52 protein-coding genes and 1 other annotated feature (1 of these 53 running past the window's edge) are annotated in these 57,671 nt (G+C 38.0%); of the genes, 11 read left to right on the forward strand and 41 right to left on the reverse strand.

Annotation, left to right across the window (positions count from 1 at the left end; translation table 11 throughout):
* Positions 1 to 322 precede the first annotated feature (322 nt).
* From mdh to dnaE, 12 genes are all read right to left on the reverse strand, one after another.
* Positions 323 to 1,267, reverse strand: coding sequence for a malate dehydrogenase (gene mdh, locus AC1FXZ_RS17870; protein WP_480056161.1), 945 nt, complete (start codon positions 1,265 to 1,267; stop codon positions 323 to 325).
* 207 nt (positions 1,268 to 1,474) lie between these two features.
* Complete coding sequence (gene icd / locus AC1FXZ_RS17875; protein WP_480056163.1) at positions 1,475 to 2,743, reverse strand: NADP-dependent isocitrate dehydrogenase; 1,269 nt, start codon at positions 2,741 to 2,743, stop codon at positions 1,475 to 1,477.
* Between the two features lie 119 nt (positions 2,744 to 2,862).
* A complete protein-coding gene (citZ, locus tag AC1FXZ_RS17880; protein WP_480056165.1) occupies positions 2,863 to 3,978 on the reverse strand; it encodes a citrate synthase in 1,116 nt (371 codons plus the stop codon).
* A 219-nt stretch (positions 3,979 to 4,197) separates the two neighbouring features.
* Positions 4,198 to 4,668, reverse strand: coding sequence for a DUF441 domain-containing protein (locus AC1FXZ_RS17885; RefSeq protein ID WP_480056167.1), 471 nt, complete (start codon positions 4,666 to 4,668; stop codon positions 4,198 to 4,200).
* Between the two features lie 112 nt (positions 4,669 to 4,780).
* Complete coding sequence (locus tag AC1FXZ_RS17890; protein ID WP_480056169.1) at positions 4,781 to 5,176, reverse strand: FxsA family protein; 396 nt, start codon at positions 5,174 to 5,176, stop codon at positions 4,781 to 4,783.
* Between the two features lie 74 nt (positions 5,177 to 5,250).
* Positions 5,251 to 7,005 (reverse strand): pyruvate kinase, encoded by a 1,755-nt coding sequence (gene pyk, locus AC1FXZ_RS17895; protein WP_480056171.1) that lies wholly within the window; start codon positions 7,003 to 7,005, stop codon positions 5,251 to 5,253.
* 51 nt (positions 7,006 to 7,056) lie between these two features.
* The gene (gene pfkA / locus AC1FXZ_RS17900; RefSeq protein WP_480056173.1) at positions 7,057 to 8,016 is read right to left on the reverse strand and encodes a 6-phosphofructokinase; all 960 of its coding nucleotides are present in this window, start codon (positions 8,014 to 8,016) and stop codon (positions 7,057 to 7,059) included.
* Between the two features lie 197 nt (positions 8,017 to 8,213).
* Positions 8,214 to 9,197: an acetyl-CoA carboxylase carboxyl transferase subunit alpha gene (gene accA, locus AC1FXZ_RS17905; RefSeq protein ID WP_480056175.1), complete on the reverse strand. Its 984-nt coding sequence runs from the start codon at positions 9,195 to 9,197 to the stop codon at positions 8,214 to 8,216.
* Between the two features lie 16 nt (positions 9,198 to 9,213).
* Positions 9,214 to 10,059: an acetyl-CoA carboxylase, carboxyltransferase subunit beta gene (gene accD, locus AC1FXZ_RS17910; RefSeq protein ID WP_480056177.1), complete on the reverse strand. Its 846-nt coding sequence runs from the start codon at positions 10,057 to 10,059 to the stop codon at positions 9,214 to 9,216.
* A 56-nt stretch (positions 10,060 to 10,115) separates the two neighbouring features.
* Entirely contained in the window at positions 10,116 to 10,781 is a 666-nt protein-coding gene (locus tag AC1FXZ_RS17915; RefSeq protein ID WP_480056179.1) for a FadR/GntR family transcriptional regulator, read from the reverse strand.
* A gap of 33 nt (positions 10,782 to 10,814) precedes the next feature.
* Positions 10,815 to 12,026, reverse strand: coding sequence for an NADP-dependent malic enzyme (ystJ, locus tag AC1FXZ_RS17920; RefSeq protein ID WP_480056403.1), 1,212 nt, complete (start codon positions 12,024 to 12,026; stop codon positions 10,815 to 10,817).
* 196 nt (positions 12,027 to 12,222) lie between these two features.
* A complete protein-coding gene (gene dnaE / locus AC1FXZ_RS17925) occupies positions 12,223 to 15,573 on the reverse strand; it encodes a DNA polymerase III subunit alpha (RefSeq protein WP_480056181.1) in 3,351 nt (1,116 codons plus the stop codon).
* 177 nt (positions 15,574 to 15,750) lie between these two features.
* On the opposite strand from dnaE, the gene ytrH reads away from it, so the two are divergent.
* From ytrH to AC1FXZ_RS17940, 3 genes are all read left to right on the forward strand, one after another.
* Entirely contained in the window at positions 15,751 to 16,089 is a 339-nt protein-coding gene (gene ytrH / locus AC1FXZ_RS17930) for a sporulation membrane protein YtrH (protein ID WP_480056183.1), read from the forward strand.
* Positions 16,086 to 16,592, forward strand: coding sequence for a sporulation membrane protein YtrI (gene ytrI / locus AC1FXZ_RS17935; RefSeq protein ID WP_480056185.1), 507 nt, complete (start codon positions 16,086 to 16,088; stop codon positions 16,590 to 16,592). The genes ytrH and ytrI overlap by 4 nt, the downstream gene beginning before the upstream one ends.
* Positions 16,593 to 16,692: 100 nt before the next feature.
* Positions 16,693 to 16,893 carry a YtzJ family protein gene (locus AC1FXZ_RS17940; RefSeq protein ID WP_480056187.1) on the forward strand — a complete coding sequence of 67 codons (201 nt, stop codon included), beginning with the start codon at positions 16,693 to 16,695 and terminating at the stop codon, positions 16,891 to 16,893.
* A gap of 55 nt (positions 16,894 to 16,948) precedes the next feature.
* Here the strand turns inward: AC1FXZ_RS17940 and AC1FXZ_RS17945 are convergent, their stop codons facing one another.
* On the reverse strand, positions 16,949 to 17,884 hold the full coding sequence (locus AC1FXZ_RS17945) for a DHH family phosphoesterase (protein ID WP_480056189.1): 936 nt from the start codon (positions 17,882 to 17,884) through the stop codon (positions 16,949 to 16,951).
* 123 nt (positions 17,885 to 18,007) lie between these two features.
* On the opposite strand from AC1FXZ_RS17945, the gene AC1FXZ_RS17950 reads away from it, so the two are divergent.
* Complete coding sequence (locus AC1FXZ_RS17950; RefSeq protein ID WP_480056191.1) at positions 18,008 to 18,292, forward strand: YtpI family protein; 285 nt, start codon at positions 18,008 to 18,010, stop codon at positions 18,290 to 18,292.
* Between the two features lie 147 nt (positions 18,293 to 18,439).
* On the opposite strand, the gene AC1FXZ_RS17955 is transcribed toward AC1FXZ_RS17950, so the two are convergent.
* From AC1FXZ_RS17955 to AC1FXZ_RS17970, 4 genes are all read right to left on the reverse strand, one after another.
* Positions 18,440 to 19,747, reverse strand: coding sequence for a DRTGG domain-containing protein (locus tag AC1FXZ_RS17955; RefSeq protein WP_480056193.1), 1,308 nt, complete (start codon positions 19,745 to 19,747; stop codon positions 18,440 to 18,442).
* 97 nt (positions 19,748 to 19,844) lie between these two features.
* Complete coding sequence (locus tag AC1FXZ_RS17960; RefSeq protein WP_480056195.1) at positions 19,845 to 20,084, reverse strand: hypothetical protein; 240 nt, start codon at positions 20,082 to 20,084, stop codon at positions 19,845 to 19,847.
* A 139-nt stretch (positions 20,085 to 20,223) separates the two neighbouring features.
* Complete coding sequence (locus tag AC1FXZ_RS17965) at positions 20,224 to 20,907, reverse strand: metal-dependent hydrolase (RefSeq protein WP_480056197.1); 684 nt, start codon at positions 20,905 to 20,907, stop codon at positions 20,224 to 20,226.
* 82 nt (positions 20,908 to 20,989) lie between these two features.
* Positions 20,990 to 21,841 (reverse strand): YitT family protein, encoded by an 852-nt coding sequence (locus AC1FXZ_RS17970; protein ID WP_480056199.1) that lies wholly within the window; start codon positions 21,839 to 21,841, stop codon positions 20,990 to 20,992.
* A 90-nt stretch (positions 21,842 to 21,931) separates the two neighbouring features.
* Here AC1FXZ_RS17970 and AC1FXZ_RS17975 point away from each other — a divergent pair, with 90 nt between their 5' ends.
* A complete protein-coding gene (locus AC1FXZ_RS17975) occupies positions 21,932 to 23,038 on the forward strand; it encodes a M24 family metallopeptidase (protein ID WP_480056201.1) in 1,107 nt (368 codons plus the stop codon).
* Positions 23,039 to 23,118: 80 nt separating this feature from the next.
* On the opposite strand, the gene AC1FXZ_RS17980 is transcribed toward AC1FXZ_RS17975, so the two are convergent.
* The 5 genes from AC1FXZ_RS17980 to AC1FXZ_RS18000 all read right to left on the reverse strand — a co-directional run bounded on the left by AC1FXZ_RS17980 (position 23,119) and on the right by AC1FXZ_RS18000 (position 27,315).
* The gene (locus AC1FXZ_RS17980) at positions 23,119 to 23,493 is read right to left on the reverse strand and encodes a hypothetical protein (RefSeq protein ID WP_480056203.1); all 375 of its coding nucleotides are present in this window, start codon (positions 23,491 to 23,493) and stop codon (positions 23,119 to 23,121) included.
* A 90-nt stretch (positions 23,494 to 23,583) separates the two neighbouring features.
* The gene (locus tag AC1FXZ_RS17985) at positions 23,584 to 24,342 is read right to left on the reverse strand and encodes an SDR family oxidoreductase (protein WP_480056205.1); all 759 of its coding nucleotides are present in this window, start codon (positions 24,340 to 24,342) and stop codon (positions 23,584 to 23,586) included.
* A 151-nt stretch (positions 24,343 to 24,493) separates the two neighbouring features.
* Complete coding sequence (locus AC1FXZ_RS17990; RefSeq protein ID WP_480056207.1) at positions 24,494 to 24,643, reverse strand: hypothetical protein; 150 nt, start codon at positions 24,641 to 24,643, stop codon at positions 24,494 to 24,496.
* A gap of 84 nt (positions 24,644 to 24,727) precedes the next feature.
* Positions 24,728 to 26,104, reverse strand: a complete 1,377-nt coding sequence (argH, locus tag AC1FXZ_RS17995; RefSeq protein WP_480056209.1) for an argininosuccinate lyase — start codon at positions 26,102 to 26,104, stop codon at positions 24,728 to 24,730.
* Positions 26,104 to 27,315: an argininosuccinate synthase gene (locus AC1FXZ_RS18000; RefSeq protein WP_480056211.1), complete on the reverse strand. Its 1,212-nt coding sequence runs from the start codon at positions 27,313 to 27,315 to the stop codon at positions 26,104 to 26,106. The genes argH and AC1FXZ_RS18000 overlap by 1 nt, the downstream gene beginning before the upstream one ends.
* Positions 27,316 to 27,571: 256 nt before the next feature.
* On the opposite strand from AC1FXZ_RS18000, the gene AC1FXZ_RS18005 reads away from it, so the two are divergent.
* Positions 27,572 to 27,892 (forward strand): hypothetical protein, encoded by a 321-nt coding sequence (locus tag AC1FXZ_RS18005; protein WP_480056213.1) that lies wholly within the window; start codon positions 27,572 to 27,574, stop codon positions 27,890 to 27,892.
* A 263-nt stretch (positions 27,893 to 28,155) separates the two neighbouring features.
* On the opposite strand, the gene AC1FXZ_RS18010 is transcribed toward AC1FXZ_RS18005, so the two are convergent.
* The 9 genes from AC1FXZ_RS18010 to sppA all read right to left on the reverse strand — a co-directional run bounded on the left by AC1FXZ_RS18010 (position 28,156) and on the right by sppA (position 36,122).
* Positions 28,156 to 29,001, reverse strand: a complete 846-nt coding sequence (locus AC1FXZ_RS18010; RefSeq protein WP_480056215.1) for an EcsC family protein — start codon at positions 28,999 to 29,001, stop codon at positions 28,156 to 28,158.
* Between the two features lie 3 nt (positions 29,002 to 29,004).
* A complete protein-coding gene (locus AC1FXZ_RS18015) occupies positions 29,005 to 29,961 on the reverse strand; it encodes a 3'-5' exoribonuclease YhaM family protein (RefSeq protein ID WP_480056217.1) in 957 nt (318 codons plus the stop codon).
* A gap of 175 nt (positions 29,962 to 30,136) precedes the next feature.
* A complete protein-coding gene (locus AC1FXZ_RS18020; protein ID WP_480056219.1) occupies positions 30,137 to 31,324 on the reverse strand; it encodes an acetate kinase in 1,188 nt (395 codons plus the stop codon).
* Between the two features lie 222 nt (positions 31,325 to 31,546).
* Positions 31,547 to 32,533 carry a class I SAM-dependent methyltransferase gene (locus tag AC1FXZ_RS18025; RefSeq protein WP_480056220.1) on the reverse strand — a complete coding sequence of 329 codons (987 nt, stop codon included), beginning with the start codon at positions 32,531 to 32,533 and terminating at the stop codon, positions 31,547 to 31,549.
* Positions 32,534 to 32,708: 175 nt separating this feature from the next.
* Entirely contained in the window at positions 32,709 to 33,209 is a 501-nt protein-coding gene (gene tpx / locus AC1FXZ_RS18030; RefSeq protein ID WP_480056222.1) for a thiol peroxidase, read from the reverse strand.
* 120 nt (positions 33,210 to 33,329) lie between these two features.
* Positions 33,330 to 33,785, reverse strand: a complete 456-nt coding sequence (gene ytfJ / locus AC1FXZ_RS18035; RefSeq protein ID WP_480056224.1) for a GerW family sporulation protein — start codon at positions 33,783 to 33,785, stop codon at positions 33,330 to 33,332.
* 21 nt (positions 33,786 to 33,806) lie between these two features.
* Entirely contained in the window at positions 33,807 to 34,466 is a 660-nt protein-coding gene (locus AC1FXZ_RS18040; protein WP_480056226.1) for a DUF2953 domain-containing protein, read from the reverse strand.
* A gap of 78 nt (positions 34,467 to 34,544) precedes the next feature.
* The gene (locus tag AC1FXZ_RS18045) at positions 34,545 to 35,114 is read right to left on the reverse strand and encodes an RDD family protein (protein WP_480056228.1); all 570 of its coding nucleotides are present in this window, start codon (positions 35,112 to 35,114) and stop codon (positions 34,545 to 34,547) included.
* Positions 35,115 to 35,126: 12 nt separating this feature from the next.
* Positions 35,127 to 36,122, reverse strand: a complete 996-nt coding sequence (gene sppA, locus AC1FXZ_RS18050; protein WP_480056230.1) for a signal peptide peptidase SppA — start codon at positions 36,120 to 36,122, stop codon at positions 35,127 to 35,129.
* Positions 36,123 to 36,213: 91 nt separating this feature from the next.
* Here sppA and AC1FXZ_RS18055 point away from each other — a divergent pair, with 91 nt between their 5' ends.
* The gene (locus AC1FXZ_RS18055) at positions 36,214 to 37,011 is read left to right on the forward strand and encodes an NAD kinase (protein ID WP_480056232.1); all 798 of its coding nucleotides are present in this window, start codon (positions 36,214 to 36,216) and stop codon (positions 37,009 to 37,011) included.
* Between the two features lie 98 nt (positions 37,012 to 37,109).
* Here AC1FXZ_RS18055 and AC1FXZ_RS18060 read toward each other — a convergent pair whose 3' ends face one another.
* From AC1FXZ_RS18060 to ezrA, 6 genes are all read right to left on the reverse strand, one after another.
* The gene (locus AC1FXZ_RS18060) at positions 37,110 to 38,699 is read right to left on the reverse strand and encodes an amidohydrolase (protein ID WP_480056234.1); all 1,590 of its coding nucleotides are present in this window, start codon (positions 38,697 to 38,699) and stop codon (positions 37,110 to 37,112) included.
* Positions 38,700 to 38,807: 108 nt separating this feature from the next.
* Positions 38,808 to 40,400 (reverse strand): acyl-CoA synthetase MbcS, encoded by a 1,593-nt coding sequence (mbcS, locus tag AC1FXZ_RS18065; RefSeq protein WP_480056236.1) that lies wholly within the window; start codon positions 40,398 to 40,400, stop codon positions 38,808 to 38,810.
* Positions 40,401 to 40,573: 173 nt separating this feature from the next.
* Positions 40,574 to 40,783, reverse strand: a complete 210-nt coding sequence (locus AC1FXZ_RS18070; protein WP_480056238.1) for an alpha/beta-type small acid-soluble spore protein — start codon at positions 40,781 to 40,783, stop codon at positions 40,574 to 40,576.
* A 194-nt stretch (positions 40,784 to 40,977) separates the two neighbouring features.
* A complete protein-coding gene (gene thiI, locus AC1FXZ_RS18075) occupies positions 40,978 to 42,183 on the reverse strand; it encodes a tRNA uracil 4-sulfurtransferase ThiI (RefSeq protein WP_480056405.1) in 1,206 nt (401 codons plus the stop codon).
* Positions 42,177 to 43,319 (reverse strand): cysteine desulfurase family protein, encoded by a 1,143-nt coding sequence (locus tag AC1FXZ_RS18080; RefSeq protein ID WP_480056240.1) that lies wholly within the window; start codon positions 43,317 to 43,319, stop codon positions 42,177 to 42,179. Before AC1FXZ_RS18080 ends, thiI begins: the two co-directional genes overlap by 7 nt.
* Positions 43,320 to 43,477: 158 nt before the next feature.
* Positions 43,478 to 45,205: a septation ring formation regulator EzrA gene (gene ezrA / locus AC1FXZ_RS18085; RefSeq protein ID WP_480056242.1), complete on the reverse strand. Its 1,728-nt coding sequence runs from the start codon at positions 45,203 to 45,205 to the stop codon at positions 43,478 to 43,480.
* A gap of 220 nt (positions 45,206 to 45,425) precedes the next feature.
* Here ezrA and hisJ point away from each other — a divergent pair, with 220 nt between their 5' ends.
* Positions 45,426 to 46,256, forward strand: coding sequence for a histidinol-phosphatase HisJ (hisJ, locus tag AC1FXZ_RS18090; protein WP_480056244.1), 831 nt, complete (start codon positions 45,426 to 45,428; stop codon positions 46,254 to 46,256).
* Here hisJ and refZ read toward each other — a convergent pair.
* Complete coding sequence (refZ, locus tag AC1FXZ_RS18095) at positions 46,245 to 46,895, reverse strand: forespore capture DNA-binding protein RefZ (protein WP_480056246.1); 651 nt, start codon at positions 46,893 to 46,895, stop codon at positions 46,245 to 46,247. The two genes, hisJ and refZ, sit on opposite strands and share 12 nt — an antisense overlap.
* A gap of 131 nt (positions 46,896 to 47,026) precedes the next feature.
* A complete protein-coding gene (locus AC1FXZ_RS18100; protein WP_480056248.1) occupies positions 47,027 to 49,117 on the reverse strand; it encodes a sensor domain-containing diguanylate cyclase in 2,091 nt (696 codons plus the stop codon).
* 611 nt (positions 49,118 to 49,728) lie between these two features.
* Between AC1FXZ_RS18100 and rpsD the strand changes: the two genes are divergently transcribed.
* Positions 49,729 to 50,331, forward strand: coding sequence for a 30S ribosomal protein S4 (gene rpsD / locus AC1FXZ_RS18105; RefSeq protein ID WP_480056250.1), 603 nt, complete (start codon positions 49,729 to 49,731; stop codon positions 50,329 to 50,331).
* Positions 50,332 to 50,528: 197 nt separating this feature from the next.
* Here the strand turns inward: rpsD and tyrS are convergent, their stop codons facing one another.
* The gene (gene tyrS / locus AC1FXZ_RS18110; RefSeq protein ID WP_480056252.1) at positions 50,529 to 51,770 is read right to left on the reverse strand and encodes a tyrosine--tRNA ligase; all 1,242 of its coding nucleotides are present in this window, start codon (positions 51,768 to 51,770) and stop codon (positions 50,529 to 50,531) included.
* Between the two features lie 52 nt (positions 51,771 to 51,822).
* Positions 51,823 to 52,037: a binding site (T-box leader), on the reverse strand.
* 170 nt (positions 52,038 to 52,207) lie between these two features.
* Between tyrS and AC1FXZ_RS18115 the strand changes: the two genes are divergently transcribed.
* The gene (locus AC1FXZ_RS18115; protein WP_480056254.1) at positions 52,208 to 54,991 is read left to right on the forward strand and encodes a transglycosylase domain-containing protein; all 2,784 of its coding nucleotides are present in this window, start codon (positions 52,208 to 52,210) and stop codon (positions 54,989 to 54,991) included.
* Positions 54,992 to 55,133: 142 nt separating this feature from the next.
* Here AC1FXZ_RS18115 and acsA read toward each other — a convergent pair whose 3' ends face one another.
* On the reverse strand, positions 55,134 to 56,849 hold the full coding sequence (gene acsA / locus AC1FXZ_RS18120) for an acetate--CoA ligase (RefSeq protein WP_480056256.1): 1,716 nt from the start codon (positions 56,847 to 56,849) through the stop codon (positions 55,134 to 55,136).
* A 212-nt stretch (positions 56,850 to 57,061) separates the two neighbouring features.
* Between acsA and AC1FXZ_RS18125 the strand changes: the two genes are divergently transcribed.
* A protein-coding gene (locus tag AC1FXZ_RS18125; protein WP_480056257.1) for an N-acetyltransferase crosses the window boundary here: on the forward strand, positions 57,062 to 57,671 show its 5' portion. The gene runs 23 nt beyond the window's last position; 610 of the gene's 633 nt are visible here — the first part of the coding sequence; the start codon lies at positions 57,062 to 57,064; its stop codon lies beyond the right edge, outside the window.

The raw sequence follows: 57,671 nt of genomic DNA on the forward strand, positions 1-57,671 counted from the left end.
ATTGCCACACATTCATAAGGTTGGGTTTCATACCTTTTGTGATAGCCCTGAAGCAATGAGCTAAGCCGTCGCATTTTTTAAAGCCTATTATGAGTGGGTTTCTCATAATAGGCGAGCGACGAGCTTGCCATTGCCACACATTCATAAGGTTGGGTTTCATACCTTTTGTGATAGCCCTGAAGCAATGAGCTAAGCCGTCGCATTTTTTAAAGCCTATTATGAGTGGGTTTCTCATAATAGGCGAGCGACAAGCTTGCCATTGCCACACATTCATAAGGTTGGGTTTCATACCTTTTGTGATAGCCCTGACTTTAAGACCTGATTATTCTCTAGGTAACGCAGCCATTACACTACGAACAGACTCTACAGATTTAGCTAAAGCAGCCTTTTCATCTTCTGTTAAATCTAACTCAATGATTCTCTCAATTCCGTCTCCACCTAAGATTGTTGGAACACCTACATAAAGATCCTCATACCCATACTCACCTTCTAGATAGGCGATTGTTGGAACAACACGTTTCTTATCCTTAATGATAGCCTCAACCATTTGAGTAAGAGCTGCAGCTGGAGCATAGTAGGCACTTCCGTTTCCTAAAAGTCCTACGATTTCTCCACCACCTTTACGTGTGCGCTCAACAATGGCATCGATGCGATCTTGAGAAATAAGCTTCTCAAGTGGCACTCCTCCAGCAGCTGAATAGCGAATAAGGGGAACCATATCATCTCCATGTCCACCAAGAACAAACCCTGTGATGTCTTCAACGGAAAGGTTTAACTCTTGTGCAACAAAAGTGCGGAAGCGCGCAGTGTCAAGTACACCAGATTGTCCAATGACACGGTTTTTAGGGAACCCAGACTCTTTGTAAACTGTATAAGTCATTGCATCTGCTGGATTGGTTAAAACAATGATGTAACAATTAGGAGAGTATTTAACTACTTCTCTCGTAACAGCTTTCATGATGCCAGCGTTTGTACTTACTAAATCATCACGACTCATACCAGGTTTTCGTGCAATACCTGCAGTAATAACAACAACATCAGAATCCTTTGTATCTTCATAACTAGAAGTACCTACGATGTTCGAATCAATCCCTGCAACAGGTGTTGATTCAAGCATATCTAAAGCTTTCCCTTTTGTAGGACCCTCCATTTGTGGGATATCTACAAGAACAACATCGCCTAATTCTTTTTGAGCAACCATAAGAGCTGTAGTAGCCCCTGTGAATCCTCCACCGATTACAGAAATCTTCCTGCGTTTAATTGCCACGATGCTCACTCCCTATATTAATAAACTAGTTTTCCATAGTGTTTGCATGCCAACACTATTTATCCACATTTTAGCATCTTTCTATGTACTTGCTCACCATTTATCTTTTAAAATTATAACTCAAAAAAACTAAGGCATGCAGTGACTTAGCTCATTGCGTAAACTTTAAACCCAAAGGTAAAAGTTACCTTTGGGTTTAAGTTAATATTAAAGGTTTTTAATTAGTTCCTCAGCAAAGCCAGAGCAAGAAACTTCAGTTGCTCCATCCATTAGACGAGCGAAATCATATGTTACTACTTTACTAGCAATCGTTTTATCCATTGAAGACATGATCATATCAGCTGCTTCGTTCCATCCTAGGTGACGAAGCATTAACTCTCCTGAAAGAAGTACAGATGATGGGTTTACTTTATCAAGACCCGCATATTTAGGTGCTGTACCGTGTGTAGCTTCAAAAATAGCATGTCCTGAAGCATAGTTAATGTTAGCTCCTGGAGCAATACCAATACCACCAACTTGAGCCGCAAGTGCATCAGAAACATAGTCACCATTTAAGTTCATTGTTGCTACAACATCGAACTCTTTTGGACGAGTTAAGATTTGTTGCAAGAAAATATCAGCGATAGAATCTTTAACGATAATTTTACCAGCTGCTTCTGCCTCAGCTTGTGCTTTATTAGCTGCATCTTTACCTTCAGCTTCAGCAATTTTATCGTATTGATCCCATGTGAATACTTTATCTCCAAATTCACGCTCAGCTAGTTCATAACCCCAGTTTTTGAACGCTCCTTCTGTAAACTTCATGATGTTACCTTTGTGAACTAATGTCACACTCTTACGGCCTTCATCAAGTGCATACTGGATAGCAGCACGAACTAGTCGGTCTGTTCCTTCCTTAGAAACTGGCTTGATTCCAATACCAGAAGTTTCAGGGAAGCGAATTTTGCTAGCACCCATTTCGTTTTGTAAGAAGTTAATAAGCTTCTTCACTTCATCTGATCCTTCTTTGTACTCGATACCAGCATAAATATCTTCAGAGTTTTCACGGAAGATAACCATATCAGTGTCTTCAGGGCGTTTTACTGGTGATGGTACACCTTGGAAATAACGTACTGGACGAAGACACACATAAAGATCAAGCTCTTGACGAAGTGCAACATTTAACGAACGAATTCCTCCACCGATAGGAGTTGTTAAAGGGCCTTTGATTGCAATCATATATTCACGAACTGCTTCTAACGTTGCTTCAGGAAGCCATTCACCAGTTTGATTGTATGCTTTTTCACCAGCAAGAATTTCTTTCCACTCAATTTTCTTTTCGCCATTATATGCCTTCTCTACTGCAGCATCTAATACACGAGAAGCCGCTGCCCAAATATCCGGACCGATTCCATCACCTTCAATGTAAGGAATAATCGGATTGTTTGGTACATCAAGAACACCATTGTTTACTTTAATCACTTCACCATTTGACATAATTCATTACCTCCTAAGTAATTACGAAAGTATAATATAATAATACATTTCTATGTTGCTACTCTTTTAAGCAAATGTCAATCTATGTACAGGGAGGCGATTCCTCCCATTGTACGCTCTTAGCGCTGTTCGACTGGAATATAGGATTGCTTATCAGGCCCAATATATTCAGCACGTGGACGGATCAGTCTGTTATTGCTATACTGCTCTAAAATATGAGCCAACCAACCTGAAGCACGGCTAACAGCAAAGATAGGCGTAAATAAATCATGCTTAATTCCTAGACTGTGGTATACACTTGCAGAATAGAAATCTACATTTGGCAGTAACCCTTTTTCCCTCGTAACCATATCGTTAATCTTCGTAGACATCTCATACCATTTTGTTTCACCTGTAATTTCAGTAAGACGCTTAGACATTTCACGTAAATGCTTCGCACGTGGATCACCATCTTTATATACACGGTGTCCGAAGCCCATAATCTTTTCTTTATTGTCTAACGCTTTGCGAATATATGGTTCAACGTTTTCAACACTTTCAATGTCCATAAGCATTTTCATAACAGCTTCATTGGCTCCACCGTGTAAAGGCCCTTTTAAAGCACCAATCGCTGCTGTAATTCCTGAATAAACATCTGATAATGTTGCCACACATACACGAGCAGTAAACGTTGAAGCATTTAGCTCATGGTCAGCATGTAGTACAAGTGCTTTGTTAAAAGCATTTACAGCAATCTGATCAGGCTCTTTACCAGTTAGCATATAAAGAAAGTTTGCAGCAAACCCTAAGTCCTTACGTGGTGCTACAGGTTCTAGACCTTCACGCACTCTTGAAAACGCTGTCACGATTGTTGGGATTTGCGCTTGTATTTTAAGGGCTTTCAGACGATTAGCATCCTCTTCCATTACATCTGCACTATCATCAAATAATGCAAGACTTGAAATAGCTGTGCGAAGGGCAGCCATCGGGTGAACTTTCCCAATTGGGTAAGCTTTCATTTGATCAATTATCTCTTTTGGTACTTCTGCATTACTAGCTAGCTCCTGAGTAAATTGTTTAAGCTCATCTTCTTTTGGTAATGATCCATTCCAGAGGAGGTAAATAACCTCTTCAAAACTCGCATTATCTGCTAAATCATCAATATCATATCCTTGGTAAGTAAGAACACTTTCAATTATAGAACTAACACTTGATTGTGTAGCTACAATGCCTTCTAGACCACGAGTTGTACTCACGTTAACCTCTCCTTTTCTCAAAAAATCCTATATTTCTTCAAACTAGTAGATGCTTATTCTTCTAAAGAGAATTAAGCGTTGCTATGTAAGAAGGATGTTCACAAGTTCCATTATAACGATTTATTACTCTTTTGTGAACGTTTTCTATAAAAGTTATTAATAAATTCTAAACTTTTTACCCGGCTGATTATTCTGATAACTTCACCCCTTTATTACCCATCAACCTAGATGAGTAATAAAATGGACAATTTTCATCGCTAAATATGCGATACCTGCGCCAATCAACGGCCCAACTGCTACCCCATTAAATAACGCTACTGCTATTATTGTCCCAAAGACTAAAGCAGTTGTTATATGTGGATCTGATTTTAGTAAATCAATTCCATTAGCTGCAATCACCGCAACAAAAATCCCCGCACCTAAAGCAATCCAAGCATATGACGACCTTACAGCTTCACCCAATTGTTTAAAGCCAATTTCTCCCGTTACAATTGGTGTTAAAACCGCAATCGTTATGATCGTTACTCCAATGTTAATTCCCTTTTGTTGAAAAAGTGGAAAAAATTTATCTCCGAGCCCCACCCACTTAATAACAAGTAGAAAAACAACTGCAATCATTAGGGATTGGTTTTTAGCGATTACTGCCACGAGTAGCAAAATCAACATAAATACGGATGCTTGTGAGAACAAGTAACCAACCTTCTTCCTCACTTGCTTATCATAAGAAGCAAGCATTTCATAGCAAACAAATCATATCATATTTTTGCAAAAACAGCTAACAGTCTTACGCTCTTGACTATCATTATTTTCTTGTCATAATGATAAAGTTTCCATTCTTTATCATCTTGCTAAAGATTTTTATTAGAAATGCTTTCGCAATTGTACGTGTCCTCGGAACTAATAAGAAGAACCCAATAGCATCTGTAATAAAGCCTGGAGTCAATAAAACAACCCCACCAATAAGAATACAAACTCCATCAAGCATCACACCACTAGGTAGCTGCCCTTGTTGAGTTTGAAGTTGGGCAAGTCTCAATGTCTGTAATCCTTCTTTTTTAGCTAACCATGCCCCTAGTACACCGGTTGCAATAATCAATAGAATCGTAGGCCATACTCCAATTACATTTCCTGAAAGGATGAGGACAGCGATCTCAAGTGCAGGTACTATAATAATCAATAATAATAATATCCGAAACATTCAGGACTCCTTTATTCACTCTCTTAATGTTTGATATGAGAAGAGGAGAAGGCATCCCTTCTCCTCAAAAAACATTATAGTATACTTGTGTGACCTCTGTAAATGTCACCACGGAAACTATCAACAGTAATTTCATCACCGTCTTTAAATAACTTCAGAGCATTATCGACTCCAACAATGACTGGCGTACTAAGATTCAAACCAACAACAGCAGCATGAGATGTTAAGCCACCTTCTTCAGTGATTACCGCCACTGCTTTTTCAAATGCAGGGATCATATCTTTATCAGTGCTATACGTTATTAAAATGGATTCTTCATCTACTTTTTCGTTAGCTTCCTTAGCATTATTAGCAATAACAACACGCCCAGCAGCAGAGCGACGTCCAATCCCCTGTCCTCTTGCAATAACTTCTCCAATTACATGGACTCTCATAATATTTGTTGTTCCAGATTCACCGACAGGTACACCTGCAGTGATAACAACAAGGTCACCTTGCTTAACAGAACCTGAGTCTAATGCTGTTCTAATTGTTTGCTCAAACATTTCATCTGTTGAAGTTGCTTCTTGTCCTAATATAGGTGTTACCCCCCAAACTAGGTTAAGCTTGCGAATAACTTTCGGGCTACTAGCAACAGCTATGATAGGAGATTCAGGACGATATTTCGACACGATGCGTGTAGTATGGCCACTTTCAGTCGGCGTTAAAATAACACGAGCTGCTAAGTTAGAGGCAGTATGTGCTACCGATTGACCAATGGCACTTGTGATTGATTTCGTTTCTTCTTTTGTTTTCTTTCTAAGCATGGCACTATAATTTAAAGCTTGTTCTGTTCGAACAGCAATGTTATTCATTGTTTGGACCGATTCAACAGGATAATCCCCTGCAGCCGTTTCACCAGATAGCATAATCGCATCTGTTCCATCAAATATAGCATTAGCGACATCACTAGCCTCGGCACGTGTCGGTCTAGGATTACGTTGCATGGAATCAAGCATTTGTGTTGCGGTAATAACTGGTTTAGCAGCAGCATTACACTTTTTAATAAGTAACTTTTGTACAAGAGGTACTTCCTCTGCAGGAATTTCAACCCCAAGGTCACCTCGTGCAACCATTAAACCATCAGAAACCTCAAGAATTTCATCAATATTCTCAACACCTTCTTGATTCTCAATCTTCGGGATAATATGAATTTCGTTGCCACCATTATTATCTAGAAGTTCACGAATTTCTAAAACATCACTCGCCCTGCGAACAAATGAGGCAGCGATAAAATCAACACCTTGCTCAATTCCAAACTTAATATCATCAGCATCCTTCTCCGTGATACCTGGGAGATTTACACTGACATTTGGTACGTTTACTCCTTTTTTATTTTTCAACGTGCCACTGTTTAATACTTTTGTAACGATTTCTTCTGAACCAATCTCAGTTACTTCAAGTCCAATTAATCCATCATCTAATAAGATTTTCGAACCCGGTTGGACATCTTGAATGAGGCCAGGATATGTAACGGAAATTTTCTTGTTGTTTCCAATAACTTCTGTCATCGAAACAATTAATTCATCACCTGCTGTTAAATCAGCAGCTCCATCTTCTAACGTTTGAGTTCGAATTTCTGGACCTTTGGTATCAAGTAAAATCGCAACCGTTTTTCCTACTTTATTAGCAGCCTCGCGAATATTACGAATTCTTGCTCCATGTTCTTCAAAATCACCATGAGAAAAGTTTAAACGTGCCACATTCATTCCTGCTTCAATTAGAGCCTCGAGTTTTTCAATCGACTCACTTGCTGGACCAATCGTACATACAATCTTCGTTTTGCGCATATTATCCTCCTAAAATGCATGTGTAATAGTTAACAATAAATAAATACTTAGTTAGATCGATAGTTGTTGGGATAATTTGTACATCTCCATATCAATCGAGTGTTTTTGTGAAAGAGCCTCGTTTATGTCATGATACACAAGCTCGTTTCTTTCTATACCTACAGTTACACCAGCTTTCCCTTCTAAGAGAAGGTCTACAGCTTTTGCACCGAGACGGCTCGCTAGAACACGATCAAAGCCTGTTGGTGATCCTCCACGTTGAATATGACCTAACACCGTCACTCGTGTCTCGATATTCATCTGATCACTAATTTTCTTACCAAATTCTATCCCACTTCCAACACCTTCAGCCACAATAATAATGCTGTGTTTCTTGCCACGGGCTTGACCACGTTCCAAACGTGCAATGATCTCTGACATTTTATAACCAGCTTCAGGAACAACGATCGATTCTGCTCCATCTGCAAGTCCTGACCACAGAGCAAGGTCGCCAGCATGACGCCCCATTACTTCAATAACATAAGTCCGTTCATGAGAAGTAGCTGTATCACGAATTTTATCAATAGCGTCTATAACAGTATTTAAGGCTGTATCAAAGCCAATTGTAAAATCGGTACCTGGTATATCATTATCAATTGTTCCAGGCACTCCGACCGTCGGGAACCCATGCTCTGTTAACTTTTGCGCTCCACGATACGAGCCATCTCCACCAATCACAACTAATCCCTCAATACCAGCTTTTTTTAATTGCTCAATCGCCTTTTTCTGCCCTTCAGGCGTTCTGAACTCTTCGCAACGAGCCGTATAAAGCATCGTACCCCCACGGTGAATAATATCACCGACTGAACCTAGTTCCATTTTAGTAATGTCACCGGCTATCAGACCCGCATAACCATACGAAACCCCATACACTTCTACGTCATGGTATATAGCTTTCCTAACAACAGCACGTATTGCTGCATTCATTCCAGGAGAATCGCCACCACTAGTTAGAACAGCTATTTTTTTCATAATCAAACCTCCCAAAAATGGTTTCATACAATAAATATGTTAATGATCAATGCTATTTATTAGCATGTGTACTTTTTCTTTCAATATGATTATGTAGTAAAGATTACCTGCTAATTTTTAAAATACCATTTTACTTTGACGAATACAATACAGTTTCGTAGCGCAGAAAAAAGTGCTTCCTAAAAGGGCGGAAGCACTTATCCTTTATTTAAAGGTATGGCATCGTTTACATAGGTAAATTGTCCGATTGTTTTGTATTTTTGATAGCGTTGTTCCATTAATTCACTTTCATCTAATTTTGAAAGTTGAGTCAATGATTCTTCAAGGACGCGATCAATCACTTCTCCTTGAGCGACAAGGTCTCGATGAGCTCCACCTTTTACCTCACGAATAATTTCATCAATTACTCCAAGCTCTTTTAAATCCGGTGCTGTTATTTTCATCGATTCTGCGGCTTTTTGTGCAAGCGACGCATCTTTCCACAATAATGCTGCAGCACCTTCAGGGGAAATTACAGAATATGTCGAATTTTCCAGCATATGGAGGTGATTACCTACACCAAGTGCTAATGCGCCACCACTTCCTCCTTCGCCGATAACAATACAAATAACAGGTACTGTAAGACCAGCCATTTCGAGTAAGTTTCTGGCAATGGCCTCACTTTGCCCTCTCTCCTCTGCAGCTTTACCTGGGTACGCTCCTTTTGTGTCAATAAAACAAATAATTGGGCGCTTAAATTTTTCTGCCTGCTTCATTAACCTAAGTGCTTTACGGTATCCCTCTGGATGAGGCATCCCAAAGTTACGACGTATATTTTCCTTCGTATCTTTTCCACGTTGATGGCCAATGACCGTTATCGGACGTCCTTTATATTTAGCAATTCCACCAACGATCGCCTCATCGTCTCCATATAGACGGTCACCATGCATTTCAATGAAATCAGTAAATAATTGCTCAATATAATCTAAAGTAGTTGGTCGCTCATTCAACCTTGCAATTTGAACACGCTCCCATGGCTGTAGGTTCCCGTAAATATCACGTTCTAATTGTTGCAGACGACTCTCAAGCTTATTAATCTCATCTGTTAGATCAATCTCTTTTTCTGCCGTGAAAGTTTTCAGTTCAGAAATCTTATTTTTCAGTTCTAATATAGGTTTTTCAAACCCTAGTTCACTTGCCATTCGTGTGACACCTCCTTTATAAAGAGTGAATATCTAAAATAGTAGTCAATGTATCTTTCATTTCGTGGCGATGTACAACTCTATCCAATTGGCCGTGCTTTAAAAGAAACTCGGCAGTTTGAAAGTCCTCTGGTAATTCTTGACGAATCGTTTGTTCAATAATCCGGCGTCCAGCAAAGCCAATTAATGCTTTAGGTTCAGCGAAGTTATAGTCACCTAAAGAAGCAAAACTCGCTGATACCCCACCAGTTGTAGGATGAGTCATGATTGAAACAAATAAGCCACCTTGACGATGAAGCTTCTGTAAGGCTGCGCTTGTTTTTGCCATTTGCATTAAACTAAGTACACCCTCTTGCATTCTCGCTCCACCAGATGCTGAAAACAAAATGAAAGGCGCCTTGATCTCAATTGCATGCTCGACAGCTCTTGTGATTTTTTCACCAACAACCGAACCCATGCTACCCATTCGAAACCTTGAATCCATTACAGCCAGTACAGCACTAAATCCATTTATAGTACCTTTTCCTGTTACAATCGCTTCATTGATATCCGTTTTTTTGCGGTCCGCTTCTAACTTATCTTCATAGGTAGGAAAGTTCAGTGGATTTTGACTAATCATTTCTTTATCGAATTCCACAAATGTACTTTCATCAAATAAACTATTTATTCGTTCATAGGCTGTCATACGATGATGATGTCCACATGAATCACAGACGTTCAAATTCTTTTGTAATTCTTTTGTGTACATAATTGTCCGACAAGAAGGACATTTTGTCATTAGACCTTCAGGAACTTCTTGTTTGGCACGTTCTGAAGGAATCGTAGCATACCTCTTTTTTTTCTTCAAAAAATCCTTTAGCATTCTTCCACCTCGCTCGCTTACTACATCTTATGGTTATTTCTAATTATTAGTACAAGCTAAAAACGACTATTTCTTAAATGACGCTTCATTGCTTGTGTTGCTGACTCTTGATCACGATTGTTTATTGCCTGATAAATTTCCTCATGCTCCTGAAGTGATACGGGCATCCTTCCTTCTCTCTTTAAAGAGCGTTCTATTGCTATTTTGTTGTATTCCACGAGTGATACCCATAGATTGAGCAGCAAACGATTGTGACTTGCTTCTACGATTGTTTTATGGAATAAATAATCTTCTTCAACCGGCAAGTCTCCATATGACCATTCTTCCTTAGCAGAGATTATCAGTTTATTTAATTGGACAACCGACTCATCAGTAATTCTCTCGCAAGCTAACTTAAGAGCTTCAAGCTCTACTATTCGTCTTGTCTCAGTTAAATCCTTCTTTGCATTGTCATCTTTAAGAAGAAATGATAAAAGTATTTCTATCAGACGATAACTACCAAACGGTTTAATAAATGTTCCTTCCCCACGCCTTGTCTCAATAAGATCTAATAATTCTAATGCGCGTAAGGCCTCTCGAACAGATGAGCGACCGACTTCAAGGCGGTCGCTCAACTCTCTTTCTGATGGTAATTTATCTCCACTTGCTAACTGATCTTCATTAATAATCGTGTTTATTTGTTTTATGACTTCAAGATAGACTTTTGGTTTTTCTGATGACATTGTCACCCTTCACCTCAGTTATAAACAATTAATTTATTCTTCATCCCCAATAATTGCAAGTTTTTTTGTTTTCTCAGCAATTTGAGCAGGGTCTACCTTTTTACGAGCTACTCCAGTTTCCATCGCTGTCTTTGCAACAGCAGCCGCAACAGACGGTGCTACACGAGGGTCAAAAGGAGCTGGAATAACATAATCTGAAGAAAGGTCTTTTTCAGCCACAAGTCCAGCAATCGCGTAAACAGCAGCCACTTTCATTTCTTCGTTAATATGAGTAGCTCTAACATCTAGTGCTCCACGGAAAATTCCTGGGAATGCTAATACATTATTAACCTGATTAGGAAAATCTGAACGCCCTGTTCCAACTACACTTGCTCCGGCTTCTTTCGCTTCATCTGGCATAATTTCTGGAACTGGGTTCGCCATAGCAAAAATTATAGGGTTGTCATTCATACTTTCAACCATCTCTTTTGTTAAAGCTCCAGCAACAGAAACTCCAATAAATACATCTGTACCTTTAATAACATCTGCTAGACTTCCTTCTAATCTGTCACGATTTGAAAATTTAGCAACCTCTGCCTTCATATCATTCATCCCATATGAACGCCCCTCGAAAATAGCGCCTTTAGAGTCGCACATAATAATATCTCTAACACCCATACGTTGCATAAGTTTCATAATCGCTATTCCCGCAGAACCGGCACCATTGGCAACTACTTTAATTTCAGATAGTTTTTTGCCGGTAATTTTTAGCGCATTAATTAACCCTGCTAACGTTACAATTGCCGTACCATGTTGATCATCATGGAATACAGGGATATTTGTTTCTTTTTTCAGGCGCTCTTCAATTTCAAAACATTCTGGTGCAGCAATATCTTCAAGATTAACCCCACCAAAAGTTGGCTCCATCAATTTAACTGTTTCTACAATCTTATCGACATCATTTGAACGTAAGCATATCGGAAAAGCATCTACACCAGCAAATGATTTAAATAGAACTGCTTTTCCTTCCATAACAGGCAATGATGCTTCTGGTCCAATGTTTCCAAGACCTAGAACTGCCGTACCGTTACTAACAACAGCGACCATATTGCCTTTCATCGTATATTCATAAACAGACTCAATGTCTTCAAAAATTTCCTTACACGGCTCTGCTACTCCAGGAGAATAGGCCAAACTTAAATCTTTTGCATTTCTTACAGGGACCTTAGTTTTTGATTCTAGCTTACCTTGATTGACACGATGCATATGTAAGGCTTCTTCTCTTGTGGTTGCCACAACGACACTCTCCTTTTTATTTCTGAATAGTATTGTGATTTACTCACTGGTCTGACCACTAAAACATTCTTAATTATATAGAAAATTAGTTGATTAGCCAAGTCTCAAAGTCTTATTATTTAGAGATTGTTCAATTTTTTTTATATATAATCCGGCTTTATCGTCTTTATGTCGTACTTTCTTTTAGGATTACATTATTCTTTCCTAATAAATATTCAAGCTTTTCAATGAACTCTTCACTTGCAGTAACCCTTAATTTTTTTGGTAAATGAAGTGTTTGTTTTGTTTGCTCATAATATAAAATAACAGGGATTGTTCCTTGACTAGATAACAGCAGTTTTTTCAAATGTTCTAACAAGTCTGGATTTTGTCTGTCCGAACTTATACGTAAATAAAGCGTTTTTTCTGAGGTTACCTTTGTCGTAAGTTGTTTAACAGAAGCTACTTTGTCTACTAGAAATTGAACTCGATTTTGTGTATCATCGTAACGCCCTTCTATTAAATTTAATTCACCTTCTACCAATAATTGCTGATACATTTTCCATACACGCGGAAAAATAACTAAATCAATACTTCCTGATTCATCAGTCAAAACTGAGAAACCCATCGCTTCACCTTTTTTTGTTTTAATTCTTCTCATTTTAGTAAGAAGTCCGGCTATCCGACTCTTTCCTCTAAGAGTTATTGCTTCTTGTACCGTTCGTCTCCCTACGTTTTTTAGATTATTTTTATAGGATTCAATTGGATGCCCAGATAAATAGAAACCAAAAGCTTCTTTCTCATAATCCAGTTTCTCTTGTGGCTGAAGGGGCTCAAGGGCTTTGTATTCAGGTGCTTGAATATCAAGAGTGAAAAGGCCTTCTGTTGCATCTTGAAAGGATTTCACTTCTTGAGCAAAGCGCAATGCTTCTTCGACAGAATACAATAATGTTGCACGCTCATTGTGTAAGTCATCCATCGCCCCTGCCTTTATTAAATTTTCTATTGCTTTTTTATTCACTATTCTCTGGTCTATACGTACAACAAAATCAAATAAGTCACTATAACCTTCTGAGCCCCTTTGTTGTACAATCATTTGTGCTGCTTGTAAACCGACATGATTTATTGGCAGTAACCCAAAACGAATGCCAGTATCTTCAATCGAAAATAATATTTCACTTTTCCCGACCGATGGGGGCAGAACGTTGTACCCTGATTCCTTACACTCATGAATATGGTGAGAGAGTTTTTCTGCTTGATTCCAAACGGCTGATAAAAGCGCTGTATAAAAAGCTAAAGGAAAATTAGCTTTTAAATACGCTAATTGGTAACTTATCATGCTATAGGCAACAGCGTGACTTCGGTTAAAACCATAATCTGCAAAGCGCTCTATTAACTCATAGACTTTTACAGCGACTTCTTTCGTATATCCTTTCTCAATCGCTCCTTTTAAAAATGACTCACGTTGAAGGTCTAATTCTACTTTCTTTTTTTTGCTTATTGCTCTTCTGAGAATGTCTGCTTGTGCTAGGGTAAACCCAGCCATTAAGGAGGCAACTTCCATTATCTGTTCTTGGTAAATAATTACACCATATGTTCTTTTTAAAATTGGTTCAAGGTCTTCATGGACAAATGTTATGTCTTCTTTCCCATGCTTCCCTTTTATATAAGTCGGAATATAGTCCATTGGTCCGGGGCGGTATAAAGCATTAACAGCAACAATATCTTCAAACTCAGTCGGTTGCAACCTTTTTAATACCTGCCTCATCCCATCCGATTCAAGTTGGAAGACACCAGTGGTTTCTCCTTTCGCGAGTAACTCAAATGTTTTTGGGTCATCTAAAGGAATCGTAGTTAAGTCGACCTTTTTTCCATGATAACTTCTTATTAATTGTATAATGTTTTCAAGGATTGTTAAATTTCGCAAACCAAGGAAATCGAACTTTAAAAGACCTAGCCTTTCGACCACCTCCATGGTAGCTTGTGTTAACGAAACTGTCGATTGCCCTGCTTGTAAAGCCATTAGTTTTGTCAGAGGTTCAGCGCTGATAACAACTCCTGCCGCATGTGTCGATGCATGCCTCGGAAGTCCTTCAAGTTGTACAGCAATTTCCCATAGGTTCGATAACTGTGGCTCTTTAATCAAAGAACTCAATCGCTTGCTAACTTCTAACGCTTTTTTTAGCGTCATACCCGGTGTAGATGGAATTTCATTTGCTATCTGACTTACCATATAGCTATCTACGCCTAATACTTTCCCAACATCGCGCACAACTGCTCTAGCAGCCAGTGTTCCAAACGTAATAATTTGTGCAACATGTTCATGCCCATATTTTTTTTGCACATAATCTATCATCTCGTCTCTTCTATGATCAGGGAAATCAATATCAATATCAGGCATAGAAATCCGCTCATGATTTAAAAATCGTTCAAATAATAAATCATATTTCAAGGGATCAACATTCGTAATTTGAAGAGCGTATGCAACGAGCGAACCTGCGGCGGACCCACGTCCCGGTCCCGTTAGGATCCCTTGACTCCTTGCATATTTCATAAAATCCCATACGATTAAAAAGTAATCACTAAATCCCATTTCGTTTATAACCGAGAGTTCTTTATCTAACCGTTGAACCACCTCATCAGAGAGTTCTCCGTAACGATATTTACAGCCTTCTTCACATAAAGAACGAAGAAGGTCTTCTCCGTTTTCCTCATCAGTTGGGAACTTTGGTAGCTTTGGTCTATCTAGTTCGAGTTTTACCGAACATAGAGAAGCAAACCGTTCTGTATTCGCTAAAAGTTGCTCGTCCTTTTGGTACTTGTCTAGCATCTCGGAAGGACTGAGTAAATAATGCGATTTCTCGCCTTTTCCAAGAGGATAATCTTCAATTTTCACTCCTTCTCTTATAGCCCTAACAACATGATAGGAAAAGATTTGTTGTTCGTCTAAAAATCTACATGGGTGGGAAGCTATTAATTGGATGTTACCCTTTTCTGAAAACAACTTAAGCTTCTTTTGTTTTTCTTCATCACCACCTGTTTTCTGCAATTCTAGAAACCAATCAGAAGCCCGAGTCCCACCACTCCAATCCTTTAACCATTTCCATGCATGATCGTATTCCTCCTGTGAAATAGCAGCTTCTATCGGCCCATTTTGATATGGAATAATGATTACTACATCATGTAATAGGGGTGTAAGTTCGCTACAAGTAAGTCCTATTCGCTTACCTTGTTTATGTCCAAGCAGCGTTGAAATCTTGAGAAGATTAGCATAGCCATTTTCATTTTTTGCATAAATTCTTAGTAATGAAAAATGTTCTTCATCACTTTGTATCGTTACCTCAAGTCCAAAAATTGGTTTAATCTCGTTTTTTAAACAAGCTTGGTAAAACGGGACGGCCCCATACATCACATGATGATCACATAACGCCAATGAATGATAGCCAAGTTCCTTTGCCGTCTTTACCAATTCCTCTACTCGATTCGTTGATGATAGAAGACTGTATTCACTATAAACTTGAGTTTGAACAATCTCCATACAACTCGCCTCAACTTTCTTTAATTCTTCTTCTAGTATAGTACAGATTTGCTCTTAATTAATATGAGAAGACTTTATGAATTGTACATTTGAGTCATAATTCACTACTTCTTGTCCTATATATGGTGTAGGAAGACTGTTTTTAGAGAATCGAATTCATGAAAGTTGGTGGACCACATGCTAAGTCGAGAACTTCTTGCAACACTAATTATAGATTTCTTTGTTGCTTTTGGCGTCATTATTGGTGGAGCTATCATCGGTGGAATTGGAGCCTTTCTAATTGGGAAACCACCTTTATCCGTCATGCACGATTTAGCTGGAAGTTTAAAAATATGGGCAATTGTTGCTGCAATCGGAGGTACATTTGATGCAATAACGAGTATTGAGCGAGGGCTTTTCTATGGAACCCATGATGATATTTTCAAAACTGGATTTATGATCTTTGCCGCTTTATGTGGGGCGCAATCTGGTACTATCCTGATTCAATGGATTGTCGGGGAGTCCCTTTCATCATGAGAGTCCCTCCATTTTATGAAAGGCCAACTGTGAAGCGGTTCTTCGCTGGTATGATACTAGGAGTTATAATAGGATGGTTCTTTTTTGTCTATCAATATGGACAAGTGTACGAAGGTTTAATGCTGCGGATTAACGAGCAAGAAGCGATTATCGGTGAACTCGAAGCTGATATCGAACAGCTTCGTAGTGATCAAAATCGATTAAATGAGGAGAATCAAAAGAAATTAACGATCCAAGAAATTGATATCCAATTCAGCAATGACAGAAAGTTGCGACTCAACCAACTTACACTGCTTGATTTAAAGCAACAAGCATTAAATGAATTACAGTATATAAAGCGTAAAGATATCGAAACTGTATCGAATATGAGTGAATTGATGATTAGTACGCTTGAAAATAAAGTGTTTCGCGCTGGAGATAAACGGTATCAGTTAAAAGTTGAACAACTTCATTTAACTACCACACTTCGAATACACGTCAAAATAGTCCCTTCAAACAGTTGATTGTCACAGTTTTTCGAACATTTAAACAAACGCACTCTTATGGCGAGACTAGTAGTGTATAATATTGATAGGATCTCATTTCCAATAGGAGGGATTGATCATGAAAGTACCCGGTAGAAATATGGTTATAAATCGCAAAGAGTTAGCGTTACAAAAAGTAGAAAAAATTAAAAACGGCTTATCTGCTTTTGCTGAATCCAAAGAAGTAACCGATCTTATTCGAAGTGAACTTAAGAAACAATCCGTCCCTGTTAATGAAGATGTAACTGACGTCGGTTCTTGGTTTTATCCTGTAAAATAATTCAACAACAAAGTTGGGAGGATAACTTACTGATACAGTCGCCTCCCAATGACAATCATTGTTTGCACACATTTACCAATTTTTCAATAATCTCATCTGTTTCGTTCCACGAATAGGCAGTAGCTCCAGCTGCCATGGGATGCCCTCCACCGTTATGCTCAGCAGCAATCGAGTTAATAACAGGCCCCTTTGAGCGCAGTCTAACACGGATTTTCTCATCTTCTTCTACAAAAAATACCCACACTTTCAATCCTTCAACATCGGAAAACGCATTGACTAACTGAGATGATTCCGATGAACTCACATTAAACGTTTGAAGTATCTCCTTCGTAAGACGCATAACTCCTACTTGGTTGTCAATAATTGAAAAATGCTGAAGCACGTAGCCTTGAAGTCTTGTCATCTTCAAGTCTTTTCTATATAACTTTGAATAGAATTCATTCTGGTCAAACGAATGTTTTATTAGGACACTTGCTTTTTCTAATGTATTAGGCGTTGTATTCGAATATCTAAAGCGCCCTGTATCTCCAACAATTCCTGCATATAATAGCAATGCTGACTCCGAACTTAATTGATAATTGTAAGAGGCAGCTTCTTCAACCAACTCGACAATCATCTCACTTGTAGAACTAAAAGATGGTTCCACCCAGTTTAAATCTCCATATTCTTCAACATTTGGATGATGATCAATCTTGATAACAAAAGACGCTTTCGAGTAACGTTTATCATCAATTCGATCAGTATTGGCCGTATCACATACAATACTAAGCGCCCCATCAAAGGCTGTATCTCCAACATCATCCATCTTCCCAAGAAACGCTAAAGAAGGTTCCATCTCACCTACTGCAAATATCTCCTTTTTTGGAAAACGTTCTTTCAAAATTTGTACAAGTCCTAATTGTGACCCCAGTGCATCTGGGTCCGGGCGTTCATGCCGATGAACAATAATTGTTTGATATTGTTCAATTTTCTCTACTATCTGCTTAATCATGCCTCATGCTCCTTTTTATATAGTTGTTCAAAGTTCCTCCACTGGCAAATTCACTCATCTCGAGATACAATGTCTTTTAGAGGTTGTTAGATCATGACAGCTTTTAGAATAAGGGAGGTACATATGGACAAACTATTAACTATTATTATTGTTATTTCAGCAGTCTTTTTCATTTATAACAAAATAAGAATGTGGCGCTCAAAAGAATCGTTATTAAAACGGATCTATCAAACGAAATCTTCTCTTTCTTTAGGTTTTTTTCTCACAGCATTCGGCGCTAACCTTATTGTTTTTAATAGAAGCACAATAGACATTGTCGTTGGAGCTGTCTTTGCTATACTTGGTGTTGCTAATGTTGTCTATGGCTTTCGTGCATCACGCCACTATATTGCCCAATTAGGTGATTAGCGAATCAATTACAAACTTATATAGGGTGACATAAAAAGAGAGTGTTCTAAAACTAAATCACTCCCTTATAGGAAGCCACTGAAAAAGGCAGAATCGACTTTTTTCAGTGGCCTTCTTAATGTCACCCAATCTTACTTTTTTGTTTGCTTAATCAATTACCTGCGCCATCATCATCGCTTTTCCAACAATAGCTTCGTCATGGTACAATTCGACATCAATTTTTCCGTTCTTTCTACCTATCTCTAAAATTTTTGGTCGAATTGTAATAATATTTTCTATCTGCACTGGCTTAATAAAATAAAGTGTTATATTTTCGACTACTAAGTCACCTTTTTTGTACTTACGCATGACTCTGCTACCTATTTCTGTTACAAGTGTTGTAATGACTCCATTTGAAATCGTTCCTAGTTGGTTTGTCATTTGAGGTGTTACTTCACATTCAAAAATAAGATCGTCTGCTGTAGACTTGTCTTGCACCCTACTTGTTACAATATCTTCAATTGTCTCACCAATATGGGGCTGCCTTTGTACCATCTGTAATGCTTTTAAAACATCCTGACGGCTAATGACACCTAGTAACTTTCTCTGATTATCAATAACAGGTAGAAGCTCAATCCCTTCCCAAACCATTACATGGGCAACGGCTGCAACAGATGTACGCTCATTTACCGTTATCGGGTTACTTGTCATCACCTTTTCAATCGGCGTTTGCCTAGAAGCACCTAGTACATCTTTTGCTGCTACCATCCCCTGGATTTTTAAGTTTCCATCGATGACAGGATACCTGCTATGACCAGTTTTTGAATTTAAATCATGCCATTTTTCAACCGTATTTTGAGTGGTCATATAAAATGTATCTTGAAATGGTATGAGTATGTCATCTACAAGCACAATCTCTTTTTTGATGAGTTGATCATAAATGGCACGATTAATCATTGCAGCAACTGTAAACGTATCATAACTTGTAGAGATGATCGGCAATTCAAGCTCATCTGCTAAAGCAATCACATCTTCGCTCGTATCAAACCCTCCGGTAATGAGGACGGCAGCTCCAGCTTCAAGTCCGACTTTATGAACTTGGTAACGGTTCCCAACAATTAACAGGTTTCCTGCTTCTACATAACGCATCATTGCTTCAAGTTTCATCGCACCAATGACAAAGCGATTCAGCGTTTTATGAAGCCCTTGCCGACCACCTAATACTTGTCCATCAACAATGTTTACGACTTCAGCGTATGTAAGCTTTTCAATATTTTCTTTCTTTTTCATTTCAATTCGCACTGTACCAACTCGTTCAATGGTACTGACAAGACCTTGATTCTCAGCTTCTTTAATAGCGCGATAAGCCGTTCCTTCACTTACTGTAAGGGCTTTAGCAATCGATCGGACAGAAATTTTTTCCCCTACGGCTAAATTGGTTATATACTCAATAATTTGCTCATGCTTCGTAGCCATGATAGCCACCACACTTTCACTTAGCTGTTTTACTTTCAACATAGTCTGTATTACTTTACATTATACGTCTGAAAGTTCGGACTATCAAGGCTTCATGTTAACCTCGCATTTTTTCACGTTCGTTTTGTTGACTGTGCATAGGTACAGCAACCTTTGTTTTCCTTCTTTTATGATATAACAGATGCAAACCATTCCCACTAATAACGAACATGGCAAACACAATCCAAGACCACGCAAAAACTCTATCTATTCCTGAACCATCAAACGGTAAATACTCTAAACCGTATACGAGCATGGCCACAGAGAGCAAAAAGGATAAAAATAAGCGCTGCTTCATACAAATCTCCTCCTTTTTCTTTTATACATACATATGCTAAAAACAAAGAAAAAGACCAAGCCACAGCTTGTACTTCCATGCCTGTAACATAAAAAGGTGACTCAACTGTAAACACAATTAGTTGAGTCACCTATTACTTTTATAATTCAAACGATTCTCCAACCTTCAATGGTAAGCCTTTCTTGCCAGATAAATTTTCTGCAAATTCAACTGGGTCTTGTTCAATTACAGGAAACGTATTGTAATGGATTGGGACCACACGCTTGGCTTGTAGCCACTCAGATGCTATTGAGGCATCTTCTGGCCCCATTGTAAAGTTATCACCAATTGGTAAGAAGGCTACATCAATTGTGTTACGCTCTCCTATTAGCTTCATATCACTAAACAAAGCTGTATCTCCGGCGTGAAAGACTGTTTTCCCTTCAGCTGTAAACAGAATCCCAGCCGGCATTCCTGTATAGATAATCTTTTGTTCTTCTTCGACTGTAAATGACGAACCATGGAAGGCTTGTGTGAGTTTCACTGTACCAAACTCAAATTCATGAGATCCCCCAATATGCATCGGATGGGTTTTAACCCCTTGCCAACCTAAATATGTAGCAAGCTCGAATGGAGCGACAACTAGGGCATCATTTCTCTTTGCAAGTTCTACTGTGTCGCCAACATGATCATTATGACCATGCGTTAAAAGGATTACATCAACATTTACCTCATTGGCGTTTAAGTCCGTTTGACCATTTCCCGTTATAAATGGGTCAACAATAACTTTTGTGTTCTTTGTTTCAATTTGTACGACTGAATGTCCATGATAACTAACCTTCATTTTTATCATCTCCTTGTTACTATTTTAAACGATACCTTCCAATTATTTAACCATTAAGTATCGAGAATCCTGCAAAAGACTCTTATTCTTTTCCTTCCTCTTTCTGAAAAAGAGTTTGTTTTTTTACTCCTGCTGTTTCTGTTACGTAAGAGGCTTCCAGCACAGCAGAAGGATCAACAGACAGGACAATTTCTTTTAATTTCGGATACATAAATCGATTGGTAATACAATAAATTATCAATCGCTCGTCTCCTGTATAGCCACCTTGTCCATACAAATAGGTAATCGACACATCTAACTCTTTCAATAACTTTTCTCCTACAACATGTGGCTGGTCTGAAATGATCATCACCGATTTTCCTTGATTTAACCCATCTAAAACAAAATCAATCATTTTCGAGACAATATAAAAGACTGCGATACTAAACATAGCCTTTTCTAATGTAAAAACAAAGGCAGCTCCTGTTAGAATAACAGCATTTACGCCAAGCAAAAACGAGCTAATTGGTATATGAAAACGGCGATTCACCCAAATAGCAACCATTTCTGTTCCGTCAACTGCGCCCCCAGCTTTCACAACAAGTCCGATTCCAAAACCAAGTAATAACCCTCCATAAAGGACAATTAATACTTCAGATGATGTAATAGCTGGCATTGGCGAAAGCCACCACAGAGCCAGTGTCGTTACCATATTTGCATATAATGTTCGGACAACAAATTTCCTTCCCATGAAACGACCAGAAAAAAGAAGGGTCGGGACATTCAAGGCCAAATAGACAGCCCAAATCGGCCAACCAATCTGGGAGTTAACCATAATGGCAATTGCCGTCACTCCACCGTCCACTAATCCATTCGGTGCTAAAATTAGTTCAAGTCCGGCAGCTACGATAATTGCACCAATTGTTAACGAAAAATAGTTAAAAAATAACTTCATCCTTTTCTCCTCTTCTGATTTGTCCTTTCCTATTTTACCATATGATGATAAATTGAGAATAATCTTACAAACGTAAAAGGAGAGTTTTTCATGTTTGAAAATCGGTTAAAGTATGTACAAAATTGGTTATCCGAACAAGCCGTAGCTTATGCTTTTATTCAGGGAAAAGCGAACTTATTTTACCTCACTGGATTTCGTTCTGAACCACACGAGCGTTTGATTTCTTTATTTGTTTTTCCAGAGAGTGAACCGTTTTTGGTTTGCCCTAATATGGAAAAGGAATTAGTTCGTCAATCTGGTTGGAACTATGAAGTGATTGGATATAGCGATCATGAAAATCCCTGGGAGCTTATAGCAAACCATTTCCTATCTCGTAACCTAAGTGGTTCAAAGGTCGCAATTGAAAGAAGCACACTTTCTGTTGCAAGGTTCGATCACTTAAAGCAACTCTCACCAAACACTTCATTTATCTGTTGTGAAGAAACGTTAATGAATCTGCGTTTAATAAAAAGCAAACAAGAAATTTCCCTTTTACGAGAAGCCGCAAAGTTGGCCGATTATGGAGTTGAAGTAGGAGTTCATGCTCTTTCAACCAACAGAACAGAGATGGAAATACTTGCGATGATCGAATTTGAGCTAAAAAGAAAAGGAGTAGCGGAGATGTCTTTTGGGACACTTGTCCTCAGTGGAAAGCAGTCTGCAAATCCACATGGCATACCAAGTATGAAGACCGTAGATAACGGCGACCTCATACTGTTTGATTTAGGTGTAGTCATTGAAGGCTATTGCTCAGATATTACTCGAACTGTTGGATATGACAAACTAACAGATGAGCAGATTACTATATATAATACCGTGCTAAGAGCCCAAGAAGAAACATTAAAACTTTGCCGATCGAAAACGACACTTGGCGATCTCGACCGGAAAGCTAGATCAATCATTGCAGAGGCTGGGTACGGCCCTTATTTCCCTCACCGAATTGGTCATGGACTCGGTACAGAGGTGCATGAGTTACCCTCTCTAAATGAAACGAATAAAGATCTATTACAAGTCGGAATGACATTTACAATCGAACCTGGTATATACGTACCTGAAGTAGGTGGGGTCAGAATTGAAGATGATGTACTGATTACAGAGGAAGGATATGAATGTTTGACGCAATATCCCAAAGAACTACAAGTTATTTCACCTAAATAAACAACAGTTGAGGCTGTCTCACAACAGTTTATCCACCAATACGGCAGGACAAACTCTTACGAGACAGCCTCGCTTCTTATTTACTTTTGCCAAACCCATGTGTATAGTTTACTATCATTATTCATAAAGCGAATATCTAGCTTTTCTATGTTAGGCATCGATTTTTTTAATCTTTCCACAAAAACAGTTACATCCTTCTCATGCTCATTCAACTGTAACTCTTCAATAATTTTTTCGACTTTTTCTTTTGCCTCAGCGCCTTTTATAACACGATCTCCGTATTCGTACTCATAATGATTCGGACTATCATATTCCCATTCATACCAGGTATTGTTTTCCAGGACTGTGATCCTGACAGAATAAGCTGTCATAAGCTCCGTACCACTAGCAACGACTGGTACACCCGAACCTAATAACATTATAAACAGCAACGGTATTATAAACCATTTTCTCATCTTTACCACCTCATTTTTATAAGATGTAGCAAAGATGGGTATTTTATACAGAGCTTCTTTAAAAGTGTATTTCACAAGCGTTATCCAAAATTATCTATACCTATGGATAACATCGACACCTCCGGTCACTTCAATTACAGTTCCTGTCACCATATCCGCGTTCTCATCACACAGGAATAAAACCGCTCTAGCAATATCCTCGCCTGTACCTGAGCGTCCAATAGGTGTATCACTGTCGGGATACTGCCTCGCCTCCTCTATTGTTGCTTCCTTCATATTCCCCAATATATTGCCTGGGCAGACCATATTTGCTGTAATACCATATTCAGCTTCTTCAATTGACACCGTTTTCATTAATGAAACAAGCCCCACTTTTGCAGCTGCATAAGCAGAACGGTAAATCCATCCTGGTGCACTATTAGCTCCTTGAAATCCATATGTAACAATCCTACCAAATTGTTGCCTTCTCATAATCGGGACGATTTTTCTTAATAAATGATAGACTGCACTTAAATTCCCTTCAATCATGTTGTACCATTGTTCTTCCTCATAGTCGATGAGCTTCTTGCGTTCAAAAACATAAGGTCCGGCATTATTGATTAAAATATCAATTCTTTTAAACCGTTCAACTGCCTGATCTACAGCATGTTCTATATCATCTTTCTTCGTAACATCAGCTTGTATGAATTGAAGAGAATTTGAGAATTCTTTCCACTTTTCTTGTAACATCTTCACTGCTTCCTTATCGCTTCGAAAAGTAACGGTTACAGAATACCCATTTTTTAGCAGCGCTTCTGTTACTTGGAGCCCTAACCCTTTAGTTCCAGCCGTAATAAAGGCATGGCGCATGTCTATTCCTCCTCACCCATAAATACATTATCCACGAGTAAATCATACTATGTTTTTGACTGTTAGTAAAAAAAATAAATTGCTTCTTTCCTGATAGACGTTAAAGAGGCTGCTAAAGGGAATTCTCCTTTAGCAGCCTCTTTAATTATCTTTAATATTTCATCTTGTCATATTGATGTTCCATCTCATCTTGATGACGCTGTTCATGTGTTCCTTGACGGTAAGATTCCATAACTTGCTGATGCACGGACATTTCTCCTTCTGCATCATAAACAGCATTTGTTAACTTGTGCTCCTTCATTCGTTTGTACCCCCTAATAAGTATTCAACGCCTACTTAGTATTGGCACAACGAATTGTTTTATGTGAAAGAGACACATTGTCTATTATTGGTTTAAACACGTTTCTGCTTTAGCTAATGCTAGTTTTACTTGCTCAAAACCAGTTCCTCCAGCACTATTACGTCTAGCAACAACTGTTTTAGGATGTAGGACATCAAAAATATCCTTCTCAAACAAATCGCTTGCCTCTTTGTAATCAGAAAACGGTAAATCAAGAAGGAATACTCCTTTTTGAATAGCTACTAACACAAGTTTTCCAACGACTTCATGCGCTTCTCTAAATGGCATTCCTTTCGTAGCTAAATAATCAGCTAGTTCTGTCGCATTGGAAAAATCTTGATGAACAGCCTTTTCCATAGTATCTGTGTTTACTGTCATCGTTTCAATCATACCAGCAAATATATTCAGCGAACCTTTTACTGTTTCCACTGTATCAAACATACCTTCTTTGTCTTCTTGCATATCTTTATTGTAAGCAAGAGGCAAACCTTTAAGCGTTGTTAAGAGCGAGAATAGGTTTCCATACACTCGGCCTGTCTTCCCTCTTATTAACTCTGCCATATCGGGATTTTTCTTTTGAGGCATGATGCTGCTGCCTGTTGCAAATGAATCATCCATCTCAACAAATTGAAATTCTTGAGTTGACCAAAGTATTAATTCTTCACATAACCGTGATAAATGCATCATTAGAACGGATGACGCACTTAAAAACTCAACGATAAAATCTCGGTCACTAACAGCATCTAAACTATTTTGGTAAACGTCATCAAACCCCAGTAATTCAGCAGCATATGCACGGTCAATTGGAAAAGTAGTTCCAGCTAATGCACCTGCACCTAAAGGTGAGATGTTTAATCGTTTCAAGCTATCTTCATAACGGCCATAATCACGTTCAAGCATCCAGAAATAAGCGAGTAGATGATGGGCAAAAGAAACTGGTTGGGCACGCTGTAGATGAGTATACCCAGGAATTAATGTTTCTACATGCGCAGATGCTTGTTTATACAATGCTTCTTGTAATTTTTTTACTGCACCCATAATCTCTTTTGTGTTGTTGCGTAAATATAAATGCATATCCGTTGCAACTTGATCGTTACGACTTCGGCCTGTATGTAGCTTTCCACCGACCGGTCCGATTTCATCGATTAACATCTTTTCTAAATTTAAATGAATGTCTTCCTGCTGAACAGAAAATTCAAGCTCTCCATTTTTAGCCTTTTCACGGAGCACAGCTAATCCTTCTTTAATTTTCTCTACTTCATCAGACGGCAGTATTCCACATTTACCTAACATCGTAACATGTGCGAGACTACCTTCTATATCTTCATCAACAAGCGCCTTGTCGAAGCCGATCGATGCACCAAATGCATCGACCCACTCCTCCGCTGTTTTTGTAAAACGTCCACCCCAAAGCTTAGCCACTACTGAGTGACCTCCTTCTTCTCTTTGTTCACCATGCTATTTACCTTTGTTGATAATCCCCATAACGAGATGAAACCAACCGCTGCACTGTGATCAAATTCATCGTCTGTAGAATACGTAGCTAGTTTTTCGTCATATAAAGAATAAGGTGATTTACGGCCTTCTACAATCGCATGACCTTTGAATAGTTTCACACGAACAACACCAGTTACTGTTTTTTGTGTCTCTGTTAAAAATGCTTGCAATGCTTTTGTAATCGGTGAGAACCATAAACCATCATAGATTACCTCTGATAACTTTTTAGAAACGACTGGTTTGAAATGTGCTACTTCTTTTGTTAACGTAATATCTTCGAGCTCTTTATGTGCCTTAATTAACGTCATTGCACCTGGGCACTCATAAACTTCACGAGATTTGATTCCAACAAGACGGTTTTCTACATGGTCAATACGTCCAACACCATGCTTACCAGCTACTTGATTTAATTCCAAAATTAATTGGTCTAGTTGATAAGACTTACCGTTCAAAGTAACTGGTACCCCTTGCTCAAAGCCAATCTCAATAATTTCAGCTTGATCAGGTGTATTTTCAATTGAATTGGTTAATTCATAAGCACCTTCTGGTGGAGTAGCCCAAGGGTCTTCAAGGATTCCACACTCATTTGCACGTCCCCATAAGTTTTGGTCAACTGAGTATGGATTATCCAAGTCAATTGGAATTGGAATATTGTTTTTCTTTGCATATGCAATTTCCTCATCACGCGACCAGCCCCACTCACGAACAGGAGCTAATACTTTTAAATTTGGATTTAATGCTTGAATAGAAACTTCAAAACGAACTTGATCGTTTCCTTTTCCTGTACAACCGTGTGCAACTGCAGAAGCACCAGTTTGCTCAGCAATTTCGACTAACTTTTTAGAGATTAGTGGACGAGAAAGTGCTGATACTAACGGATACTTTTCTTCATACATTGTATGAGCTTGTAATGTCGGCAAAACAAAGTCTTCAGCAAATTCCTTTTTTGCATCAATCGAATAAGATTCAATTGCACCTACATTCAATGCTTTTTGTTTCACAAAATCTAAATCTTTTCCCTCTCCAACATCTAATCCTACTGCAATAACATCATAGCCTTTATCTGCTAACCATTTGATTGCAACAGAAGTATCCAAACCACCTGAATACGCTAATACAACTTTCTCTTTACTCATCTCACATAACCTCCAATGAATATTCATACTCTAAATATTATTTTTATACAGTGTTATTCAAAAAAATGAGTGCTCTTCTTACCCGCACCTCTTTTGCATAAAACCAAATACATTTCTTATTAATATTCATTACTTTAACAGGGGTGCTTCGTTTTGGCAAGTAGTTTTTGTTTTTTTCATTTTTTTATTTCATATTTTCTAAACTTCTACTAAAATCAATAGTAAGCAAACCAAAAGATGTGAGGAGAATGTCTACATGAGTGTTAAATTCATATATGATTCCCGTCTCGGACTAGCAATTCCCACTTTAGAGGAAACTTGGCAAAATCTCGAAATCAAAACCCAAGAACGCATCCTTGCAAAATGGGAAGATATTAGAGGAACAATTCCAGAACGTGTAAAAGAGATTGAACAAAAAATCAATTTCGTTCATCAACAGTTAAGTATTGAAGAAGATTTCGATCGTTCTTGCGAATTGAACCTCGAAATGGCAGAGCTTGCTTCTATTATTAATGATTTATGGATTTGGTTTCGGATCACCCCTTCAGTTACTAATGCTAACCTATTACCATCATAAGTATGAACGTAAAATTTGTTGCCTGTATTTTTTCAAAAGAGAAAACTAAAATATAGGAGGGGCTGTCTCAAAAGGTAAAAAACAACCTTTTGGATGAATAGCAATGGCACGTTCGTCGCACGCCTGTTATAAGAAACCCACTTATAACAGGCTTAGAAGACTGCGACGTCTTAGCTCATTGCTTAGGGGCTGTCTCAAAAGGTAAAAAACAACCTTTTGAGACAGCCCCTATAATAACGACGCTAACGCTCTATTTTTTAAACTCAACCTTCGTTCTGCATTTCTTCTAATAATCGACGCTTCTGATAAAAGTGCTGTGCAATATCAATTACTTGCTGAGAGAAGCGATAATTTATCCCTGCTCCTATTGCCATTCCTACAAGAGGGACACCTTGTATAACTTTCTTTCGTAACATTGAAATGATAAAGCTTTTTACGAGCTGCTTTGTTAATTGTTCGAAAACAGAGTCTTGCAAGATCGAATCTTCCCCTTGATAAAAGACATGTTCTCTGTCTTGCTCACTAACTTCGTTAACTAACTTGTCCCATTCCTCCGCTTGATAGAACTTCGGTATCGTTCCAACATGAAACAGCTTTAACATATTCATTAATTCAATCGGTCGCCTTACATCATAACCGTAAACAAGAGCCAGATGCTGCAATGAGCGAAGCTGAATAACAGCAAGTGCCGGTAAATCAGAAAGGAGCAAAAATGCACCTCCCATTCCAGTTAAACCACCTTGACCAAGTGCAAGGAGTCTTTGCTTGGCCATTAGTTGTTCAGCCAAGTGGTCTAGTTGCTCTAACGGTAGACCACGCAAGTCTTCAATTGTCGATATATTAGCGTCAAATGTACGTGCATGAGAAATAACTCTACGCTTGGTTTCGTCATACGACCTGCTATGCTGAAGCCAAGCTTGCAAATGAAGCAAACATGTATCCATTGCCTCAAGCCACTTTTGCTTCTTATTTTCCCCCAGCTGATCAAAAACCTTTTCAACCCACTTACTATATGTAGTTTGAAAATCAGTTGCGTCATATGTAAAAAACATGTCTTCCCATTCTGTAATTTCATTCCATCTAGTTTCCAATAGGCTCGTTTGTCTCATAATTTATCCCTCTTTGCTACCATTTTCATTCAACTTTGTATACATTCTCCTCTTAAACATTGACGAATATACCCATTGCCCGTTTCCTTGTTCCTGCATCATTTCAAAAGCATGCAACATCGTATTCATTTGCTTTAGATGATAAAAAAAGATTGCTTCTGCTGTTTTCGGTGAAGCAGTACTACCAAACCCTTGACTCACATCACCATACTGACTTGCTATACAATGTTTCAAAGCAATCAATTCGTCATTTCCCCTCGAAATTCCTGCTTCTTTCGCTGCGTCTTGTACAAGTTCAAGACTAAGTGCAATGTGCCCCATTAATTCACCTTGTGTTGAGTACTCAGGCGCTATCGCCTCTGTAAACACCTCTGTTTTCCCAAGGTCATGAACTAGACATACCGCAATAACAATGTCTTTATTAATATTAGAATAAAGAGGTAGGAGTTGAAGTGCTGACTGTGTCACATGAACTATGTGTTCGAGTAAACCAGCATAATATGAATGATGATAGTTTTTTGAAGCTGGAATGGTTGTTAGGCGTTCCCTTAAAACTTTCCTACTAAAGAGCTGCTTTATAATTGAGCGCAAAGTGTCTGATTGAACTTCTTCCATCATTAGTCGTAGCTCATGCCATAACGTTTCACGGTGAACACCTTTTCTCGAGATTAATTCTGATACATTTACTTGGTCCTCTTCAGTAGCTAAACGAATTCTCAGTATATTTAAATGCATTTTTTCACGATATAACCCTACCGTTCCTTCTACTTTTACAATGGCTTTCCTTTGTAATCTCTTTTTCTGTTCAGGGGTAATATCCCACAACCTTGCTGGAATAACTTCTAAATTTCTCTCTAATGTCAAATTTGCATAGTCACTACCATTTGAAGCTTGTTTAATTTCTCTATCTTTTATTAAAAAGAAATTTGTAATCGTTTCTCCTTCTTGCAACTGTCCCATTAAAATCCCCCCTATCGCTTCTTATTCATCCTATGCGCCAAAGAAAGATTTCAGTCTAATCATAGCGTTGATACCTATTAAAAGCAAAAAGGGTGTGCCAAAAGGTCTGAACTTGACCTTTGGCACACCCCTGAAGCAATGGAGCGAACAAAGCCATTGCATACTTTACTAGTACTTATTTCGATAGACGAACCGTATCACGAGCAATCATCACTTCTTCATTTGTAGGGATGATAATTACTTTTACTGGTGAATGTGGGTAGTTAATAAATGCTTCTTTTCCTCTAACTTTGTTAAGAGATGGATCCCAATATACACCCATAAATTCAAGTCCTTTTAATACTCTCTCACGAATCACGTCACTATTTTCGCCAATTCCAGCAGTGAAAATGATTGCATCTACGCCACTCATACGCGCTGCATAGGAACCAATATATTTGTGAATTCGAGAAGTGAACACTTCAAGAGCCAGTTCAGCTCGTTCGTTTCCATTATCAGCTTCTTCTTCAATGTCACGAAGGTCGCTAGAGAACCCTGAGACACCTAAGAGTCCACTACGTTTATTTAGCGTATCTAGAACTTCATTAGCATCTTGACCTGTTTTATCCATAATGTAAGGAATTAACGCCGGGTCAATATTTCCTGAACGTGTTCCCATTGTAACACCAGCTAATGGTGTAAAGCCCATAGATGTATCAATTGACTTACCACCTTCAATTGCAGCAATACTTGCCCCGTTCCCTAAATGACATGATAATAGACGTAACTGCTCAATAGGTCGACCTAGTAGTTCTGCAGCACGCTCTGATACATACTTGTGGGAAGTACCATGGAAGCCATATTTACGGATGCCAAAATCCTTATAATAATCATAAGGTAAGCTATAAAGGAAAGAAGATTCTGGCATTGTTTGATGGAAAGCTGTATCGAATACTGCGACAGCCGGCACATTTGGTAACACTTCTTTAAATGCTTTAATCCCTACAATATTAGCTGGGTTATGTAATGGAGCAAGCTCTGACACTTCCTCAATACCTGCTAATACATCATCTGTGATTAAGACTGAATCGTTAAATTTTTCTCCCCCGTGAACAACACGGTGACCGATTCCATCAATTTCATCTAATGAATCGATAATTCCTAATCCAGTTAATTTATCTAGAAGTGTTTTAACTGCAAAAGCATGATCAGGGATATCTAACGTATCTTTATTTTTCTCACCTTCTACTTCAATCGTAAAAACCCCATCCTCTAGACCAATACGTTCTACTAATCCTTTTGTTACGACTGTTTCTTCTGGCATGTTCAGAAGTTGAAATTTTAATGAAGAACTACCTGCATTAATTGCGATAATTTTTGCCATTCTATTTGCTCGCTCCTTTTTTCTACTAACAACATCAATTTGTACTCCTTCTATTTAAGCACCACATTTTCATGTTTTCAAGCTTATTCGCCTTTTTTCTCCCGATTACTGCCGTATTCTTTATTTTCAGAAATGAATACGCTTAAATGAGTTAGTTAATCATTCATCTCTTTTGCCATAATAAAAAGTGTGACCTGCTATTAAGGTCACACTTTTTATATTTTATATACCTAATTCTTCTTTAAACCATTTATTAATTTGCTGTATCATATCAGCAAGAGCTTCTTTTTTGGAAAAAGATGGTAGTTCTGCTAGTAGTGCCTGTTTCGGCTGCCTAACTTCGTCTCCTTTTTTCTGAAGCATAAAAATACTTTTTCCGTATTGTTCAGATTGAAACATGCTTGTAGGCAATTGAAGTAATCCAAGAATATTCGTATGTTGCTTCACATACTCATGCAATTGTTTAGCTTGTTCACTTTCAAATATGAAATTTGGTACAACAAAAAACAAGAAGCCATTTTCTTTAGTCTTTTTAATTGCTTGTTCAATCATTAGAAGATGGATAAAAGCATGTCCCTCGGCAGGATTCAATTCATAATTTCTAGCCACATCATCTTTTGGATAATAACCTACAGGTAAGTCGGTTACTACAATATCTACTTTGTCAAATGCAATTGGCTCTACACTATCTTGGTGAAATAAATTCAGTTCGTTTTTTTGTAAGTTCGCACTGACAAAAGCCAAATTTAATAACGTCTCATCCACTTCAAAGGCAAACGCAGTTAGAGACGTTGAAGATTGATTTAGCAAAGCGTTAACTAAATTTCCTGAACCTGCAGCTAAATCTAATAGTGTTGCATTAGGAATCTTGCCTATAACTTTATTAACAAGATAACTTAAAAATAGACAAACGGCATCAGGAGTCATAGAGTGATGAGGTTGAACAGCGCCCTTCATTCCTTTAAGTACCGCTAATTGATAGGCTTTACGCACTTCTTCAGGCTTCATTTCAATATCAGCAATTGTAGCGATCTTTTCTTTAAGTATGCTTTTCTCATCCTCAGTAAGCTCTTGTCTAACTTCTTTCCTAAATAAGTTTTCCCCTGCTTCAGCCAAACCTTCTAGGTATGTATTAATTCCTTTTTCATCAAGAAATGTTGCTGTCTCATCCAAATATGTATAAAGTTTTTCTACCAATTGATCATTCATTTGATCTCGCTCCCTTTTTTCCGAACACATTCATCATTACATTGTAGCAAAATAATGATGAATGTACAAAAGACTGCAATTTATTCACTTTAATAAAATCTTATTCCTTAAACAAATAAAGTCTGACTCAGAAATTTTTTCGCACTGTGCGAATTTTCGAGTCAGACTTTCTTTATTATTTTGCAGCTTTAACTGCTGCTATTGCAGCATCGTAGTCAGGGTGATTCGTTGCCTCTGAAACATATTCTGCATATGTTACAACATCATTCGAATCAACAACAAAAACAGCACGAGCTAACAAACGAAGCTCTTTAATTGCAACTCCAAAAGCTTCTCCAAATGAAAGATCACGGTGATCAGAAACAGTTTGAACATTTTCAATACCTGCTGCAGCGCACCAACGTTTTTGAGCAAAAGGTAAATCTACACTAACTGTTAATACTTGAGTGTTATCAAGATTTGCAGCTTCTTCATTAAAGCGACGTGTTTGCTGGTCGCAAACTCCTGTATCGATGGAAGGAACAACACTAATTAAACGTACCTTTCCTTTTGAATCATCTAATGTAACTTCTGACAAATCGTTAGCTAGTACAGTGAAAGCAGGCGCTTTTTCCCCCACTTTTACTTCAGTACCTAGTAGTGTTACTGGATTGTTCTTAAATGTAATTTCAGCCAATTTCCTTCCTCCTCTTTAAAATATGTACATTCTTATCATACATGACCTTGAGAATTTATGCCAGTTTTGTGATATCTTATAAGACCACCCAACAAAAAAAGAATGGGGATAACCCCATTCTTATAGTTGTTGATCAGTTGTTGTTGTATTCGTAACTGTTGTAGTAGTCGCGTTTTGATTTCCAGCGCTGCTACCATTATTTGCAACCATTTGTTGAATCTTCTCAACAACTTGAGGAGCAAAATCAAGCAGTTTTTCATAAAGATGAGTGTTGCTATCTAGATGCACCATTTTTACACCCTCACTGTTTACAACTAAAAAGGCAATTGGTGTAATCGATACACCTCCACCACTACCACCACCGAAAGGGTGCCTATGCTCTTCTTTCGGACCGCGCTCTTCAATTACAAACTCACTTCCACCAGCAGCAAACCCAAAGCCTACTTTAGATACAGGCATAATGACACTGCCATCAGGAGTTTCAACAGGGTCACCAACAATTGTGTTTACATCGACCATTTCTTTTAAATTTTCCATAGCCGTCTTCATTAAACCTTGAATAGGATGGTCTGTCATACTCGCTTCCTCCTTCGCAAATTACATATTTTTTTCAACCGAGTCTGTCTTAGACATTTTCGGTCTACGTCTCCAATGCTTAATAAGCATAAGACCTGCAACGATAGCATGCCCAATTCTAAAAGAAAACATGCACGAAAGATACGTACGTGATACCATTGCTTGAAAATGGGGATCGATTGTTAACCTCGGCATGAACTTCATTCTCATATAATTACCAACTAGTCCAATAATATTCCCCTTCACTCCCCAAATCGCACCAGCAAGTTGTGCTGTATGAGCAGCATCCCCAACACCGATGTCTGTATGCCATGTAAAAGAATTGACACTTACCTTGTTTAAAAACTTTCTAACAATCTTATGTAATCCGACTACATGGTCTAGAAAATCCCTTAGCCATCTTAAATCTTCAAGAATGAGTTCGGGGGTGATGGGTTTTTTCTTTTTTGATTTCATACTTGCTATTTCTTGTTCTTCTTCCACGATTAGAGCCGCTGAATCATCATCAACTTTTATGACAGGTGCCGAGAATTTATACACTTTCATACCCCAAACTGTCACCTTCGCCTCGAGTAAATCATCATCCTGATTATGTTGATAATTAACATGAATTTTCACCTTGGTTACTGCTATGATGATGAACAATACTATTAGTGCTATAACGATAATTGTCCAAACCATAAAATACCCCTTTTATAAAATTCGATGTATCTAGTTTCTCCCTTTTTATACAAAATAAACCTGCCAAGAGTGGCAGGTTTATTTTGTATGGTTATTTTCACGTTCATGAATAACAAATGTATCAGCAACAATGTCATGCAGACCTTGTTTTTTCTTCGTAAAAGCGACCATAATATAAATAGCATAGAGAAAGAAAAAAGCTTGGTGGAGGATACGTCCAACTCCTTCACGAAATACAATTTGTGTCCAACTTAAATTGTTTGTTGCTGCAGAGATCACTCGAAGTCCTAATACCATTTTTCCAATGGTCTGGCCGTAAAGTTTTGTCATGATTGCAAAGTAAAGGAAAAAAACTGTAGCTGATAAAATCGTTTCAAAGCTAAAAAATCCTACTGAAAGCAATCCATCGACGTCTAGTAATCTTAATGGATAATGGACTACAGTGTTTATCGAAAACACTGTTAAAATATCAAGAAGGAATGCCCAAAAACGCATCCAGAACCCAGCAAATTGATAGTTTTCTTGTTTGTTTTCAGAACTTACGACCGTACTTTCTGATTTCCTAACCGTATGTACAGCCCTGCTACGCAGGCGTCCATTGACTATTCGCTTTCCTTTTGGCTGTAATGGTTCCACTAGTTGGCCCACTCTCATCCCTCCTTAATCTGTATAAATGTATTTTAAAGTAGGTGAACGATGCGTCTCTAACATTCGTTCAAGAGTTCCTAATTCTCCTGTATCAATTCTGAACATCTGCTTCAGAGACATCGAAAGAAAACTAGGAAAGCCAACATGTGGTTGATATTTAATGACATCATAATTTCCAACTAAATCTTGCATCATACTAATCGTATCATCTAAACTACCTAGCTCATCCACTAAGTTAAGTTCCAAGGCTTGACTTCCACTATAAATCCGTCCGTCACCAATTGTACGAACCTCACTCTCAGACATGTTACGACCTTCGGCGATAATTCGAACAAATTCATCGTAAGATTCATCTATTAACGATTGAAGAATGGCTCGCTCATCGTCAGTCATTTCCCTTGTTGCAGACATGATATCCTTGTAAGGACCACTCTTTATGGTATTTACTTCTACCCCATAATTTGCAGCAAGTTCAGCTATATTAATCGACTCCATTATAACCCCGATCGAACCTGTAATTGTTTGAGGATTAGCAACAATTTTATCAGCAGGCGCTGCTATATAATAGCCTCCAGAAGCTGCCATATTGCCCATTGATACATATATCGGTTTATCATATTCATTTTGGGCTTCAACAATCTTTTCATGTATTTCAGCGCTTTCTACTACACCACCACCCGGTGTATTAACACGAATGACAATACCTTCAATAGTGGGATCTTTTGCGGCATGCTCAATTTGTGAAAGAAACATTTGATGTCTATATCCTGTTGCAGAAAATAACCCACCATCACCTGTGTCCTGAATAACTCCATTTAGTTCTAGTACAGCAATTTGACCACCTAGTTCTTCCCCTGTCTCAATGACTTGTTCCGTCCATTCATGCCCCATTGATTCCATAAATGAACTAGTATTTGAAATAAACATAGAGGATGCTGCGTTAATGGCCATGGAAACCACCACTATCATCGCAACAGCAATTAACGCTAACCAACGTTTTCGACTCATTCCCTCACTCCTCTTTACTTTGTTTCTTTTACCCAATCTATGGGTATAATAACATAAAAATGGTAAAAGAACATTTGAGAGGATGAGAGACATGCCCGAACGCTCAAACATTTACTTGTCTTATAAACATACAAAAGAAATGGAGGAAGTAATCCTACCGTTAAAATCTTTAGCAAGGGAGAATGGTTTCACACTTGTGCAAAGTCCATCAGATGCCAATATAATAGCTAGTATAGGTGGTGACAATGCATTTTTACAAGCAACGCGAAAAACGGGTTTTCGTAATGATTGTCTTTATGTTGGAGTAAACACAGATTCCCTTGGATTTTATACTGATTTTACCATTCACGATACAAAACAGATGATAGAAGCGATGAAAAATGCTGAAGTCGAGGTAAGACGTTACCCTATTCTTGAAGTGACAGTTGATAATCAGAAACCTTTTTATTGTTTAAATGAATGTTCTATTCGCTCAAATATTATTAAAACATTTGTTATCGACGTCTATATTGATAACTTACATTTTGAAACTTTCCGAGGCGATGGAATGATTGTATCAACCCCGACCGGAAGCACTGCCTATAACAAGTCAGTAAATGGGGCTGTTGTTGACCCATCACTTCCTTCTTTACAAATTAGTGAAATTTCATCATTAAACAACAACGAATATCGAACACTCGGCACATCCTTTTTACTTGCTGCCGATAAAACACTAACGTTAAAAGTCGTTCAAGACGGTAATGACCATCCGATTATCGCTGTAGATAATGAAGCACTTAGTATTCGCCACGCAAAAGAGTTAAAGTTAAGGTTGTCAGAACGCGTTGTAAAGGTTTTAAAGCTGAAAAATAACTCGTTTTGGGAAAAAGTGCAACGGAATTTTCTTTAAGTGTTTTACGGAGCCTTAAAAAAACACTATTAAACCCATTATTATCGGGATTAACCCAAAAGGTTGGAATCATACTTTTTGGGTTAATCCTTTATTTTTTACTTTTTATACATGATCGTATTGTCAACAACAGTCATAACTACTTTCGCATTAGGGATTTCATCAGGTTCGATTATAAAAAGATTCTTATCAAGTACTGTAAAGTCAGCCACATACCCAATAGCTATTTTTCCTCTTTCATTTTCTTTACCAATTGCATAAGCACTTCCTGTCGTAAAAAGTTGCACAGCTTGGAAAGGAGTTAACTTTTGCTCTTGGATATAGCCCTCATGAGTTTCTCCAATACGTTTTCTCGTGACTGCAGCATGAATTCCAAGTAAAGGATCTACCGGTTCAATCGGTGCATCTGATCCACCTGCACAATGTAAACCATTCGTAAGCAATGTTTTCCATGCAAATGATTGACTAATCCTCTCTTCTCCTAACCTCTCCATTACCCAAGGGAAATCAGAAGCAACGAATCTAGGTTGGATATCGAGAATAACCGGTAACTTTTTCATTCTCTCAATCAAAGATTGTGTTGCCACCTGAACATGTATTAAACGGTCACGCCCTTCTTTCAAAGGGAAACGTTCTAAAGCCGTCACAGCCATCTCAAGAGCACCATCTCCAATCGTATGAATTGCAACCGAACGGTTTTTTTCACGAGCTCTTCTTACAAGTTCTTGCAACCCTTCTTCTGTATGAATTGCTACTCCCGATGTAGAAGGGTCATCCGTATACGGACTCTTTAAATAAGCCGTTCTTCCCCCTAAAGCACCGTCTGCAAAGATTTTCACTGCTCCTAGCTCAATAAACGGGGTAACATCGCCTCTATCAAGCCCTTCTTTTTCCATTTCATCAACGGCTTCATGATGAACTAAGAGGTGGGCACGGAACTTCTTGTCTTCTCCATCAATAACTTCAGTAAATTGATCAAACGTTTGTTTAAATCCACCGTAATAGTGAAGATCTTCTGTATGACCACCGACTAAACCAACAGATAACAGATCGTCAGTAGCTACTTGAAGCGCTCGTCTAACATAATCATCTGTCTCTTTTGGGATTACTGCTTTTACTAAATCTGCTGCAGTATCTAGCAGAAAGCCAGTAGGGGCTCCAGCATCATCCCGAACAATAACTCCACCTTTTGGATTTTCAGTCTCATTTGTAATTCCTGCTAGCTCTAATGCTTTGGAATTGACAAGGGCTGCATGACGACAAATCCTTGTTAAAAACATTGGCTTGTCCGGTGAAATCTCATCCAATTCTGAGCGATGGAATATTTTCCGATCAGAGAAATTATTTTCATTCCAACCATCACCAAATACCCATTCATCTTGAATCGATTGATCATAACTTTTTCTTAGAAGCCCTTTCATGTCTTCTGCAGTACCGACTTCTGACAAATCTAGACGTATTAGCTTTTCACCGTGGCCAATAATATGTAGGTGACTATCCACAAAACCAGGATAAACATAAGCACCACCAAGATCATATTGATCTTTAATATAATATGAATAGCGCTCAAGAAGCTCTTCTTTACTACCTAATCCACTAATTACTCCATCCTCAACATATACAGCGGAGACGGATTCGTTCTCTTCTTCCATTGTAAAAAATGTACCATTATACCATAGTGATCCCATTTCTATCCCCCTCAATTATTTGCATTTGTTACTATCGTGACAGATTCCAAACAACCATGCAATTAAAAAACTGATCCCACTTAGTACATAATAGGATCAGTTATAACATTATTTTGCTTTTGTAAACTTCTTTTTTTCAATTGCACGTAATTCAATCCGGCGAATTTTTCCGGATGAGGTTTTCGGAAGCTCTTGAACAAACTCCATACGTCTAGGGTATTTATATGGAGCCGTTTTTTGTTTCACATAATCTTGAAGAAGTGGAATCAACTCTTCTTCTTTCTTACTATCTTCTTCATTTCGCAAAACTATAAATGCTTTAACAACATTTCCCCTTACTTCATCTGGACTAGCAACAATCGCACACTCTTTCACTAATGGGTGCTTTGTTAGTACATCTTCAACTTCAAATGGCCCAATGGTATAACCGGAACTTATAATAATATCATCACTTCGTCCTTCAAACCAGAAATAGCCATCCTCATCCATCTTCGCTTGATCTCCAGTTATGTAATACTCTCCACGGTAAGACTTAGCTGTTTTCTCTGGATCCTTATAATATTCTTGGAATAAAGCTGGTGTATTTTTATGAACAGCAATATCACCTACTTCCCCAGGTTGAACTGGGTTTCCATCTTCATCAATGATAGTAACTTCATTTCCAGGTGTTGGTTTCCCCATAGAACCTGGCTTTATTTCCATTCCCCTTAACACTCCAATTAATAAAGTATTTTCAGTTTGACCATACCCATCACGTACAGTAACATCAAAGGCTTCTTTAAAAGTCTCAATTACTTGACGATTTAGTGGTTCACCGGCAGAGACCGTACTTCTAAGTTCAGGTAGTTTATACTGAGAAAGGTTATCTACTTTTGCCATAAACCGATATTCTGTAGGAGTACAACAAAGAACATTAATTTTCTCATCCTGCAATCGTTGTAAATATTCATGAGGATCAAACTTCCCTTGATATACATAGGCAGTTGCCCCTAACCCAATTGTTGATAAAAATGGACTCCATACCCATTTTTGCCAACCAGGTGCTGCAGTGGCCCAAACTATATCTCCTTCTTGAACATCTAGCCACATTTTCGATGCAATTTGCAAATGTGCAAACGCCCAACCATGAGTGTGAACGACTGCCTTTGGATGCCCTGTCGTACCCGAAGTATATGGGAGAAATGCTATTTCATCTCTTAACGTAGTTGGACTCTTGAAATCAGTGCTCTGTCCGTTAGCTACCTCATCCAATCTGTCCCATTTCTCTGACATCCCCCCTACGATCCATTTTACAATTTTTACATTCTGATCAAGTTTATTGACTTCCTCAATTGAATCATAATAGGCGATGACAGCTTTCGCTCCTGAATGATTGATTCTATAGTTTAAATCTTCTGCTCGTAACATTTCAGAACAAGGAATAATGATCAGCCCAGCTTTTAAACAAGCTAAATAAGTAAAATAAGCTTCTGGAATTCTAGGAAGGATGATTAAAACTTTATCTCCTTTTTTAAGGCTATTACTTGTTAATGCATTCGCAAATTGATTCGCCTTTTCTATTAGCTGTTGATATGTAACATCTCTTTTATTACCTTTTTCATTTGTCCACTTAATTGCTACACGATTAGAATCGTGAGTGTATTTTTCTACTTCTTGAACTAAATTATAATATTGGGGTGCAACTAAACTATCCCTGTTCATCTCTCTCCCACCTTTTTAATGTAATCACTCATGATTATACAGAATTATCTTTTTCTTTTGTACATTTAGCAAATACTTCATAAAAAAAGCTAGCGGAAAATATCCCCAATTTCGCTAACCAAAATAAGAGAAGGGTGTCCGAAACACCCTTCTCACAGCCAAAATATATCTAATTATTGTACATTTCCACCCATTTGTTGTTCAGCCATTTGAACTAGACGCTTCGTAATTTCGCCACCAACAGAACCGTTAGCACGAGATGTAGCATCAGCACCAAGTTGAACACCAAATTCAGAAGCAATTTCATACTTCATTTGATCAAGAGCTTGTTGTACTCCAGGTACAAGAAGTTGATTTGAGTTGCTGTTATTGTTGCTTGCCATGTTAATCACCTCCTTCTGTACTCATAGAATGAGTAGGAGAGGTAAAAAACATGCACACAGATAACTGGTAATTACTGAGAATAATTATTAAATGCCTTAAAACAAGGCTACAGCCCTTTAAACGTTTCTCTTATATAAAATGCCCACTCTGCACACTATATATTTCAAATTATGGTTATTTTTATGAAATTCCCTTAAAAAAGGTTGTCAACTTCTTTATTAACAGGAGAAGTACTTGTGATAACCATTTTTTCTGTGCGATCCACTGCATCATTTATATATCTATCCATTTCAATGAATTGCTCATATTTATTTGCCTGTTCTCTTTTCGGCCTTGTTTTAGAATCTGACGGCAAAAAGATGGTGCAACAATCTTCAAAAGGTAAAATCGACGTTTCATACGTATCGATTTTTTTAGCTATGTCAATTACTTCAAGCTTGTCCATTGTAACTAACGGACGAATGATTGGCAAGTTTGTCACTTCGTTAATCGTATTCATACTATGCAACGTTTGACTCGCCACCTGTCCGAGACTTTCACCAGTGCCAAGAGCTAAAATATTGCGTTCCATAGCAATCTTTTCACTAATTCGAAGCATTACTCTTCTCATAATGGTCATTTGAAAATTACTCGGTATTTTCTGATGAATATGCTTTTGAACATCGGTAAACGGAACTAGATGCAGCGTAACACTACTCCCAAATTTAGTAAGCGTTTTGGCTAGATCAATAACTTTCTGTTTTGCACGCTCATTGGTATATGGAGGACTGTGAAAATGGACTGCTTCAATCTTCGCACCACGCTTCATTGTTAAATATCCTGCTACAGGACTATCAATACCTCCTGATAATAGCAGCAATACCTTACCACTTGTCCCAACAGGCAAGCCTCCTGCTCCATCGTAAGAACCAGAAGTGACATAAGTTGCTGTTTCGCGTACTTCGACACGAATGTCAACATCTGGATTGTGAACATCGACCGTTATGCCTTCTGTATTTTGCAGTACATAACCACCAATTTCGCGATTTAATTGCATCGTATCGAGTGGAAAGGGTTTATAGGCTCTTTTAGCTGTAATTTTAAAAGTCCGAACCTCACCATGTTCTTTTAATACGCACAAAGCAGATTTTTGCATTGCTACTAATTCATTCTCAACTTTTAGTGCCAAACTAAACGAATGAATTCCAAAAATATACTTCAACTTTTCCACTACTGGCTCATGATTTTCACCATTTAGTTCAATAACAATTCGTCCATATGTTCGTTTTATCTTTAAATTAGCAAATGATTTTAAGCTCATTGCTATGTTTTGCTGTAATTGTCTTTCAAAAACAGAGCGGTTTTTACCTTTAAGTGCAAGCTCACCGTACCTGATTAAAATATGATCATACGTCATGATTTTACAACCTCCAGTAATTCGGGAATCATTACCTTTAACATTTTTATCACTTGTTCAATCTCATGAATAGTCGTATTATAAGAAAAACTAACACGAATACCTGATTTCGCTCTTTCTTCACTAAACCCCATTGCACTTAGTACCCGGCTTGGTTCAGATAACTTTGATGAACAAGCTGATTTCGTAGATACATAGATCTCTTTTGCCGTTAATGACTGGACAACCACTTCCGGCTTTGTACCAGGAATAGAGAAATTCACAATATGAGGGGCTACGTTGTAGCTAGGGCTATTGATAACAACTCCATCAATTGATTGAATTTCTCTTATAAAGTGTTCGCGCATTTTCACAAGTTGTGGACGCTTTACTTCTTGTTCACGCGTCATGCGCAATGCTTTTGTCATTGCGACAATTCCTGCTACATTTTCTGTACCTGACCTTAACGCATTTTCTTGGTCTCCACCATGAAACAATGGTTCAATTCTTAATCCCTCTCTTACGTATAAGAACCCATTTCCTTTCATCCCATGAAACTTATGTGCAGAACAAGAGCAAAGATCAATTCCTGACTTACAGAGATCTAATGGTACTTTTGATATGCCCTGTACATGATCAACATGAAAATAAATTTGTGGATACTTTTTTAATAACTCGCCAACTTCTTCAATCGGTTGAATCGTACCTGTTTCATTATTAACATGGATGATCGATACTAGTGTAGTATCAGAACGAATTTCGCTTTCAAGTTGCTTTACTTGTATTCTTCCCTCTTCATCAACAGGTAAAAAAGTTATTTCAAACCCTTCTCTTTGAAGCTGAAAAAAAGCTTCACTTACTGAAGGATGTTCAACTTTTGTGGTTATAAGGTGCTTACCACGGTTCTGCTTAGCTCGTGCAGTTCCTTTTATAGCTATATTATTTGCTTCTGTCCCTCCAGAAGTAAAAATAATCTCATTTGCTTTTACTCCAAGTAAATCAGCTATGCGGCTTCTCGATTCACCAACTAATCCCTCAGCCTGCATTCCAAGAGAGTGAAGCGAGGATGGATTCCCAAAATAAGTAGCAGCAACTTTTGCATAAGTATCAACTACTTCTTTATAGGGTTTTGTCGTCGCACTATTATCTAAATAAATCATCAATTACTCCCCCCTCAGCTCATCTGTCATTCTACGCATCCATATATGTTAGCACAAAATCCTTAAATAACAAGGTCCTTTTACAACATTGCCATTTATTCACTTAATTAAAATAAAAAAGGTTAGATTCGAACATTTCTCGAATCTAACCTTTACGCTTATACAGGCATATACTCTTTCACAATGTCGACTACATTTGGTTCATATTTTTCAATAGCCTTTACAGCACATTCAAGCGCTTCTTCGTATTCATACTGTCGAAATAGAAGTTCTGCCTTCTCTAAGCTAACTTCAACCTCTTGCGAACGACTGCGATAACGGTTTCCAAATTGTATTACTTTTTCAGCTAGGTCTGCTGTTTCAATCAGTTCATGGATTAGTTCTTGATTTTTCTTAACTATTAATTCAGCTTCTTCCACTAAAACAGCAACTCTTCCAAGTTCAAGCGGGACCTCTGACAATTGATTAGCAGCATTCACCAACTTCTCATCCGCTAATCCTAACTGATCAAGGGCTACCCTCGGTAATCCAGGAATATTGCTTTTATTCAGAACACGATTGATTTCAATCATCGTCTCTTGAAGAGAGTTTAGCATTTCTTTCGCCGCTCGTTCGTCTTCTCGTAAAGCAAATAATGTTTCCTTCTCTTCTTTTATAAGTTGATCGAGTTTAGTCATTTCACTCTGCCACTCATCAACCATCTCACGAATAGATGTGTACGTTTGCTTTTGATGTTCAGCAAGGTCTGTTAATACATATACTTGATTTGTTAATTCATGTACATTCTCTTTTATTTCTTTTTGAGTACTTATCTGTTTCTTTGAAACAAAGTAACTTTCTTGAACTTCAGCTATCTCATTCGCTAGAGTTTCAACTTTCCCTTTACTTTCCTCTATCTGTATTGTTAATTGCTCTAATTTAGTAAAGACGTATTGTTTCGACTCAACCTCAACCTCTAATGTGTCATAGAGCTGTTCAATTTGGTTTGACATATTCTTTAATCTTTCATCGACACCGTCACACTTTAATACGTTTAGGTCTACTTTTATTTTGTCTAACTCGCTTTCCATAATCTCAAGTCTTGAATCAATTGAGAATGGTTCAAGTTGATATCCACCTTTTTCCATCTCACTCATACCATCCCTAAGTTCTTTAATTTCGGCAGGGATTCTTGTTTCAACTTGAATTAGTAACTTCGGATAAATGTCAATCAACTCTTGTAGCTCTGCTAGGATAGTATTTGCGCTGACGAGGTGTTCTCTAGCATTAAGGTAACTTCCGTCCGCAGTAGCTTGGTCAAACAATTCAAGTAACTGATTTACCTTGTCCATTTTCTCGTCGAATGAAGCAAGTCCCGGACCTAAAGAGCCACGCTTCTTTGTGATTAAGCTGATCAAATCCTTATACGTATCACGAACTTGATCAATTTCCGAACGGTTCTGTTCTTCACTTTGTACAAGACCATCAACATCAACTAATAATTGCTTGATTTGCTCTTCTATACTAACCAGACGCTTATCTGTAATCTCAAGCAGTTGCTGTGCCTTTTTAAAACGGTTTTTGCTTGCAAAATCTTCAATGTCAAATAGACGTTCTTCGATATCAGGCAAGATAACACCAACGATTTCATCCCATTCATCTCGCCACAACTCAAACTTTTCTTCTGTTTGCCCAGACATATGCAACCGTTTCACTTTCCCAATTTCATCAGGTATATCTCGATTTAATATTCCATTTTTCCATTCCTCTAGTCGGTCAACTTCTTTATAGATACGCTTCCGCATAAATGAACTCACAATTATAAAAATAGCAACAGCTGCTATAATGATATAAAGTATATTGAAAAACATGTGAGGACTCCCTTCTTTGCTCAGTAATCTGTACATTTATTAATAAGCTTCTTGTTGTTTCGGCAAATAAAACAAAAATCCTCTATTTTTGACAAATTTGTCTAAAATTTTTCCGATTTTGATAGTTTATATGATACCATGAAATTGCTTGTTTGTATCTTTTTTTCATGTTCAAATGTGAAAATATAATCAAAAATTTCGAACTTGAATGCACTGTTCTTTATTCATCATAATCAATGTAAAAGGAGAGGTAGATATGATCCACGATGGGCACGTACATACCCCATTTTGTCCCCATGGTACAAAAGACTCTTTTCATAAATATTGTGAATTAGCAATTAAAAATAATATAAAAGGGCTTACCTTTACCGAGCACGCACCACTACCTCCCTCATTTTCAGACCCAACTCCATTACAAGACAGTGGGATGAAAGCTGAAGAATTAGACCGATATATTATGGAAGTCCAAGCTGTGAAGCGATATTATAAGGGGGCTCTTGATGTATATGTAGGATTAGAGGTTGATTACATTGAAGGGTACGAAACGGAGACGACAGACTTTTTAAATGAAGTAGGGCCAAAATTAGACGATAGTATTTTATCTGTTCACTTTTTAAAGATTGATTCAGACTATCTATGTATCGATTATAGTCCAGACGTTTTTAACGAAGCGATAAACCGATTAGGTTCAGCTGACGCTGTCTATGAGCACTATTATAAAACAGTAGCTTCATCGATCAAAATGGAGTTAGGGGCCTTTCAACCTAAAAGGATTGGTCATATAACACTTACAAGAAAATTCCATAAAAAATATCCAGCTAGTAAATCATTCACTGCTGAACTTTCACATATTCTTACTTTAATTAAACAAAAAGGATACGAGCTCGATTACAATGGTGCTGGATGCATTAAACCGTTATGTAAAGAACCCTATCCTTTTGATGAAATCGTTAACGAGGCGATAACTCTTAATATTCCTTTAATATATGGGTCAGATGCTCATCAGGCCAGTGGATTACTTAGTGGCATCAACCATCTGTCTCCAAAAGCAAAATTGCAAAAACCTCAAGCTTTATCAGGAGATTGATCTAGGCAATAGATAGGGAGTTGCCACAGTGTAACTTTCATCTTTGCATAGCCATAGATCAATCCATTGTCGGATATGCTTCATATAACGCTCAATAAAATAAGGCTCTGAAGTCGTCATTTGATAGAGTTCACTTAAATAATGGGGAGATTGATATGGCATTATGATCATTGTTCTTAAATGAATCATCGCAAAATCAACTGGTTGTTTGCGAAACTCTCCCCTTCTTATCCCTGAACGAATCAAACCTTCAAGATCATGCTTTTCTTTTCTAAGATAAGTTGACATTAGTTCTCTTACAAGAACAGAATCCATCGTCATTTCACGATGAACCATTCTTGCCACGAAATGGTTTGCTGTTTGATATTCAAGTAGTGATTTCATTAGGGACAATAATTGTTCCTTATTTGACGCAAATCCTTTATCTAATTCAGTTTTCATTACATGGAGGTAGCCTTCAAGAAAAGTTGTCATCAATTCTTCGTAAAGGCCTTTTTTTCCACCAAAATGATAGGAGACAAGCGCAACATTAACATTAGCCTTACTAGCAATATCACGAACTGAGGTACCATCGAAACCTTGTGTATGAAAAAGTCGAACAGCAGCATCAATAATTTTATCCTTTTTTGTTTCCTTCATTTGTGGTGCCCCCCTTATTTTACTTTCTCTATACTCGTTTTCGTGCTAGTAAGCCAATTTCCTCTAATAATCGCTCGACAAAAGCCTTCGAACATTCTACAAATTTCTAGGGTAAAAGATTTTACTGGTGCTCATTTTATAACAACACGATTTTTTCCAGTTTCTTTGGCAATATATAGCCCCTGGTCTGCTGATTTAAATAAATTTTGCATTGTGATTTCACGATCTTCTGAACTCCAAGATGACAAACCAATTGAAACCGTAACCCGTGGACTCGTTTCTATTTCTACTGCTCGTAAAATCCTTTCGCCAATTTTAACCCCTATATCGACTGCTAAAGAAGGAAAATAAATAGCAAGTTCTTCTCCTCCCCACCTTGCAGCAATATCCCCATCGCGAGTGTTTCTTTTTAATACGTTCGCTACTTGAATGATTATATCATCGCCAACTTGATGTCCGTACGTATCATTAATCTTTTTAAAGTCATCTATATCTAAAAGCAGAAATGTTCCTTGCTTATCATTTAAGATAGACTCTTGTATACATTGATCAAGATAGCTACGAGAGTATAGGCGAGTTAAGTGATCCGTAATAACTAATTTTTCTAACTCCTCATGAAGCATAGAATTGGTGAATGCTAATGTAGAATGATGTACCAAAGATTGTAGAAGTTTAAAGTTATCAAAACTAAAATGGTTCAACTGACGGTGAACAGCAATAACGAGCCCTTTTAACTCCTTATTTTGAATCATTGGCACTGCTAAAACTGATTTATACCCATTAAGTGCAATATCATTCTGTATACTAGTATCACCAATAAATACGGGATCCTTTTCTCTCTTTACTGTTTCAAAGAATGGCTTTAACCCATTTTGGATTGCTTCTATTTTAAATAAAGAGGAGCTGCCTTCAAGTACAGCAAAGTCACCATTTGGTTGAAAAATGATAAATCCAACTTGTTCAGCTCCAAATGATTCTATGATTTGTTGAGTCATGTAATTAATTGTGTCTGATATTCTTAGGTTAAGATTTAACTGACGGGATGTCTCGTTGATTAATTGCAAGTCGCGAATAAGCTTACGGCTTTGCTGAAACATTTCTGCATTTTCAAGCGCGATTCCCCCTGTATCTGCAAGTGTTTTTATCAAACTGACTTCCTCTTTCGGTAGGGATGTTTGCATTGGCGTTTGAATTTCCATTACTCCATAAACCCCTTGCTTTCCTTTAAGTGGGGTATATAGTAAGGTGCTATCACTCTCGTCTTTTTGTTCTATTTGTACTTTTCCTGTAACAAAAGCTAGTTCAGCCAATTGGTCACTACTTTCTTTGCCATACATGAAAGGCTTAACTGGTAAATCTTCTTTCACCTCCCATTCTTGCGATAGTAATAAATGTACCTGAAATTCCGGATACGCTCTTTTAATAGCTTCGACAATCTCACCTAGAACTTCTGCTATATCCATTGTCGAATGAAATTTTTTTGTCACACGCATTAAAATATTTTTACGTTCCTCCTCTTTCTTTCGAATTCCCTCGTAATATCCCTTTTTAAATAAAGGGATTAATTTTGTCAACCATTGTTGATAGTCAGCTCTCGATAAAATCGCATCTTCTACCAACTGGAAGGTAAATAAAAAAACAATCTTCACATTGTCCTCAATATCAATTGTGAAAATTAAGTATGAATCTCTGTTGTTATGAAAGAACTGTTCATTAGGAACAACAAAAAGATTACTTTCCTGTATCTTTACATAACTAACCAACTCTTTCTTTTTCAACAATTTCACAACTTCTTTATTCGTTGAAGATAAGGTGGTTACACTATTATTTTTTAATTCACAAATAAGCAGTTGGCTCTTTCTTTTGGGGCTACGCAAATAGCATTTCACTAATGCCTCGGCCAAAACATTATGAATGATTTCATACTTTGCTTCATCTAGTACGTTCTCTATTGTTATGGCCGGGAATTGTTCAATACTAGGTATATAAACAGAAGAAATGCCCGTTGACAGTGCATCAATGTAAACTTGCAAGAGCTTTATATTTTCTCTTGTACATTGAACAACTACACCAATAAAAAGCTTGATATCACCAGAAAGCTGAAGAGGGGCAGTAAACTGACGGTAGTTACCACCATGATTTGAGACATTTTCAGCAAGATCACTTTGTGAGGACTTAACTGCCTCAACTAGTGTCTTGGGAACATAACCTACTACCTCCATCGAAAGAATACTCTTGTTCGAGGCAATAAAAAAAATTGCAGGCTTAAAAAAATGAGTATTTATAAACGGTCGAGAAACAATTGCTTCCAATATATTTTTGTATTTATGATTACTTTGTTCATTGATCAAATACTGATTCACTTCTCTACACCACACAATCGTGCAAGAAAATTCAAAAAGAACTTTGCACGTTTTTTATGCTTACAAGGTCATTTATACTATTCACAAAAGTAAGTTATTCTAAAAATAAGACAAATTACCTATGTCTCGAGATTGTTACATTACATCCTCGGGTATTCCATTTCCAATTATACTACTTATTGCCCTCTAGTAATAAATAAATTTCATCTAATTCTAGAAAACCTTCTTCATAAGCCTTTCTTGACAACAGTATCTTCTATTCTTATAATAGAGTTTGTGTGAAATAAGACAGCCACGGTAAATGTACAATGTTAGGTCATTTTGTTCCTCGAGCGGCTGAATCATTCCGAGGTGCATCGTGTAACTTCTAGCTGTCGAAGCGAAGGTGCATGAAAGCAAAATGAACGTTGTATAAGATTACCAGCCGGTTGTTATTTTGCAACATCAAAATAACAAGGAGGAGTCAAATTATGGCTCGTTATACAGGTCCATCTTGGAAATTATCTCGTCGTTTAGGAATTTCACTAAGTGGTACGGGTAAAGAATTAGCAAAGCGTCCGTATGCTCCAGGGCAACACGGTCCAAATCAACGTAAAAAGCTTTCTGAATATGGTTTACAACTTCAAGAAAAGCAAAAGCTTCGTCACATGTACGGAGTAAATGAGCGTCAATTCCGTCGCATCTTTGATGATGCTGGTAAAATGGGTGGTATCCACGGTGAGAACTTCATGATTCTTCTTGAGTCTCGTCTTGATAACCTAGTTTACCGTATGGGACTTGCTCGTACTCGTCGTGCAGCACGTCAATTAGTTAACCATGGTCACATCTTAGTTGATGGAAGTCGCGTTGACATCCCATCTTACCGAGTTAAGCCTGGTCAAGCAATTGGTGTTCGTGAAAAGTCACGCAACCTTGACGTAATCAAGGAAGCACTTGAAGGAAACGACTTTGTTCCAGCATATGTTACTTTTGATGCTGAGAGCTTACAAGGAACATACAGCCGTCTTCCAGAACGTTCTGAACTTCCTGCTGAAATTACAGAAGCTCTTATCGTTGAGTTCTACTCACGTTAAGGTTTATGCAAAAGCCAGTCTTATGGACTGGCTTTTTTTGCGCAACGAAAATACGACTCCTTGAAATGGAGTCGTATTAATTTTGCCTTAACCTTTAAGTTCATTTCATGAAGGACTTTTCCATGCCTTTTTAAGGTATTTTCTCCCTCATATACTATCTTTCACCTTTCCGACTAGCCTGAAACTCTAAACCCCGTTTATTTCGTTAATTTCATAAATTTACGTTTCCCTACTTGGATAATCATTCCCTCTTCTATTTCAACTTGGAGTTGGACATCCTCCACTTTCTCCTCATTGATTTTCACTCCACCGTTTTGGATCATTCTGCGAGCTTCTCCTTTAGATGCTTGCATTTTTAATTCCACTAACAAATCAACGATCCAGATAGGAGATTCTCCTTCCCATTTCGTTTCAGGAATATCTGTTGGGAGGGCACGCTTTTGAAATACTGTCTGGAAATAGTTTTTAGCTTCATCAGCCGCTTCTTTTCCGTGATACATTTCAACGAAAAGCGCACCTAAATTCATTTTTGCATCGCGTGGATGAACACTTCCATCTGCTAATCCAACTTCTAATTTTTCAATCTCTTCCATTGGTAAGTCAGTTGCTAATTTATAATATTTAATCATTAATTCATCTGGAATGGACATTGACTTTCCAAAAATTTCATTTGGTGCTTCATCAATTCCAATATAGTTATTTAATGACTTGGACATCTTTCTTTCACCGTCAAGACCTTCGATTAGTGGTAAAGTAATAGCAACCTGCTTTTCTTTCCCGTATGCTTCTTGAAGCGTTCTTCCCATTAACAAGTTAAACTTTTGATCTGTTCCCCCAACCTCGATATCCGTATCGAGGGCCACTGAGTCATATCCTTGCATAAGTGGGTAAAAGAATTCATGAACTGAAATTGGTTGCCCCGACTTATAGCGTTTTTCAAAGTCATCTCTCTCCAACATTCTAGCAACTGTCATATTAGCAGCCAGCTTAACGACATCTTCAAACTGTAAAGGTTTCAACCACTCAGAGTTATAATAAATTGTCACTTTATCCATATCTAGAATTTTCCCGTATTGTTCCACATATGTTTCAGCATTCTTTTTTACTTCTTCATCTGTTAATTGTTTACGTGTCTCTGATTTCCCTGTTGGATCACCAATACGGCCAGTAAAATCACCAATAAGCATTTGAATCTCATGACCTAGCTCTTGGAATTGACGTAGTTTATGGAGTGGGACTGTGTGTCCAATGTGGACATCGGGTGCTGACGGATCCATACCCAATTTAATCTTTAGAGGTTTACCCGTTACCACCGATATCTCAATTTTCTTTCTAAAATCTGCTTCCGGAACAATTTCTACAACACCACGTTGCAGGAATGCTAATTGTCTTTCTACTTCTGCTTGTTGCTCTTTTGTTAAAGTAAATTCCTTATCCATAATCAAATACCCCAATTCTATAATTTTATATAAAAAAAAGACCTCCTCCCTAAAAAGGGACGAGGTCTTCGCGTTACCACCCTTGTTGAAGAAAGAATGTCCTTCTTTTCTCCCACTCTATTACGTTAACGGAATCACCCGTTCTTTGCTTATCACAAAGAAAGCTCCTGACTGTAATTCATCCTTCGCTTTTGTGCTAATTCACAGCGACCATTAGCTCTCTTTAACAGGGAAGCAAGGACTACTTCGATCATTCTTCGCATACAATTATTAAGTTTTCACTGGACTGGAAGAATGTTATCGATTCTCCCCACGTTAATTGCTAATGTATCTTTTTTACCATAGCGAATACAATTTGTCAATCAGAAATCCAATTTAAACCATATCTTCATTCGACACCATATGATATAATATTTACGGAATATAGGAGGTTTGTTATGAAAAATAAAGTTTCATCATTTGTAGAGAAACTCAAATTGATTCCTAGGAAACTCCACCAACATAGAGTCTTTCGAAAGATTGGCATTACATATCAAGTATTTTGGAATTTATTTCTCATTTTTCTCGTTTTAGGATGTATGTCTATCTTTTTCATTGGTGGTGTGGGAGCAGGGTATTTTGCCTCTCTGGTAAAAAATGAACCCCTTCGTACCTCTGATGAGATGCGAACACTAATCTATGACTACGAAGAAACAAGTAGAGTTTATTTTGCCGATAATGTTTATCTTGGGGAATTGCCTTCAGATATCGAGCGTTATCAAGTGCCTTTAAGTGACATATCCTCTCATTTAATAAATGCAATTATTGCTACTGAAGATGAATACTTCTATGAGCATGAGGGGATTGTTCCTAAGGCATTAATGCGTGCAACATACCAGGAGTTGGCAAACTCTTCACTTCAAACTGGTGGTAGTACGTTAACTCAGCAACTCATCAAAAATCAAATATTAACAAGTGAAGTATCTTTTGATCGAAAAGCAAAGGAAATTTTACTTGCTATGAGATTAGAGCACTTTTTAGGTAAGGATGAAATTTTAGAGGCTTATTTAAATATTGTTCCTTTTGGACGTAACGCTTCTGGTCGGCAGATAGCCGGTGCACAAGCTGCTGCTATCGGGATATTCGGTGTAGATGCAAGTGAATTATCAATCCCTCAAGCTGCCTATATTGCTGGTTTGCCACAAAGTCCATTCGGTTATACACCTTTCCAACAGGGGGGAAAAGTAAAAGATAACCTGGAACCTAGTTTAAATAGGATGAGGACGGTCCTTACTAGAATGCATGAGACTGGTTATATTGATGAAGACCAATTCAATGACGCTCTCAATTACGACATTGCAGGAGATTTTACAGAACGAACCCCTGCACCAATCGAGAAATATCCTTATCTAACAAACGAAGTGTTGAATCGCGCTGCCACAGTCTTAGCTGAGAAGAAATTGGAAGATGGCGATCATGACCTTGATGAACTAGCTCAGGAAGAAATATATAATCTGTTAACTCGGTATGAAGAGGAAGCAAAAAGCGAACTACGTCATAACGGTTATCATATTCATACAACAATCGACGAGGAGGTTTACACAGCTATGCAAGATGCTGTGAAAACTGATCATCTTTTCGGACCTGAAAAGGGTGGGCAACAAGAAGAAGTCGGAGCGATTCTAATCGAAAATCATAGTGGTGCGATTAAAGGATTTGTCGGTGGTCGAAAAGAGGAATACGGAAGAGAGTTTAACCGAGCAACTCAAGCTTACAGACAGAATGGTTCTACGATGAAGCCACTGCTTGCTTATGCACCTGCTATCGAAATTGGGGCTGTACAACCGGGTATCGTTATTCCTGATACACCTCATAATTACCCTGGTGGAGATTCTGTTTCAAACTTTGATAACAGTTACAGAGGTTTATTATCTGCCAGACAATCGCTAGCTCAATCGCGTAATATTCCAGCAGTCCGTGCTTTTGAGATGGTTCCCCATGAACAAGCACGTGAAACACTTCTTAAATTAGGGTTTCGTTTAAATAGTTCAGAACCGTACCCATCGGCTCCACTCGGTTCAACCCATTATAATGTAACTGTTGAACAAAATACGAATGCTTATGCAACATTTGCAAATGGAGGAAAGTACGTCGAATCCTATATGATCGAGCGGATTGAAACTCCTGATGGCGAGGTCCTGTTTGAACATGAGCCAGCTGAAGTAGAAGTATTCAGTCCACAAACATCTTATCTTGTTTTAGATATGTTACGGGATGTTTTAAAACCTGGTGGTACAGCTAACTCAATACCTGGTAGATTAAACTTCTCTACTGATTGGGCTGGAAAAACTGGTACTTCAAATAGAACTCGTGATTCATGGTTTGTTGGAACGAACCCGAATGTAACATTAGGTGTGTGGATTGGTTACGATGAAAGAGAGTCAATTCAACAATCGGTAAACGGATTACGTTATGGTCAAAGAACACAACAAATCTGGTCTAATATTGCCAACGCTGCACACGGCAAAGATCCTAATTTAATGGCTCCTAACGAGTCATTCGCAAGACCTGATGGTATAGTATCCCAATCCATCTGCAGTTTGACAGGGCTCTTACCATCATCGGCTTGTCAAGAAGCTGGCCTTGTAACAACAGATCTTTTCGATTCTAGATTTCTTCCATCTAAACGTGATGACAGTCTGGAAAGTGCACGGTATGTTACCATTGACGGAACTAATTATTTAGCTCGTTCGTCAACACCATCTGAATTTTCGAATGAAGGTGTGATGGTCTCAAACAGTATTGGAAATCTAGGAGACCTTTCTCAGTATTTACCTGATAATTTGGGAGGATTAATTCCCGATAAAGAGGCTCCTGATAACGGAAGAGATCCAGATGAGGTGAGTGGCGTAAAGTTAACTGACAGTATACTTTCTTGGTCGAAACATTCCGATAACGATATAGTTGGTTATCGAATTTATAGAAGTAGTAAAGGTGGAGATTATAGCCACTATCAAAATATAAAAGGTAACGACACAACTTCGTACGATCTGAACGGAAATGATTACTCTTATTATGTAACTGCTGTTGACACGCAAGGTCGAGAATCATCTGCTTCATCTATTGTAGAAGGAGCTAACTATTCAGTTGATTCCGAAGAATCGGATGACGACGAAAGCAACGATGATGATGATGATGATGATGATGACGATGACGATCAAGAAAATGAAGATGACGAGTAACCCCGTAAAAATACAGTAACAGGCGTGTCCCAAAGGTCAAATCCACACCTATTGGGACTACTCCCCAATAAATGTGCTTGAATAAGCAACCTAACAAAAGCGAAGCCTACATCCACTCAATTTGGATGTAGGCTTCTTATAATTAATCTTCCATTGTTGATAAATCACCTGTCGGCAAATCTAACTCCCATGCCTTAAGTACACGTCTCATGATTTTACCACTACGTGTTTTCGGTAATTTTTCTCTAAATTCAATCTCACGTGGGGCCGCATGGGCTGCAAGACCTTTTTTAACAAAGTTACGAATATCTTCTTTCAACTCGTCAGTCACTTCATGTCCTTCTCTTAACGCTACAAATGCTTTGATGATTTCTCCTCTTACAGGGTCTGGCTTTCCAATAACACCTGCTTCAGCGACAGCCGGGTGCTCAACTAATTTACTTTCTACTTCAAATGGGCCGACGCGCTCTCCTGATGTCATGATAACATCATCAATTCTCCCCTGGAACCAGAAGTATCCATCCTCATCCATGTAGGCAGAATCTCCAGAAACATACCATCCATCAATCTCAAAGTAGCTATTATATTTCTCTTCATTATTCCAAACGGCGCGCATCATTGATGGCCATCCTTTTTCAATAGCAAGGTTCCCCATACGATTTGGTGGCAGTTCGTTGCCTTTATCATCAATAATTGCTGCTTTAATACCTGGAAGTGGTTTTCCCATTGAACCAGGACGCACTTCCATTGATGGGTAATTACATATTACTTGTGCTCCCGTTTCAGTCATCCACCACGTATCATGAATTCTTAAATTAAAGACTTTCATTCCCCAACGAACAACCTCTGGGTTCAGTGGCTCTCCGACACTTAACAGATGCCGTAAATTAGATAGATCATACTTTTTAATAATTTCATCACCAGCACTCATTAGCATTCTGAATGCAGTCGGAGCACTATACCAAACAGTCACTTTATACTTCTCTAATGTTTCATACCAATCTTGAGGACTAAAGCGACCTCCTCGGATAACATTTGTAACTCCTGCTAACCAAGGCCCGAAAATCCCATAAGAAGTTCCTGTTACCCAACCAGGGTCAGCTGTACACCAATAAATATCATCATCTTTTAAATCTAATACCCACTTAGCAGTTTGATAGTGTTGTAACATTGCATTATGGACATGTAAAACACCTTTAGGTTTGCCTGTAGAACCAGAAGTATAATGTAAAATTAGACCATCTTCACGATCAACCCATTCAAGTTCCAATTGATTACTTGCTGCATTTAAACGTGTAAGGAAGTTTAAATATGGTCCATTTTCTTCATGTGTTTCATCGACGATAAATACTTTTTCAAGCTTTGGTAAATCGTCAACTGGAACACGCTCCAATAAAGCCGGCGTTGTAATTAAAACTTTTGCTTCGCTATCTTCTAAACGATCTCGTACTGCTCCTTCCATAAATGCTTCAAATAATGGACCAACAATCGCTCCTACTTTGATTGCACCTAGAACAGAAAAGTATAGTTCTGGAGAACGAGGCATAAAAATAAATACTCTATCACCTTTTTCTACACCCACATCACGAAGTATATTCCCTGCTTTATTGGAATAGCTTTTTAAATCACTAAAGGTATACTCTTCATCACGCTTAGCATCACTATAACAAAGCGCTAATTTATTAGCTTTCCCTTCGTCTACATGACGATCTATTGCCTCATATGCCAGGTTAACTTTCCCTGTTTTACTCCAAGAAAAGTTGGATTCCGTTGATTTCCAATTAAAAGACTCTGCAGTCTGTTCATAGTTTACTAAGTTATGATTCCCTTTTTCAGGTGGAAGCGCTTGCATTTTCATTTCACATCTTCCTCTCTTATGTAGTGTATATACATATTATAATACAAACTGAATATTATATCAATTTTTAATTTTAATAAAAGTAATTTCTTACAAAAATTTACTTTCGAATAAAGCGTTTTCTTGACAAATCATTGAATATTAGACTTCACATCTTAATGTTCATGTATAATAATATAGAAATAGGTTTTATAAAGGTGGTTACATTACTCATGATTCATCAAAAGACATATTATTCTATGGAAGTACCTTTTAAGGATCGAACACTCCTCTTAGAAGGCCCTATCTCTTCTGAGAAGTTGGAATCTTATGACTTCCATTCTGGTCTCGTAGCTTTTCGTCCCCCTAAACAACAAAAGGAAGCGTTAATTGGGATCGCTGATTTACCTGAAGGACGAATTAATGTTGTTCGTGATGGGAACATGATTGTTGGCTATGTTACTTTTGTTTACCCCGACCCTATGGAAAGGTGGTCCGAAGGTAAAATAGAAAATTTAATTGAATTAGGTGCTATTGAGATCGCAGCTGAATATCGAGGTGTTCAAGTTGGTAAAAACTTACTTCGTTTATCAATGCTCGATGATGCAATGGAGGATTACATTATTATTACAACAGAATATTATTGGCATTGGGATTTAAAGAACAGTGGCCTAGATGTTTGGGAATATCGAAAAGTGATGGAGAAAATGATGAGTGCTGGTGGGTTGGAATGGTTTGCGACTGACGACCCGGAAATATGTAGCCATCCTGCGAACTGTTTAATGGCACGCATTGGCAAAAGAGTTCAGACAGATACAATTCAGCAATTTGATCAACTTCGCT

This window comes from Halalkalibacter sp. HAAS-P014, from assembly GCF_056619965.1.

Bases quoted from the DNA above. Each gene is read 5' to 3' on its own strand.
- icd (WP_480056163.1), bottom strand. From the start codon at position 2,743: ATGTCAAATGGTGAAGTGATTAAAGTAAACAATGGTGTTCTTGATGTA.
- AC1FXZ_RS17890 (WP_480056169.1), bottom strand. From the start codon at position 5,176: ATGTTTCGGATATTATTATTATTGATTATTATAGTACCTGCACTTGAG.
- pyk (WP_480056171.1), bottom strand. From the start codon at position 7,005: ATGCGCAAAACGAAGATTGTATGTACGATTGGTCCAGCAAGTGAGTCG.
- pfkA (WP_480056173.1), bottom strand. From the start codon at position 8,016: ATGAAAAAAATAGCTGTTCTAACTAGTGGTGGCGATTCTCCTGGAATG.
- accA (WP_480056175.1), bottom strand. From the start codon at position 9,197: ATGGCAAGTGAACTAGGGTTTGAAAAACCTATATTAGAACTGAAAAAT.
- accD (WP_480056177.1), bottom strand. From the start codon at position 10,059: ATGCTAAAGGATTTTTTGAAGAAAAAAAAGAGGTATGCTACGATTCCT.
- AC1FXZ_RS17915 (WP_480056179.1), bottom strand. From the start codon at position 10,781: ATGTCATCAGAAAAACCAAAAGTCTATCTTGAAGTCATAAAACAAATA.
- ystJ (WP_480056403.1), bottom strand. From the start codon at position 12,026: ATGCATCGTGTCAATCAAGGTAAGCTAGAATCAAAAACTAAGGTCCCT.
- dnaE (WP_480056181.1), bottom strand. From the start codon at position 15,573: ATGGAGATTGTTCAAACTCAAGTTTATAGTGAATACAGTCTTCTATCA.
- ytrH (WP_480056183.1), top strand. From the start codon at position 15,751: ATGCTAAGTCGAGAACTTCTTGCAACACTAATTATAGATTTCTTTGTT.
- ytrI (WP_480056185.1), top strand. From the start codon at position 16,086: ATGAGAGTCCCTCCATTTTATGAAAGGCCAACTGTGAAGCGGTTCTTC.
- AC1FXZ_RS17940 (WP_480056187.1), top strand. From the start codon at position 16,693: ATGAAAGTACCCGGTAGAAATATGGTTATAAATCGCAAAGAGTTAGCG.
- AC1FXZ_RS17945 (WP_480056189.1), bottom strand. From the start codon at position 17,884: ATGATTAAGCAGATAGTAGAGAAAATTGAACAATATCAAACAATTATT.
- AC1FXZ_RS17950 (WP_480056191.1), top strand. From the start codon at position 18,008: ATGGACAAACTATTAACTATTATTATTGTTATTTCAGCAGTCTTTTTC.
- AC1FXZ_RS17955 (WP_480056193.1), bottom strand. From the start codon at position 19,747: ATGGCTACGAAGCATGAGCAAATTATTGAGTATATAACCAATTTAGCC.
- AC1FXZ_RS17960 (WP_480056195.1), bottom strand. From the start codon at position 20,084: ATGAAGCAGCGCTTATTTTTATCCTTTTTGCTCTCTGTGGCCATGCTC.
- AC1FXZ_RS17965 (WP_480056197.1), bottom strand. From the start codon at position 20,907: ATGAAGGTTAGTTATCATGGACATTCAGTCGTACAAATTGAAACAAAG.
- AC1FXZ_RS17970 (WP_480056199.1), bottom strand. From the start codon at position 21,841: ATGAAGTTATTTTTTAACTATTTTTCGTTAACAATTGGTGCAATTATC.
- AC1FXZ_RS17975 (WP_480056201.1), top strand. From the start codon at position 21,932: ATGTTTGAAAATCGGTTAAAGTATGTACAAAATTGGTTATCCGAACAA.
- AC1FXZ_RS17980 (WP_480056203.1), bottom strand. From the start codon at position 23,493: ATGAGAAAATGGTTTATAATACCGTTGCTGTTTATAATGTTATTAGGT.
- AC1FXZ_RS17985 (WP_480056205.1), bottom strand. From the start codon at position 24,342: ATGCGCCATGCCTTTATTACGGCTGGAACTAAAGGGTTAGGGCTCCAA.
- AC1FXZ_RS17990 (WP_480056207.1), bottom strand. From the start codon at position 24,643: ATGAAGGAGCACAAGTTAACAAATGCTGTTTATGATGCAGAAGGAGAA.
- AC1FXZ_RS18000 (WP_480056211.1), bottom strand. From the start codon at position 27,315: ATGAGTAAAGAGAAAGTTGTATTAGCGTATTCAGGTGGTTTGGATACT.
- AC1FXZ_RS18005 (WP_480056213.1), top strand. From the start codon at position 27,572: ATGAGTGTTAAATTCATATATGATTCCCGTCTCGGACTAGCAATTCCC.
- AC1FXZ_RS18010 (WP_480056215.1), bottom strand. From the start codon at position 29,001: ATGAGACAAACGAGCCTATTGGAAACTAGATGGAATGAAATTACAGAA.
- AC1FXZ_RS18015 (WP_480056217.1), bottom strand. From the start codon at position 29,961: ATGGGACAGTTGCAAGAAGGAGAAACGATTACAAATTTCTTTTTAATA.
- AC1FXZ_RS18020 (WP_480056219.1), bottom strand. From the start codon at position 31,324: ATGGCAAAAATTATCGCAATTAATGCAGGTAGTTCTTCATTAAAATTT.
- AC1FXZ_RS18025 (WP_480056220.1), bottom strand. From the start codon at position 32,533: ATGAATGATCAATTGGTAGAAAAACTTTATACATATTTGGATGAGACA.
- ytfJ (WP_480056224.1), bottom strand. From the start codon at position 33,785: ATGACAGACCATCCTATTCAAGGTTTAATGAAGACGGCTATGGAAAAT.
- AC1FXZ_RS18040 (WP_480056226.1), bottom strand. From the start codon at position 34,466: ATGGTTTGGACAATTATCGTTATAGCACTAATAGTATTGTTCATCATC.
- sppA (WP_480056230.1), bottom strand. From the start codon at position 36,122: ATGAGTCGAAAACGTTGGTTAGCGTTAATTGCTGTTGCGATGATAGTG.
- AC1FXZ_RS18055 (WP_480056232.1), top strand. From the start codon at position 36,214: ATGCCCGAACGCTCAAACATTTACTTGTCTTATAAACATACAAAAGAA.
- AC1FXZ_RS18060 (WP_480056234.1), bottom strand. From the start codon at position 38,699: ATGGGATCACTATGGTATAATGGTACATTTTTTACAATGGAAGAAGAG.
- mbcS (WP_480056236.1), bottom strand. From the start codon at position 40,400: ATGAACAGGGATAGTTTAGTTGCACCCCAATATTATAATTTAGTTCAA.
- AC1FXZ_RS18070 (WP_480056238.1), bottom strand. From the start codon at position 40,783: ATGGCAAGCAACAATAACAGCAACTCAAATCAACTTCTTGTACCTGGA.
- AC1FXZ_RS18080 (WP_480056240.1), bottom strand. From the start codon at position 43,319: ATGATTTATTTAGATAATAGTGCGACGACAAAACCCTATAAAGAAGTA.
- ezrA (WP_480056242.1), bottom strand. From the start codon at position 45,205: ATGTACAGATTACTGAGCAAAGAAGGGAGTCCTCACATGTTTTTCAAT.
- hisJ (WP_480056244.1), top strand. From the start codon at position 45,426: ATGATCCACGATGGGCACGTACATACCCCATTTTGTCCCCATGGTACA.
- refZ (WP_480056246.1), bottom strand. From the start codon at position 46,895: ATGAAGGAAACAAAAAAGGATAAAATTATTGATGCTGCTGTTCGACTT.
- AC1FXZ_RS18100 (WP_480056248.1), bottom strand. From the start codon at position 49,117: ATGGAGGTAGTAGGTTATGTTCCCAAGACACTAGTTGAGGCAGTTAAG.
- rpsD (WP_480056250.1), top strand. From the start codon at position 49,729: ATGGCTCGTTATACAGGTCCATCTTGGAAATTATCTCGTCGTTTAGGA.
- tyrS (WP_480056252.1), bottom strand. From the start codon at position 51,770: ATGGATAAGGAATTTACTTTAACAAAAGAGCAACAAGCAGAAGTAGAA.
- AC1FXZ_RS18115 (WP_480056254.1), top strand. From the start codon at position 52,208: ATGAAAAATAAAGTTTCATCATTTGTAGAGAAACTCAAATTGATTCCT.
- acsA (WP_480056256.1), bottom strand. From the start codon at position 56,849: ATGAAAATGCAAGCGCTTCCACCTGAAAAAGGGAATCATAACTTAGTA.